Annotated in this window: 53 protein-coding genes; 31 read left to right on the top strand and 22 right to left on the bottom strand. The window is 68.2% G+C overall.

Annotation, left to right across the window (positions count from 1 at the left end; translation table 11 throughout):
• The first annotated feature begins 15 nt into the window (after window positions 1-15).
• A complete protein-coding gene (locus ACIA12_RS33450; RefSeq protein WP_396371239.1) occupies window positions 16-498 on the top strand; it encodes a cupin domain-containing protein in 483 nt (160 codons plus the stop codon).
• Between the two features lie 98 nt (window positions 499-596).
• On the opposite strand, the gene ACIA12_RS33445 is transcribed toward ACIA12_RS33450, so the two are convergent.
• The 4 genes from ACIA12_RS33445 to ACIA12_RS33430 all read right to left on the bottom strand — a co-directional run bounded on the left by ACIA12_RS33445 (window position 597) and on the right by ACIA12_RS33430 (window position 6,646).
• On the bottom strand, window positions 597-1,937 hold the full coding sequence (locus tag ACIA12_RS33445) for a UDP-glucose dehydrogenase family protein (protein ID WP_396371237.1): 1,341 nt from the start codon (window positions 1,935-1,937) through the stop codon (window positions 597-599).
• 79 nt (window positions 1,938-2,016) lie between these two features.
• Window positions 2,017-3,279, bottom strand: coding sequence for a hypothetical protein (locus ACIA12_RS33440; RefSeq protein WP_396371236.1), 1,263 nt, complete (start codon window positions 3,277-3,279; stop codon window positions 2,017-2,019).
• Window positions 3,276-5,318 (bottom strand): right-handed parallel beta-helix repeat-containing protein, encoded by a 2,043-nt coding sequence (locus ACIA12_RS33435; RefSeq protein ID WP_396371234.1) that lies wholly within the window; start codon window positions 5,316-5,318, stop codon window positions 3,276-3,278. Before ACIA12_RS33435 ends, ACIA12_RS33440 begins: the two co-directional genes overlap by 4 nt.
• Window positions 5,315-6,646: a glycosyltransferase gene (locus ACIA12_RS33430; protein WP_396371232.1), complete on the bottom strand. Its 1,332-nt coding sequence runs from the start codon at window positions 6,644-6,646 to the stop codon at window positions 5,315-5,317. Before ACIA12_RS33430 ends, ACIA12_RS33435 begins: the two co-directional genes overlap by 4 nt.
• A 518-nt stretch (window positions 6,647-7,164) precedes the next feature.
• Between ACIA12_RS33430 and ACIA12_RS33425 the strand changes: the two genes are divergently transcribed.
• The 6 genes from ACIA12_RS33425 to ACIA12_RS33400 all read left to right on the top strand — a co-directional run bounded on the left by ACIA12_RS33425 (window position 7,165) and on the right by ACIA12_RS33400 (window position 11,500).
• A complete protein-coding gene (locus tag ACIA12_RS33425; protein ID WP_396371230.1) occupies window positions 7,165-8,160 on the top strand; it encodes an OmpA family protein in 996 nt (331 codons plus the stop codon).
• A 145-nt stretch (window positions 8,161-8,305) separates the two neighbouring features.
• Window positions 8,306-8,797: a TlpA family protein disulfide reductase gene (locus ACIA12_RS33420; protein WP_396371229.1), complete on the top strand. Its 492-nt coding sequence runs from the start codon at window positions 8,306-8,308 to the stop codon at window positions 8,795-8,797.
• 43 nt (window positions 8,798-8,840) lie between these two features.
• Window positions 8,841-9,614 carry an RDD family protein gene (locus tag ACIA12_RS33415; RefSeq protein ID WP_396371228.1) on the top strand — a complete coding sequence of 258 codons (774 nt, stop codon included), beginning with the start codon at window positions 8,841-8,843 and terminating at the stop codon, window positions 9,612-9,614.
• Window positions 9,615-9,889: 275 nt separating this feature from the next.
• Window positions 9,890-10,342, top strand: coding sequence for a DUF4395 domain-containing protein (locus ACIA12_RS33410; RefSeq protein ID WP_396371227.1), 453 nt, complete (start codon window positions 9,890-9,892; stop codon window positions 10,340-10,342).
• Between the two features lie 11 nt (window positions 10,343-10,353).
• The gene (locus ACIA12_RS33405) at window positions 10,354-11,202 is read left to right on the top strand and encodes a sulfurtransferase (protein WP_396371226.1); all 849 of its coding nucleotides are present in this window, start codon (window positions 10,354-10,356) and stop codon (window positions 11,200-11,202) included.
• Window position 11,203: 1 nt separating this feature from the next.
• Window positions 11,204-11,500 carry a DUF1416 domain-containing protein gene (locus ACIA12_RS33400; protein ID WP_396371225.1) on the top strand — a complete coding sequence of 99 codons (297 nt, stop codon included), beginning with the start codon at window positions 11,204-11,206 and terminating at the stop codon, window positions 11,498-11,500.
• A gap of 64 nt (window positions 11,501-11,564) precedes the next feature.
• Here the strand turns inward: ACIA12_RS33400 and ACIA12_RS33395 are convergent, their stop codons facing one another.
• Window positions 11,565-12,332: a LamG-like jellyroll fold domain-containing protein gene (locus tag ACIA12_RS33395; RefSeq protein WP_396371224.1), complete on the bottom strand. Its 768-nt coding sequence runs from the start codon at window positions 12,330-12,332 to the stop codon at window positions 11,565-11,567.
• Between the two features lie 283 nt (window positions 12,333-12,615).
• On the opposite strand from ACIA12_RS33395, the gene ACIA12_RS33390 reads away from it, so the two are divergent.
• Window positions 12,616-13,842, top strand: a complete 1,227-nt coding sequence (locus ACIA12_RS33390) for a choice-of-anchor P family protein (protein WP_396371222.1) — start codon at window positions 12,616-12,618, stop codon at window positions 13,840-13,842.
• Between the two features lie 160 nt (window positions 13,843-14,002).
• On the opposite strand, the gene dtd is transcribed toward ACIA12_RS33390, so the two are convergent.
• Window positions 14,003-14,428 carry a D-aminoacyl-tRNA deacylase gene (gene dtd / locus ACIA12_RS33385; protein ID WP_396371221.1) on the bottom strand — a complete coding sequence of 142 codons (426 nt, stop codon included), beginning with the start codon at window positions 14,426-14,428 and terminating at the stop codon, window positions 14,003-14,005.
• Window positions 14,429-14,521: 93 nt separating this feature from the next.
• Between dtd and ACIA12_RS33380 the strand changes: the two genes are divergently transcribed.
• Window positions 14,522-15,352: a 3-keto-5-aminohexanoate cleavage protein gene (locus ACIA12_RS33380; RefSeq protein WP_396371219.1), complete on the top strand. Its 831-nt coding sequence runs from the start codon at window positions 14,522-14,524 to the stop codon at window positions 15,350-15,352.
• On the opposite strand, the gene ACIA12_RS33375 is transcribed toward ACIA12_RS33380, so the two are convergent.
• Together ACIA12_RS33375 and ACIA12_RS33370 are read right to left on the bottom strand one after the other, a co-directional pair.
• Window positions 15,289-15,750 (bottom strand): hypothetical protein, encoded by a 462-nt coding sequence (locus ACIA12_RS33375; protein ID WP_396371218.1) that lies wholly within the window; start codon window positions 15,748-15,750, stop codon window positions 15,289-15,291. The two genes, ACIA12_RS33380 and ACIA12_RS33375, sit on opposite strands and share 64 nt — an antisense overlap.
• Window positions 15,747-16,952, bottom strand: a complete 1,206-nt coding sequence (locus tag ACIA12_RS33370) for a molybdopterin-dependent oxidoreductase (RefSeq protein ID WP_396371217.1) — start codon at window positions 16,950-16,952, stop codon at window positions 15,747-15,749. Before ACIA12_RS33370 ends, ACIA12_RS33375 begins: the two co-directional genes overlap by 4 nt.
• 197 nt (window positions 16,953-17,149) lie before the next feature.
• On the opposite strand from ACIA12_RS33370, the gene ACIA12_RS33365 reads away from it, so the two are divergent.
• Complete coding sequence (locus ACIA12_RS33365; protein WP_396371215.1) at window positions 17,150-17,713, top strand: hypothetical protein; 564 nt, start codon at window positions 17,150-17,152, stop codon at window positions 17,711-17,713.
• Window positions 17,713-19,359, top strand: coding sequence for a hypothetical protein (locus ACIA12_RS33360; protein WP_396371214.1), 1,647 nt, complete (start codon window positions 17,713-17,715; stop codon window positions 19,357-19,359). Before ACIA12_RS33365 ends, ACIA12_RS33360 begins: the two co-directional genes overlap by 1 nt.
• 28 nt (window positions 19,360-19,387) lie before the next feature.
• Here ACIA12_RS33360 and ACIA12_RS33355 read toward each other — a convergent pair whose 3' ends face one another.
• Window positions 19,388-19,750: a DsrE family protein gene (locus tag ACIA12_RS33355; protein WP_396371213.1), complete on the bottom strand. Its 363-nt coding sequence runs from the start codon at window positions 19,748-19,750 to the stop codon at window positions 19,388-19,390.
• Window positions 19,751-19,916: 166 nt separating this feature from the next.
• Here ACIA12_RS33355 and ACIA12_RS33350 point away from each other — a divergent pair, with 166 nt between their 5' ends.
• Window positions 19,917-20,411, top strand: coding sequence for an FABP family protein (locus ACIA12_RS33350; protein ID WP_343969824.1), 495 nt, complete (start codon window positions 19,917-19,919; stop codon window positions 20,409-20,411).
• Here the strand turns inward: ACIA12_RS33350 and ACIA12_RS33345 are convergent.
• Together ACIA12_RS33345 and ACIA12_RS33340 are read right to left on the bottom strand one after the other, a co-directional pair.
• Window positions 20,408-21,085, bottom strand: a complete 678-nt coding sequence (locus tag ACIA12_RS33345) for a response regulator (RefSeq protein WP_396371212.1) — start codon at window positions 21,083-21,085, stop codon at window positions 20,408-20,410. The two genes, ACIA12_RS33350 and ACIA12_RS33345, sit on opposite strands and share 4 nt — an antisense overlap.
• On the bottom strand, window positions 21,078-22,334 hold the full coding sequence (locus tag ACIA12_RS33340) for a sensor histidine kinase (protein WP_396371211.1): 1,257 nt from the start codon (window positions 22,332-22,334) through the stop codon (window positions 21,078-21,080). Before ACIA12_RS33340 ends, ACIA12_RS33345 begins: the two co-directional genes overlap by 8 nt.
• Before the next feature lie 154 nt (window positions 22,335-22,488).
• Between ACIA12_RS33340 and ACIA12_RS33335 the strand changes: the two genes are divergently transcribed.
• Complete coding sequence (locus ACIA12_RS33335) at window positions 22,489-23,865, top strand: cation:dicarboxylate symporter family transporter (RefSeq protein WP_396371209.1); 1,377 nt, start codon at window positions 22,489-22,491, stop codon at window positions 23,863-23,865.
• Between the two features lie 68 nt (window positions 23,866-23,933).
• Here ACIA12_RS33335 and ACIA12_RS33330 read toward each other — a convergent pair whose 3' ends face one another.
• On the bottom strand, window positions 23,934-24,758 hold the full coding sequence (locus ACIA12_RS33330; RefSeq protein ID WP_396371208.1) for an LLM class flavin-dependent oxidoreductase: 825 nt from the start codon (window positions 24,756-24,758) through the stop codon (window positions 23,934-23,936).
• A gap of 106 nt (window positions 24,759-24,864) precedes the next feature.
• Between ACIA12_RS33330 and ACIA12_RS33325 the strand changes: the two genes are divergently transcribed.
• The 5 genes from ACIA12_RS33325 to ACIA12_RS33305 all read left to right on the top strand — a co-directional run bounded on the left by ACIA12_RS33325 (window position 24,865) and on the right by ACIA12_RS33305 (window position 28,513).
• Window positions 24,865-25,941, top strand: coding sequence for a YgfZ/GcvT domain-containing protein (locus ACIA12_RS33325; RefSeq protein WP_396371207.1), 1,077 nt, complete (start codon window positions 24,865-24,867; stop codon window positions 25,939-25,941).
• A gap of 59 nt (window positions 25,942-26,000) precedes the next feature.
• Window positions 26,001-26,996, top strand: a complete 996-nt coding sequence (locus ACIA12_RS33320) for an asparaginase (protein WP_396371206.1) — start codon at window positions 26,001-26,003, stop codon at window positions 26,994-26,996.
• 79 nt (window positions 26,997-27,075) lie between these two features.
• Window positions 27,076-27,537, top strand: coding sequence for a helix-turn-helix domain-containing protein (locus ACIA12_RS33315; RefSeq protein ID WP_396371205.1), 462 nt, complete (start codon window positions 27,076-27,078; stop codon window positions 27,535-27,537).
• Window positions 27,537-28,070: a hypothetical protein gene (locus tag ACIA12_RS33310; protein ID WP_396371204.1), complete on the top strand. Its 534-nt coding sequence runs from the start codon at window positions 27,537-27,539 to the stop codon at window positions 28,068-28,070. Before ACIA12_RS33315 ends, ACIA12_RS33310 begins: the two co-directional genes overlap by 1 nt.
• Window positions 28,071-28,159: 89 nt before the next feature.
• On the top strand, window positions 28,160-28,513 hold the full coding sequence (locus ACIA12_RS33305; protein WP_396371203.1) for a DUF2516 family protein: 354 nt from the start codon (window positions 28,160-28,162) through the stop codon (window positions 28,511-28,513).
• A 6-nt stretch (window positions 28,514-28,519) separates the two neighbouring features.
• On the opposite strand, the gene ACIA12_RS33300 is transcribed toward ACIA12_RS33305, so the two are convergent.
• On the bottom strand, window positions 28,520-29,329 hold the full coding sequence (locus ACIA12_RS33300) for a L,D-transpeptidase family protein (RefSeq protein ID WP_396371202.1): 810 nt from the start codon (window positions 29,327-29,329) through the stop codon (window positions 28,520-28,522).
• Window positions 29,330-29,432: 103 nt separating this feature from the next.
• Here ACIA12_RS33300 and ACIA12_RS33295 point away from each other — a divergent pair, with 103 nt between their 5' ends.
• Window positions 29,433-29,924 (top strand): O-acetyl-ADP-ribose deacetylase, encoded by a 492-nt coding sequence (locus tag ACIA12_RS33295; protein WP_396371201.1) that lies wholly within the window; start codon window positions 29,433-29,435, stop codon window positions 29,922-29,924.
• A 56-nt stretch (window positions 29,925-29,980) separates the two neighbouring features.
• Here the strand turns inward: ACIA12_RS33295 and ACIA12_RS33290 are convergent, their stop codons facing one another.
• Both ACIA12_RS33290 and typA read right to left on the bottom strand, forming a co-directional pair.
• Complete coding sequence (locus tag ACIA12_RS33290) at window positions 29,981-30,535, bottom strand: L,D-transpeptidase (RefSeq protein ID WP_396371200.1); 555 nt, start codon at window positions 30,533-30,535, stop codon at window positions 29,981-29,983.
• 144 nt (window positions 30,536-30,679) lie between these two features.
• The gene (gene typA / locus ACIA12_RS33285; RefSeq protein ID WP_396371199.1) at window positions 30,680-32,542 is read right to left on the bottom strand and encodes a translational GTPase TypA; all 1,863 of its coding nucleotides are present in this window, start codon (window positions 32,540-32,542) and stop codon (window positions 30,680-30,682) included.
• Between the two features lie 257 nt (window positions 32,543-32,799).
• Here typA and ACIA12_RS33280 point away from each other — a divergent pair, with 257 nt between their 5' ends.
• Window positions 32,800-33,435, top strand: coding sequence for a TetR/AcrR family transcriptional regulator (locus ACIA12_RS33280; protein ID WP_396371198.1), 636 nt, complete (start codon window positions 32,800-32,802; stop codon window positions 33,433-33,435).
• A 51-nt stretch (window positions 33,436-33,486) separates the two neighbouring features.
• On the opposite strand, the gene ACIA12_RS33275 is transcribed toward ACIA12_RS33280, so the two are convergent.
• Complete coding sequence (locus tag ACIA12_RS33275) at window positions 33,487-34,233, bottom strand: SDR family oxidoreductase (RefSeq protein WP_396371197.1); 747 nt, start codon at window positions 34,231-34,233, stop codon at window positions 33,487-33,489.
• Window positions 34,234-34,340: 107 nt separating this feature from the next.
• On the opposite strand from ACIA12_RS33275, the gene mshA reads away from it, so the two are divergent.
• From mshA to ACIA12_RS33250, 5 genes are read left to right on the top strand one after another with little or no spacing between them, the layout of a single operon-like run.
• Window positions 34,341-35,633, top strand: coding sequence for a D-inositol-3-phosphate glycosyltransferase (gene mshA, locus ACIA12_RS33270; protein ID WP_396371196.1), 1,293 nt, complete (start codon window positions 34,341-34,343; stop codon window positions 35,631-35,633).
• A complete protein-coding gene (locus ACIA12_RS33265; protein WP_396371195.1) occupies window positions 35,630-36,118 on the top strand; it encodes a YbjN domain-containing protein in 489 nt (162 codons plus the stop codon). Before mshA ends, ACIA12_RS33265 begins: the two co-directional genes overlap by 4 nt.
• A 9-nt stretch (window positions 36,119-36,127) precedes the next feature.
• A complete protein-coding gene (locus tag ACIA12_RS33260) occupies window positions 36,128-36,874 on the top strand; it encodes a phosphoglyceromutase (RefSeq protein WP_396371194.1) in 747 nt (248 codons plus the stop codon).
• A gap of 9 nt (window positions 36,875-36,883) precedes the next feature.
• The gene (locus ACIA12_RS33255) at window positions 36,884-39,262 is read left to right on the top strand and encodes a tetratricopeptide repeat protein (RefSeq protein ID WP_396371193.1); all 2,379 of its coding nucleotides are present in this window, start codon (window positions 36,884-36,886) and stop codon (window positions 39,260-39,262) included.
• Between the two features lie 9 nt (window positions 39,263-39,271).
• Window positions 39,272-41,647, top strand: coding sequence for an NB-ARC domain-containing protein (locus ACIA12_RS33250; RefSeq protein ID WP_396371192.1), 2,376 nt, complete (start codon window positions 39,272-39,274; stop codon window positions 41,645-41,647).
• 46 nt (window positions 41,648-41,693) lie between these two features.
• On the opposite strand, the gene phoU is transcribed toward ACIA12_RS33250, so the two are convergent.
• Window positions 41,694-42,401 (bottom strand): phosphate signaling complex protein PhoU, encoded by a 708-nt coding sequence (gene phoU / locus ACIA12_RS33245; RefSeq protein WP_396371191.1) that lies wholly within the window; start codon window positions 42,399-42,401, stop codon window positions 41,694-41,696.
• Between the two features lie 208 nt (window positions 42,402-42,609).
• Between phoU and ACIA12_RS33240 the strand changes: the two genes are divergently transcribed.
• On the top strand, window positions 42,610-43,827 hold the full coding sequence (locus ACIA12_RS33240) for a sensor histidine kinase (protein WP_396371190.1): 1,218 nt from the start codon (window positions 42,610-42,612) through the stop codon (window positions 43,825-43,827).
• Window positions 43,824-44,501: a response regulator transcription factor gene (locus ACIA12_RS33235; RefSeq protein WP_343969754.1), complete on the top strand. Its 678-nt coding sequence runs from the start codon at window positions 43,824-43,826 to the stop codon at window positions 44,499-44,501. The genes ACIA12_RS33240 and ACIA12_RS33235 overlap by 4 nt, the downstream gene beginning before the upstream one ends.
• A gap of 327 nt (window positions 44,502-44,828) precedes the next feature.
• On the opposite strand, the gene ACIA12_RS33230 is transcribed toward ACIA12_RS33235, so the two are convergent.
• A complete protein-coding gene (locus ACIA12_RS33230) occupies window positions 44,829-45,752 on the bottom strand; it encodes a nucleotidyl transferase AbiEii/AbiGii toxin family protein (RefSeq protein ID WP_396371189.1) in 924 nt (307 codons plus the stop codon).
• Entirely contained in the window at window positions 45,749-46,465 is a 717-nt protein-coding gene (locus ACIA12_RS33225; protein WP_396371188.1) for a type IV toxin-antitoxin system AbiEi family antitoxin domain-containing protein, read from the bottom strand. The genes ACIA12_RS33230 and ACIA12_RS33225 overlap by 4 nt, the downstream gene beginning before the upstream one ends.
• Window positions 46,466-47,155: 690 nt before the next feature.
• Between ACIA12_RS33225 and ACIA12_RS33220 the strand changes: the two genes are divergently transcribed.
• Window positions 47,156-48,163 (top strand): iron-siderophore ABC transporter substrate-binding protein, encoded by a 1,008-nt coding sequence (locus ACIA12_RS33220; protein WP_396371187.1) that lies wholly within the window; start codon window positions 47,156-47,158, stop codon window positions 48,161-48,163.
• 7 nt (window positions 48,164-48,170) lie between these two features.
• Here ACIA12_RS33220 and ACIA12_RS33215 read toward each other — a convergent pair whose 3' ends face one another.
• A complete protein-coding gene (locus ACIA12_RS33215) occupies window positions 48,171-48,710 on the bottom strand; it encodes a hypothetical protein (RefSeq protein WP_396371186.1) in 540 nt (179 codons plus the stop codon).
• A gap of 255 nt (window positions 48,711-48,965) precedes the next feature.
• Here ACIA12_RS33215 and ACIA12_RS33210 point away from each other — a divergent pair, with 255 nt between their 5' ends.
• Genes ACIA12_RS33210 through ispF form a run of 3 tightly spaced genes read left to right on the top strand, consistent with a single transcriptional unit; the run spans window position 48,966 to window position 50,673 of the window.
• Window positions 48,966-49,451 (top strand): CarD family transcriptional regulator, encoded by a 486-nt coding sequence (locus tag ACIA12_RS33210; RefSeq protein WP_132176829.1) that lies wholly within the window; start codon window positions 48,966-48,968, stop codon window positions 49,449-49,451.
• Between the two features lie 59 nt (window positions 49,452-49,510).
• Window positions 49,511-50,206: a 2-C-methyl-D-erythritol 4-phosphate cytidylyltransferase gene (gene ispD, locus ACIA12_RS33205; RefSeq protein WP_396371185.1), complete on the top strand. Its 696-nt coding sequence runs from the start codon at window positions 49,511-49,513 to the stop codon at window positions 50,204-50,206.
• On the top strand, window positions 50,203-50,673 hold the full coding sequence (ispF, locus tag ACIA12_RS33200) for a 2-C-methyl-D-erythritol 2,4-cyclodiphosphate synthase (protein WP_396371184.1): 471 nt from the start codon (window positions 50,203-50,205) through the stop codon (window positions 50,671-50,673). The genes ispD and ispF overlap by 4 nt, the downstream gene beginning before the upstream one ends.
• 12 nt (window positions 50,674-50,685) lie before the next feature.
• Here the strand turns inward: ispF and ACIA12_RS33195 are convergent, their stop codons facing one another.
• Together ACIA12_RS33195 and ACIA12_RS33190 are read right to left on the bottom strand one after the other, a co-directional pair.
• On the bottom strand, window positions 50,686-52,032 hold the full coding sequence (locus ACIA12_RS33195; RefSeq protein ID WP_396371183.1) for a M1 family metallopeptidase: 1,347 nt from the start codon (window positions 52,030-52,032) through the stop codon (window positions 50,686-50,688).
• Complete coding sequence (locus tag ACIA12_RS33190; protein WP_396371182.1) at window positions 52,032-55,970, bottom strand: Pls/PosA family non-ribosomal peptide synthetase; 3,939 nt, start codon at window positions 55,968-55,970, stop codon at window positions 52,032-52,034. The genes ACIA12_RS33195 and ACIA12_RS33190 overlap by 1 nt, the downstream gene beginning before the upstream one ends.
• Between the last annotated feature and the right edge of the window lie 218 nt (window positions 55,971-56,188).

Here is a 56,188-nt window from a genome sequence, read left to right as displayed (position 1 = left end):
GGGAGGGTGAGTACGGTGAGTGGATTCGTGCACGCGGCGACGGACGGCGAGTTGCGATGGTTCGCCGGCGGTGGGGTGCATCGGTGGATGGCCACCGCCGAGCAGACCGGCGGGAGCTACCTGATGTTCGAGGACCGGATGGAGCGCGGCAAGGTCACGCCGCTCCACCTGCACCCCGACGCGGACGAGTCGATGTACCTGCTGGAGGGGGAGATCCTGATCCACCTGGACGGCGACGAGCATCGGGTCGGTCCGGGCGGGCTGGCGATGGTGCCCCGAGGGACGCCGCACGCGTTCCTGGTGACGTCCGAGACGGCGAAGATGCTCTGCCTGATCACCCCCGGCACCGGCCAGGACTTCTTCCTGAACGCCAGCGAACCGTACGTCGAGGGCGCTGCGCACGAGGTCGACTTCGGCAAGATCCAGGAATCGGCCCGTACCAGCGGCAGCACCGTGATCCTCGGGCCGCCCCCGTTCGCGAAGCTGCCGGTGGGATAACGCCTCGGCGCCGGCCTGGGGAGGCCGGCGCCGAGGCGGAAACGATCAGGACCGAGCGACCAGGCGGCAGGATCGGCTCCTAGGATCGGCCCGCAGGGTCAGGCGGCTGGGTCGACGGCGCGGCCGAGTGCACGGTAGTCCCAGGAAGCTGCGCGCCAGGCGACCGGGTCGAGGGCGTGGCGGCCGTCGACGATCGCCCGGACTGCCACGATCTCGCCGAGCCATTCGGGGTCGATGTCGCGGAACTGGTCCCACTCCGTCAGCAGCGCCACGACCTGGGCACCCTCCGCCGCCTCCGCCACACCTGAGGCGTAGTGCAGATCGGGGTACGCCTTCCGCGCGTTCTCCATCGCCTGCGGGTCGTAGACCCGCACGATCGCGCCTTCGGCCTGCAGGAGCCGGGCCACGTCCAGCGCCGGTGCGTCCCGGACGTCGTCCGAGTCCGGCTTGAAGGCCGCCCCCAGTGCGCAGATCGTCACCCCGGCCAGCGAACCGCCCGCCTGCGAACGGATCAGGTCGACCGTCCGCTGCCGCCGCCGCTGGTTGATCGCGTCGACCTCGCGCAGGAACGAGACCGCCTGGCCGACGCCGAGCTCCTCGGTGCGGTGGATGAAGGCGCGGATGTCCTTCGGCAGACAGCCGCCGCCAAAGCCAAGTCCAGGCCTCAGGAAACGCCCGCCGATCCGCGGGTCGAAGGACAGCGCCGCGGCCAGCTGCTGCACGTCGGCGCCGGTCGTCTCGCACACCTCGGCCATCGCGTTGATGAACGAGATCTTCGTGGCCAGGAAGGAGTTCGCGGACACCTTGACCAGCTCGGCCGTCGGCAGATCCGTCACCACGACCGGTACTTCGGCCTCGAGCAGCGGAGCGAACGCCGCCTGCAGCTGCTCCAGCGCCCAGTCGGACGCGACCCCGAAGACGAGCCGGTCCGGCCGCATCGTGTCCTCGACGGCGAAGCCCTCCCGGAGGAACTCGGGGTTCCAGGCCAGCTCGACCTGGTCGCCGGCCGGCGCGGTCGACTGAAGCAGTTGGGTCAGTCGGGCGGCGGTACCGACCGGGACGGTGGACTTGCCGACCACGAGCGCACGCCGGGTCAGGTGGCGGGCCAGATCGGTCACCACCGCGTCGACGTACGTCATGTCGGCGGCGGGCGAGTCCTTCATCTGCGGCGTACCGACGCAGACGAAGTGCACGTCGCCGAACTCGGCCGCCTCGGCGATGTCGGTGCTGAACCGGAGCCGCCCGGTCGCCAGCGCCTTGCTGAGCATCTCGGGCAGGCCGGGCTCGTAGAACGGGACCCGGCCGTCGGCCAGCGCCGCGATCTTGGCCTCGTCGGTGTCGATCCCGAGCACCTCGAAGCCGAGTACGGCCATGCAGATCGCGTGCGTGGCGCCCAGGTATCCGGTGCCCAGAACGGTGATGCGTGGCTTGGCAGCCATCAGAACCCCCCAAAGGTTCGCAGGTGGAAGCTGTCCGTCCGGTCTGTGGCCGGGCGGACGATCAGGTGGTGCCGGCGGGTCACTTGCAGGGAACGTTGCTGAGGCCCTCGCCGGCTGCGGTGAACTTGTTGTCGCAGGCAACGATGTTGCCGGCGGGCTGGCGCAGCGCGAAGGCCAGGCCGGGTCCGTCGACGGTGGCGATGTTGCCGGTGAACAGGTTGTGGTCTCCCCAGCCCTTCAGGATCTGGTGGGTCTGGAAGCCGTCCAGGGTCGACTTCGTCCCACTGTTGCCCTTGATCAGCCAGTTGTTGCCCTTGACATCCACCCAGGAGTCGGCGCCGGTCAGCGCCGAGCCGTCGAAGGTGTTGCCCTCGACCAGCCCCCCGGTGGTGCCTTCCTTGATGTCGACGGCCTCTGAGGTGACCTGCGACATCTTGTTGCCCTTGACCACGTTGCGGTCGCTGCGGTCCGGCCGGCAGTTGTTCGTCGTGCACCAGTTGCTGACCGCGGAGCCGATGTAGACCCCTTCGCCGAACTTGTCCCGGCGCTGACCCGTCTTGGAGATGGTGTTGTTCAGGACGACGTTGTCCGTACTGTCGGCGCGCAGGTGGATCGCCTCGTCACCGATGTCGTGCACGGTCAGGCCCTGCACGACCGATCCGACGGTGGTGTCGGCCATCACCCCCTTCTGACCGTTCGTGACGGTGAACCCCACCAGCCGCCAGTACTTGGCCTTGTTCAGGTGGAAGACGTACCCACCCTTGATGCCGTCGCCGTCCAGTACCGCGCCCGCTCCGCCACACAGCCAGATCGGCTGTGCCGCGGTACCAGAGGCCTGGGCGACGAACTTCCCGGTGTACGTGCCGTCCTCGAGAGCGATGCTGGTCCCGGGGGCGGCCTTCGACAACGCTTCTTCGAGACTCTTCGTGTCCTGCACCGTGACGGTCGCCTCGGGACAGGTGACCGGCGACGAGTTCGGCAACGGTCCTTGACCGGCCGCGGCCGCGTTGGCGATCACCGGCGCGTCCTCCGGCTTCTTCTTGCCGTTGCTGCCTTCGTCGTCGGGCGATTCGCTCTCGCTCGGCTCCGCCGTGGGAGTGCTGCTGGCCGGGTCGCTGGGCTCGTCGGTGATGTCCGGGATGCTCGGCTCCGGCGGTACCACCGGGATCGACGGCCCGACGGTAGGCAGTGGCGCTGACGCGTGGTCGTCCGGCCAGGCGACGGCCACGATGCCGCCACCGACCAGCAGGACTGCCCCGGCCGCGCTGCCGGCGATGATCAACTCACGCCGGGACAGTTTGTTCAGCCTGGTCAGTTCGAGCAGCCGGCTCAGCCGGGTCATCTGGCTCCCAAGTGGTTGTTGTTGTCGCCAGGGACCGGGACCGCGCCGGCCGGCATGGTCCTTCCATCGGTCACCGGGCGCTTGTCGGCGTACGGGTGGACGACCTGCCGGATCCGGCGCGAGCCCCGGGCGGCGGTGAAGATCAGCAGCGCGGCGAGGAAGATCCACATCGCGGTCAGCGGCTGCAGGAACCGCTTCAGGGTGACCACGAACGGCGTGGTGTCGTGCCAGTTGTCCTCGTCGTTCTTCCAGCGGTGCATGTTGACGTCCGCGGCGCGCTTGGTGTCGATCGCGCTCGGGCCGCGGCCGCTGATGGTGTTCTCGGTGACCTTGGTCTCGCTCACCGAGCCGACCAGCGAGATGGCGTGCGAGTCGGCGTCCGACATCGTGTTGCGCTGCACCGTGGCGGCCGAGTCGCGCAGGTACACGCTGGTGTTGCCGCCGCTGATGATGTTGCCGGTGACAACGGACTTGGTGACGCCGTCGCGGATCGCGATGCCTTGCCGGATCGGCTCGGTGACCCGGTTGCCGACCACCGAGACGTCCTCGGCGCCGCCCCGGACCACCACGCCCATGTCGTTGCCCTGCAGGTCGTTGGCGTTGACGCCAATGTTGGTGCCGCCGATCACCTCGACGCCGTACCGGGCGTTGTCGATCAGCTTGCTGTTGGACACGGTGTTGTTGCCGTAGCTGCCCAGGCTGGAGCCGGTCGCGCTCGGGCCGTCGGCCAGCGGCAGACCCGACATGGTCAGGCCGTTGCGGTGGTTGCGGCTGGCCTCGATCTCGGACAGCACGATGCCGGTCGTTGCCCTGGACAACACGAACCCGTCGCCGGCGTTGCCGTCGGCGGTGCTGGAGTCGATCACCGCGTTGGTGACGTACCGGTGCATCACGATGCCGTCGACCAGGCTGTCGTCGAAGTGGCTGTCGCGGATGTCGAGACCGTTGGCGCTGGCCGCGAACAGGCCGAACGCGTTCCGCTTGATCGTGGTGTTCTGGATCAGCGCGGACACATAGCTGTACTCCGGATCGGCGATGTCCACCTCGGGCAGCGGCAGCTTGCCGGCCGGCAGCACCTGGCTGAGGCTGTTCTTGCCCGCACCGTTGAGCTTGTCGGTGGTGCTGGTGGTCTTGTTCTTCCCCGCGTCCTTGTTCGCCTCGCGCTCCTTCGCGGCCCGCTTGCCGACCCGCATCGTCTCGCCGAGCTTGTCCAGCGAGCCGCTGTTCGGCCGGTCGGTGCCGGTCAGCGACAGGCCGCCGGTCCGGCCGCTCCAGAAGCCGAGGTCGGACAGTTCGGCGTACCGGAACCGGACCTGGCCGCCGAGCGAGCGGATGTAGGCGCGGCCGTCGTTGGTCAGCGTGTCCGGGCCGTCGGTGTCGCGGTTCCAGCTGGAGATCCGGACCGGCCGGCCGTTGACGCCCTGGACGTTCAGCACGCCGCCGTAGTTGACGATCGAGACGAATCCCTTGTCGTCACTGGCCAGCCGCAGGGTGAGACCGCCGGACGAGGCCAGGTTCAGCGTCGCGCCGTTCTGGATCACGACGTGCTCCGACAGCAGGTACCCGCCGTCGGGCTGCCGGATGAAGGTCTGCGGGGCGAGCCCGAGCAGGTCCTTGATCGTGTACACCTCACGGCGCGGCGTCAGCACCAGCGTGTACGCCGATCCGGTCGCGATCCGGTACGGCGAATTGAGTGAGGTCTTGCTCCACCGGGCCAGCGAGTCGACCGTGCGCACCTCGACCAGGCGGCGGTCCTCGTCGGCGACGTACGCCGCTTCGGCCTCCGGGTCACCCGGGTAGGGGAGCCGGTCGATCGTCTTGTCGTCCTTGGCCTCGCCGGGCGTGGTCGGCTGGGTGGCGTCGGGCGGTTGCGGCTTCGGGGTGGTGCTCGGTGTCGTCGCGCTGGGCTTCGGCGTCGGCGACGCGTTCGGTGAGCCGGACGCAGTGGTCTGCAGCAGCACGAACCCGGCGATGCCGAGCACTCCGACCACGGCAACGACACGCAGGCCCTTGCGGCTCTTCTTCTTCGGCTCGGTCATGAGGCCGGCTCCGTCTGCAGCTCGCCGTTGTGGTGGTTCAGCTCAGCCGCCGCGTGCTTGGGCCGGTTCGCCTCGTTGTTGAGGGCCGGCTGCAGCTGGCTCGTGCTGGTGGTGTGCTGGTTCTGCCGGATCAGCGAAGCCGCGTCCTGGCCCTCGCCACCGATGCTGTCCTCGGACCGGGTCAGCCAGCCCTGCTTGTTCATCGTCACGAACGCGTACAGCTTGATCGGCAGCGCGATCAGGATGACGGTGACGGCGATCAGCGGCAGCAGGACGATCTCACCCGGATGCCTGCGCAGGTGGGAGATACCGCGGATGCCGCGGGCGATCGTCATCCAGACCGCGGCCAGCGTGAAGCTCTGCCAGGTCCAGTCCAGCCGGCTGAAGACCATGTAGCCGATGGTGATGCCCATCGTCACCGGGGTCAGCAGGATCTGCAGCACGGTCACCTTGGTCACCAGCGGCACCCGCCACAGCCAGCCCTTGTAGACCGCGGTCAGGTAGCAGCGGTACGAGTTGCGGCTCCAGCGGACCCGCTGTTTGACGAAGGCGCGGAAGGTCGACGGGAACATCGACATCGCCTTGGCCGTCGACTGGTGCACCGTCTTGTAGCCGGAGGCGAGCACCAGCCAGGTGAGCCGGCCGTCGTCGCCGGCGATGCAGCGCCGGCCGAGGAAGAACTCGTTCTCCAGGTTCTCCAGCACCGGCAGCACGACACTGCGCCGGTACGCACCGGTGCGACCCGAGACGCAGGCGACCGCGCCGGCCGCGCCCATCGCGGGGACGTAGTCGTAGTACCGGAGGTTGACCAGCCAGTTGGCGACCCGGCGCCAGACGCTGGTGGTGCGCTCGTGCACGTTCTGCTGGGTGCTGACCGCGCCGACCTCGGGGTCGATGAACGGACGCTGCACGGCCTTCAGCAGGCCGGGCTCCCAACTGGTGTCCGAGTCGACCAGCAGCAGCACCTCGTACTTGGCGGCCCGGATCCCGACGCCGAGCGCCGACCGCTTGCCGGCGTGCTTGAACAGGATCGGGTTGATCCGCGGGTCGTCGAGCGCGACCAGCCGCTCGTAGGCCTCGGTGTCGGCGACGTCCAGCACAATGATGATCTCGTCCGGATTCTGGTGCCGCCAGGTCTCCAGGCAGCGCATCAGAATGTCGGGATCCTCATGGAAAGAAGGAACCACCACCGACGTGGTGGTGGTGAAGTCGTTCTCGATCGGTCTGGCCAGCCGGGAAAGAAAGAAGCGGTAGAGCCAGAGCAGCCACACCACAATTCCGGCGGCGGCCAGCGGGACGAGATTTCGCCATTGCGAAAGATCGTCCATCGACAATGAGAAATGTGTAATTCGGTCCCAGACGTCAGCCAGACTAAATCGGCTCATGGGCGTAGTCGACACAATCATCCTTAATCCCCCCACCGCCCGAAGCGGTCGAATTTCACCCGGTCCCACACCCCTGGGGCGGGTGACTCCTCGGCCGAGCCTCACGTCGGCCGTCCTGCGGCGGCTGCGGACAGTGACCAACCTGTTCGCGACCTTCGTCGAAAGTAGTCGCCACCGCCGAGATCGTCAACGCGGTGCGGCCAGTTTTGAAACTAGCCGCATCCACCGGCCGGCGCTGCCCACTTCGGGATCGTTCACGAAAGATTAATCGCTGGGTAACATATGTTCCGGTGGCATTTCCGCAGGTTCCGGCCGCGTGCAAGACTTGGCCAATGCGGAATATGTCACGGCTGGTGACTTGTTGTTTACTCGCGATTGCGGTCGCGACCGCGGCGGCCGCCTGCAGTGACACCGAAAAGCCATCCTCGGCGGGCTCGGTCCCGCCGTCCGGACCGCCCTCCGTGACCGCCCCGGCGACGCCCGGCACGCCGTCGACCACCGGTGCGACGCCGACGCCCGCAGCGGATCCGGAGTGTGTCCCAGGCGCCGGCCGGACCATCCGGAAGCTGCCGGCGGTCACCGTGCCCGAGGTGGTCGTCGCGCCGCTGACCTATGACGACAACGGCACACAGAAGACCGCGGTCGAGGGATTCACGATCCCGGCGCAGGTCATCGACGCCGGCTGCGTGATCCAGTACGACGCTCCCGGTGGTTGCCTGGGCGCGGTCAAGATCACCGGTGCGACGATTCCGCCGGTGACGATCCCGGGCAGCGTGCTGGCCGGGAGTCAGCAGGAGTTCCCCGGCGTGACCGTGCCCGGCAAGACCCTGGCCGCCGTGACGTCGCCCCAGATCTGCCAGGTGAAGACCAATGGGGTGCTGCCCACGGTGACCCGCAAGGGCGTCGTACGGCGTGGGGAGTCCCGTAACGGTGCCGCGCGGCCGGGTGGGTTCGTGAAAGGCGACGGAACCGTTCCTGATCTGCGGATCCAGACGGTGAAGGTGCCCGAGGTCAGGCTGCCCGACGTGGATGTCGATCCTGCCCGGCTCGAGTCCCGCAAACTGCCCGGGCAGGAGAAGGTCGACGTCTTCACCGGCGAGGGCAAGGTCTCCTACGTCGCTCCCGGTGACGTCCTGTTCGACACCGACAAGGCCACGATCCGTCCGGATGCGGCCAAGGCGCTGCACGCGATCGCGGTGAAGATCAAGGGAGAACATCCGGGCGCGAAGCTCCGGGTCGAGGGGCACACCGACGACCGCGGTGACGCGACGTACGGACTGCGGCTGTCCGAACGGCGGGCCCAGGCGGTCGCGCAGTACCTGATCAGGACCGAGCACTTCGCGGCGGCGCAGATCACCACCAAAGGTTTCGGGGAGACCGCTCCGGCCGTTCCGAACACCTCGGATGCCAATCGGCAGAAAAACCGCCGGGTGGTCATCACCGTCGCCGCCGGGTAAGGCTTGCCTGGCAATTACGGACGGTGCCAAACGTGCGTTTCAAACGCGGTCTGGATTGTCGGGCGAAGTCTCATTTCTTCGTGGTTCGGTCCACTGGGTGAACGACCGGTTGAGCGTAATCAGGACCGACGTAGTCTGGATTGTCATGAGCCCCGGGATCATCGTGCTGGTCAGTGCCGTCGCCCTCGGCGTCGTACTGAGCGTGCTGAAGTCCCGGTTCGACGGCCGGTTCCGTGGCACCCGCGCGGTGCGGGCAGCCGGCGCGGCCGGTGAGAAGGAAGCAGTGGACGACGCGACAGCGGCAGCCGGCCGGATCTCGGCCGCGGACCTCGGGACCGGGCTCGGCGAGCGGGCCACCATGCTCCAGTTCTCGTCCGCGTTCTGCGCGCCGTGCCGGGCCACCCGGCGGACGCTCGTCGAGGTCGAGGCGATGGTCCCCGGCGTGAAGCACATCGAGCTGGATGCGGAGTCGCACCTCGAGCTGGTCCGCCGGCTCGACATCATGCGGACGCCGACCGTGCTGGTGCTCGACGCGACCGGCGCGATCGTCACCCGCGCCAGCGGCCAGCCCCGCAAGGCCGACGTGATCGCCGCCCTGGGCACAGCCGTCGACGCCACCAGCCCGGCCGAGCGTTAGCCCCAATTGGCGGCTTGGCCCAGCGGTAAGTGATGCTTTGGCGATGAGCTTCCCGGCCGGCTGGTACGACGATCCGCAGGACCCGACCCAGCAGAGGTACTGGGACGGCGGGTTCTGGACGGACTACCGCCGGCCCCGCGAGGGCCCGCCGCCGTACCAGGGCCAGTTCGGCCAACCGGTGCAGGACGAGCCTGGCCAGCAGGGATTCGGGCCGGGGCTCGGGCAGCCGGGGATGGGCCGGCAGGGGTACGGGCCGCAGGGCCATCCCCAGCAGGGGTTCGGCTACGGGCCGCGGGTGCCGTCGACGCCGGACGGCCAGGAACTCGCCGGCTGGTGGAAGCGGGTGGCGGCGCGGATCATCGACTCGATCATCGTGTTCGTGATCGGCCTGCCGTTCACCGGCTACTTCTACTACCGGTACATCCAGGCGATCAACGACAGCGACCTGTTCGCCACGCCTGCCGCGGGAACGACGCCGACCTTCGAGCTGCCGGTGGAGATCTACCAGTGGGTCATCCCGGCCTCGATCCTCGGCCTGCTGGTCGAGCTCGCCTACTCCTACTTCTTCCTGACCCGCACGGGCGCGACGCCTGGCAAGAAGGCGCTGGGGCTGAGCGTGCGGCTGCGCGCGGTCCCCGGCCCGCCGACCGGGTCGACCGTGCTCAAGCGCTGGGCCAGTACCAGCGTGTTCGGCTTCATCTGCGGCTGCCTGAGCCTGGTCGACGTGCTCTTCCCGCTCTGGGACGACAAGAAGCAGGCGCTGCACGACAAGATCGCCGATACCAACGTCGTGGTCGGGCCGCAGCAGCGCCGGTGAGTCCGACCAGCATGTGATCAGTTGTCTCACTGAGTGGGACCATTGCTGGTGGTCACTGATGGTTTCCGTACTCTCGGACCGTGGAGTACACGACATGGCTGACCAAGCGCAGGGCAGTGGACAACTGCCGCATGCGCTCGTCCCTGTGTCGTACCCACTGACCAGGCGGCGTCCCGAGCGCTCCGGAACCGGTAGCTGAGCACGGTTCCCAGTACGTCGCCTCCCGCAGCCCCGGGCGGGTCCGGCTCGAACCACCTCCTTCTCCGGGAGTCGTCATGTCCACTCCGGCGGCACAACAGCCCCAGGTCGACCCGCGCGGACTACGGTTCGCCGCGGCGCTGACCACCGTCGTGCTGGCACTGACCCTGATCCTGAACAACCCCTGGCCACTCGCGGTCCAGGCGGTCGTGTTCGCGATCTCGGTCGTCTTCGGCGTCCAGGCATCGCCGTACGGGCAGCTGTTCAAGCGGCTGGTCCGGCCCAGGCTGGGCCCACCCAAGGAACTGGAGGACGCGGCGCCGCCGCGGTTCGCGCAACTGGTCGGGCTGGTCTTCGCCGTCCTCGGCCTGATCGGCTACTTCGCCGGCGTCGAGGTGCTGGGCGTGGTCGCCACCGGGTTCGCCCTGGTCGCCGCGTTCGTGAACGCCGCCGTCGGGCTCTGCCTCGGCTGCGAGGCCTATCTGCTGATCCACCGCATTCGTACGCCATCCACCGCTACTACTTCTTAGGAGCAGCATCCATGAGCAGGGAATCCGCTCTTGTCTCGGCCGACTGGGTCGAGGAGCACAAGAACGACGCCAACGTGGTCCTCATCGAGGTCGACGAAGACGTATCGGCGTACGACGCCGGCCACATCGCCGGTGCGATCAAGCTGGACTGGAAGGACGACCTCCAGGACCAGGTCCGGCGTGACTTCGTCAACCAGGAGCAGTTCTCCGCGCTGCTGTCCGAGCGGGGCGTGAAGAACGACGACACCGTGGTGCTCTACGGCGGCAACAACAACTGGTTCGCTGCCTACGCGTACTGGTACTTCAAGCTGTACGGCCACGAGGACGTCCGCCTGCTCGACGGCGGCCGCAAGCGCTGGGAGCTGGACAGCCGCGAGCTGACCGACGAGGTCGTCAAGCGCGAGACCACCGAGTACCAGGCCAAGGAGCCGAACCTCGAGATCCGCGCCTTCCGCGACGAGGTCAAGGACGCCATCGGCGTCAAGAACCTGGTCGACGTGCGCAGCCCCGACGAGTACGCCGGCCGGCTGCTCGCCCCGGCGCACCTGCCGCAGGAGCAGGCCCAGCGGGCCGGGCACATCCCGACCGCCGTCAGCATCCCGTGGAGCAAGACCGCCAACGACGACGGCACCTTCCGCGTCGACGAGGAGCTGAAGACCCTGTACGCCGACGCCGGCGTGGACTTCGGCAAGGACACGATCGCGTACTGCCGGATCGGCGAGCGCTCGGCGCACAGCTGGTTCGTGCTGCACGAGATCCTCGGCCAGGAGAACGTGAAGAACTACGACGGTTCGTGGACCGAGTGGGGTTCGCTGGTCGGCGTACCGGTCGCTCTCGGCGACGAGCCAGGGAAGGCCTGACATGTGCGGAGCAACGAAGGGCGGCCTCGACCTCAAGGGCGTCGACGTCGACAAGGAAGCCGTGATCCAGGGCCAGGTACTGCGCGGCGAGGAGCCGGTCGGCGGCGCCTACGTGCGGCTGCTCGACTCCACTGGTGAGTTCACGGCCGAGGTACCGACCTCAGCCACCGGGCACTTCCGCTTCTTCGCGGCCCCCGGCACCTGGACGCTGCGCACCCTGGCCCCCAAGGCCGACCCGGTAGACCGCCAGGTGGTAGCCCAGTACGGCGAGGTGGCCGAGGTGGCCGTAGCCGTCTGACCTGCTATTTTGCTGACCCCGAAGGGCCCGTTAGCTTGCGCGACGGGCCCTTCGGCTCGCCTCGCTACGGGTAGGCCAGATAGTCGTTGTAGAACACGTCGTCCATGATGCCGTGGTACTGATCGTTGTTGCTGCCCACGCTCTTGGCGCCGAGTGTCACCTGCTGCCCGGCCGGGTTGACCACGTAGGCCGACGAGCCGAGGTCCTTGAAACCGGTCTTGGTGGTGTCGACGTAGATCTGGATCTCGGTGCTGGTGCGCTGGCAGGTGATCTTGTGCCAGTTGCCATCGGCAACTGTCACGGTGGAGTAGGCGACCTTGGCGTTCACGCCACCCGGCTCCACCACGACACAGCTCGGCGCGCCCTTCGGATAGCCGGTGTGCGGCGGGTCGATCTGCACTTTCCACTGGGACGTGTTCCACAGACCCTTCTGGAACAGATTCGAGCCCGCGGTGTCCGACAGCTCGGACAATGAGACCTTGGTCCACACGCCGTAGCTGAAGACCGCCGTCCCCGGATCGAGGTCCGTGGCCGTGGAGCCCGGACTGGTGATCATTGCCTCTGGGCAGGGTGCCGTCGTGCACATCGCCGGGAACTTCACGGCCTGTCCGATGCCGTCCCGGCCCGGTGTCACCGTGGTGATCTGACCGCCGTTCGACGTCGCCACCGTGCCGACATGGCCATGGCTGCTGTCGTCCACCACTGTCGTGACCACCGCGCTCGCGCTGTCGAACCGCCAGCGCAGCCGTTGTGAGGCCGCCATCGCCGGTGTGGCCAGCGCCGTTACGAGGCCGAGTGCGGCCAGCCCCACCAGTACGTTTCTTCGCAACATGGTTCCCCCTCGTTGCCGTTGTCGGATCCTTGGGACGCTAGCAACGGCGGTGCTTCCTGGCTGCGGTACAGGCCTGCAACTAGCTGCAATATCAGGGACTTTCGATGACTTCGATGTCACGGCCCGGGGTTACGCGCAAGATCTCGATTCTCACAGGGTGATGGATCAGGTAACGGTTTGATCTCGGAGAGGGAACATCTCGTTACCTACCGCAACCGGCTGAGTTGTGTCTGTGTCCTGGCCCGCTCACTAGGGTCACGTCATCACTCAGGGAGGAGGGGTCATGAGACCCCGCATCGGATACAAGAAGCTCGCTGCCGTCGGAGTTGCGGCGGTTGTCGGCGTAGCTTCGACGATCGCGCTGACCTCGGGTTCGGCGTCCGCCGCGCCGGTGTTTGGCTACAGCGGTTACTCGTTCGGCACCGGCATCGAGGCCGGCATCGTCCAGCACGGCCCGAACGTCGTCGCGCAGTTCAGCTGCACCACGGACTCGAGCGCGAAGGACCGCAACGATCTCGCCACCGCGAACATCAACAACCAGGCGATCGCGCAGACCGTCACCACCGACACGCACGCGTTCAACGACGCGCACGGCAACGGTGTGACCAGCAACGCGACCGCCGCCGACATCAAGGTCGGCAACCTGCTGCACCTGGTCGGCGCCAAGACCACCACCACGTCGGTCTACAAGAACGGCCAGCTGTCCTACACCGGCAACACCACCTTCGCCGCGGTGAAGATCGGTGGCGTCGTGGTTCCGTCGCTGCTGAAGCCGAGCCCGAACTTCAAGGTCGCCGTCCCGGGCCTGGGCTACGTCGTGCTGAACCGCGTGGGCGGCGTGAAGACCAGCGCCGGCATCTACTCGTACGCGCAGGCCGTCGTGCTGCACGCGAACGTGAAGAACAAGTACATCCCCGAGGGTGTCGACGTCGCGGTCCTGAAGACCCGCGCCGAGATCACCAAGCCGGCCACGGCCATGGTGACGGGTGACGCGTACGGCTCGACCGTCCAGGTCGACAAGCTGGTCACGTCGGGCAAGACCTCCTACCAGGCCACCTGCCAGGGCACGGAAGGAAAGACGATCAAGAACTCGATCGCCGGTATCGAGATCCCGAAGGTCGCCTCCGTGGGCGCGATCTACACCACGAAGAACGGCTACATGGGTACCGAGAAGTCGGCCGTCAACTTCACCTCGCACATCGCGGGCGTGCGGGTCGGCAGCCTGCGGGTCGGTGCGATCGAGTCGTCGGCTTCCGCCTGGAAGACCAAGGACGGCAAGGTCGGCATCCACTCCTCCTCGAGCGTCGCCTCGATCCAGGTCGGCAACAAGACCTACCAGGTCGCGACCGGCCCGAATGCAGTACTGGACATCCCCGGTGTCGCCAAGCTGACCTTCAACCAGGTCGTGCGTCAGAGCCGGTACGTGTCCGTCAACGCCCTGGTGATCGACGTCTACAGCTTGAACACCAAGGTTGTCCTCGGCCACTCGGCCGCCGGTGTGATCGGCTGATCCAGCCACCACACCACCACCTCGCTGAGCCGAACCTCACCGATTCAGCCAGGTAGCTCCAGGACCCCCGGGTCCGGATCCTCGAGATCCGGCCGGGGGTTCTGTCTGTCCGGGATCAGGCGTCGAGGTCCGGTACCGGGGTCGGGGCCAGGCACCTGCGTCAGGCGTCGAGGATGAGGGTGACCGGGCCGTCGTTGACCAGACAGACCTGCATGTCGGCGCCGAAGCGGCCGCGCTCCACCTTGGCGCCGAGCGCTTCCAGGGCGGCGCAGAACGAGTCGTACAGGGGTTCCGAGACGGGACCGGGTGCCGCGGCGCTCCACGACGGGCGGCGCCCCTTGCGGGTGTCGGCGTACAGGGTGAACTGGCTGATGGCGAGCATCGGCGCCTGCTCGTCGGCGCAGGAGCGCTCGTCGTGCAGGATCCGCAGGGTCCAGATCTTCGCGGCCAGCGCGGCGGCCTTCTCGGGGGTGTCGTCGTGGGTGACGCCGAGCAGGACCAGCAATCCGGGTTGGCCGATCGCGCCGACCACCTCACCCTCAACGCTGACCGATGCCTGACTGACCCGCTGCACTACTGCTCTCATGGTCCCATCCTGCCGTGCCGGAGATCGTCCGGTAATCGAGCCCGTCCGCCGCCAAATGTCCCGTTTTGAGTGCTGATCTGGCACGATTCGTTCATGACGTCGACGTTGATCACCGTTGCTCCCACTGGCGCCGAGACCGCTAAGGCGGACTGTCCGGCGCTGCCCACGACGCTCGAAGAGCTGGTTGAGACGGCTAAGCGGTGTGAGGCGGCGGGGGCCGCGATGATCCACATTCACATCCGCGACGGGGAGCACCGGCCGACGCTGGACCTCGGGCGGCTGACCGAGACGGTGAGCGCGGTGCGGGAGAACACCGCGCTGATCGTCCAGCTGTCAACCGGTGGTGCCGTGACGGACCCGTTCGAGCACCGGCTGCGGGTGCTGGACGCGGCGCCGGACTCGTGTTCGCTGACGATGGGCACAGTCAACTTCGGTGACGACGTGTTCATGAACCCGTGGCCGTTCGTCACGGAGCTGTACCAGCTCACGCAGGAGCGGGAGGTGGTACCGGAGTTCGAGCTGTTCGACCTCGGACACGTGGCGGCGCTGGGGCGGCTGCTGGACAAGTACGGGCTGCCCTATGGCGGCAAGGTGCACTGTGACCTGGTGATGGGCGTCCCGGGTGGCATGCCCGGTACTACGAACGCACTGGTTGCCGCAGTCAACGGTCTCCCCGCGGGCGTCACGTCCTGGTCGGCCACGGGCGTCGGCCGTACGACGCTGCCGGTCGCGCTGGCCGCGCTGTCGATGGGCGGCCACCTGCGGGTCGGCATGGAGGACACCCTCACGTTGGCCAAGGGGCAACCGGTCACCCACAACGCCGAACTGGTCGAGCGCGCCGCCACCATCGCCGCGCTGGCTCAGCGCCCGCCGCTGTCCCCCGACGAGGCGCGCGTCCTCTTGAACATCAAGCGCCGTCCCTGAATCACGGCGATCACCACACCGACGACCACAATCGTGGCCTCCAGCAACAACCAGTCCCTGAAGTAGTCCCGCGGCAACACCGTCGGATTGACCCCTTTCCCTTGCCTGATCAACAAGGGAATCGCCACCACCGTCGTCACGCCGACATACAGCAACATCGCCCGCACAACCCCCACAACCCGATGCCGCCCAGGCCCCATCGACCACCGGGTCAGCAACCACCCGGCGCCGACCGTCAACGGCACCAGGATGAAGTCGTCAGTCACCACAGCTCCACCCAGCCACAACGGCAGCCGGATCAAAGCATCGACGCTGACGGCCTGCAGCAGGAGCCGCAACCCCCACAGCCCGAAGCCGACGCCCAGAGCGCCCATACCTGCTCTGATCCAGCGGGTCATGTGAGTACCTCCAGGTGGTGGACCCATTTGGTTTGCAGGACGCCGGGGCGGTTGGGGGCGATGATGCGGGCCGGGTAGCCGTGGTCCAGGTCCAGGTTGGTTCCGTTGAGGCGGAGCGCGAGCAGGGTCAAGGGGTCTTCGGCGAACTGTGAAGGCAGCTGGCTGGTGGCGTAGAAGCCGCCCTTTTCCATCGAGACGACTCGGAGGTGGGAGCCGGGTGGGGCGCCGCAGAGTTTGAGGAGGTCCTGGATGCGGATGCCTTCCCAGTGGGCGCCTTGGCTCCAGCCTTCCACGCAGGCGATCGGGAGGGCTGAGTGGCTTTGGGGGAGAGCGCGGAGTTCGTCCAGGGAGTAGGAGAGTTGGGTCGGGCCTTTGACGGTGAAGCGCCAGGTGGCGTCGACGGGGAGTACGCCGGCGGCCTCGGCGGTTCGGTTGACGGGGAGGCCTTGGGGGCCGATGTTGGGTTTGCGCGGAGCCAGTACGGCGATCGGGCCGAACGCCGGTACGGATTGGCCGATCGACGCGATGCCGACGAGGGAGGCGGCGCCGGCGACGGTGCGGAAGAGACCGCGACGACTCAGCCCGGTGATTGCCGGCGGCAACGAGTCGGGCTGGTTCGGTACCGGCGTGCGGGCGGGGTCGTGCGGTACCGGCGTACGGTCGGCGGGGGTGCGGCGCCAGTTGGCGATGATGAGGGGCAGCTTGACCGCGAGGTGGACGAGCAGCGCGCCGATGATGATCCAGGCGAGGGCGTAGTGCGTTTCCTTGAAGGGGAACGGCCACGGGTACCACTGCAGCGTGTTGAGGAAGCCGATGAACAGCTCCAGCGCCACCGCCGACACCAGCACGAGGATCGAACCGCGTTCGAGCACGGTGCCGATGGCCTTGCGGCTCGGCGGCCAGGGGAGCTTGGCGAACAGCTTCGGATAGACCGTCCAGAGTTTCGCCAGCAGCAGCGGGACCGAGACGATCCCGCTCAGCACGTGCAGGCCCTGCGTCACGCGGTACAGGGAGGCCGGCCGGCTGGGGATCACGAGCCAGCCCGGCGTCGCCTGCTGGAAATGGCTGAACAGGCCGGTCAGGAAGCAGATCGTGATCGCCACCCCGAGCCAGCGCCCGAGCACGACGGCCACGCGGGGATGATGCAACGGCGACGAGAACGACTCCTCGGTCGGCGGCTGCGGCAACTGCGGCAACTTCATGCTTCTCATCAGAACGCAGAATTCGCCCACCCAGCGCCCGCCTCCGCTTACTGCTCGCGAACGCCCGTTCCGTACGCCGTACCGCCGCTTACGGCTCGCCTACAACACCCGCTGTCCACAGGCTGGGGCTTGCATCCGAGCGAGATGCCACCCCTTCGCTCTAGGCTGAGCAGGTTCGAGTGAAGGGAGCGGGACAGGTGAGGACGCAGCAGCGGTCGTCGGACGATGACGAGCGCGCTCTGGCCGATCTTGCGGAGGTGTCCGACTGGAAGCGCGTCTGGGGCCCGCCCGAGACCGGGCTGGACGCGATCCGCACGCTGGTGTCGCGCGTCTCCGCCGCTACCGGCTGGCGTCCCTGGGCTCCCGGCAACATCGACCCGAACCGCTACACCTGGGGCCTCGTCACTCCGCGCCGGACCGTGATGCTGGTGCTGCCGGACGCGGTACTCCCGGACAGCCCGCGCAGTGGCTGGTCGGCGTACGAGATCGGTCCTGATGAGGTCGGCGAGGCTGAGGACGGCCTCGACGACCGGTGGCCCGACCAGCTCGAGCTGGCCCGGCGGCACTGGGGTCAACCGGTCTTCGTCGGACCGGGCACCGATCCGCGGATACCGCTGGAATGGCGCGGCCGGCGCCGTCATCTGGCAGTCTGGTTGCGGCCCGGCGCCGAGATGCACCTGTACGCGACCCAACCCCAGGCCGACCCGGCAGGAACCAGCGCCGGCTTCGGGTACTCCGTCTATGCGAGCGAGGTGGCCTGATGGCGTCGATCGAAGAAGACATGCTCCGGGATGTCTACCAGGTGTTCCGGAAGATCGCGGCCAAGCATCTCCGCAAGCGTAGTCCCAGCATGTCTCAGCGGATGCAGCAGGCGCGGGCGCGGCAGCAGGCGCAGTTGCTCGAGGCGTTGCGGGAGCAGGAGTACCGCTCCCTGGTCGAGGACATGCAGAACGAGCGACGGCACAACCCGGAGTACGCGAGTGCGCTCGACGGGCTGTCCGACGCGGAGCGCACCCAGCGGGTCGAGGCTGAGGCGCGCTGGCAGCAGGACCAGCGCGACCGGATGGACAACGACCCGAACTTGACGCCGGACGACATCCAGCGTGAGGTCGACCGCGACCTCGACGGCAATGGGCTCGACGATCCTGAGGACCGGCGGCGGGAGGCGGAGGACTTCGAGCGCAACGTCGTCGACCGGGACGGCAACGGTGAGGTCGACGCGGTCGAGCAGCGGCAAGCGCAGCAGGAAGCGCGCGATGCGGAGGCACGTCGGCAGCAGGAGCAGGAGCGCGCGACCGAGCAGCGCGAATCCGAGGAGGCTCGCGGTGGCGACGTCGTACCGGCCGCTGCCGCCGCTGGAGCGACCGCTGTCGCGGCGGACGAGATCCTGGACGAGGTCGAGGAGCGGCGGGTCGAGGAGCAACAGAGCGAGGACCAGCAGGTCGAGGACCAGGAACAGGACCAGCTGCTCGACGGGGACGGTGCCGCGCCGGAGGTGATCGGCGAGACGGAGGCCGAGGCGGCCGACCGGCAACAGGCGACGGATTCTCAGGAGCAGTCGACGGATTCGCAGTACGTCGACCAGGACGGTGCCGCGCCGGAGGTGATCGGCGAGACCGAGGCCGAGCGTTCCGACCGGCTCGCGGAGCCCGAGGCCTCGCAGGACGACCGTCTGCTGGATGAGGACGGTGCCGCGCCCGCGGTGATCGGCGAGGACGCCCAGCAGGCCCAGCAGGAGCAGGACGATCGGCTCCTGGACGAGGACGGCGCTGCGCCGGCGGTGATCGGTGAGGACGCCCAGCAGGTCCAGCAGGAGCAGGACGATCGGCTCCTGGATGAGGATGGGGCGGCGCCGGCGGTCATCGGAGAAGACGCGCAGCAGGTTCAGCAGGAGCAGGACGGGTTGGACCAGGAGCGGGCAGAGCGGGACGGGCTCGAGCAGGACGGCACTGAGCCGGGTGCGGTAGAGCAGGACAGGACTGCGCCGGGTGGGGTGGAGCAGGACGGGGGTGAGCGGGAGCGGCGGGAAGAGCAGGTTCAACCGGGGGAGGCTGGGCCTCAGCCGGGGCTGAAGACTGGGGGAGATCAGGCTGCGGCGGCCGATCAGGAGGCGCAGAACGAGCAGCGCGGGCCGGACTACGTCGAGACCACCTTGGAGCAGGCGCGGTCGGAGAACGGCCCGAACGGTCAAGGCGAGCAGAACGGTCAGCGGCCGGGGATGTCGCAGGACGAGATGGACAAGTTGCGAGGACTCCAGGGTGGGCAGGCCGAGGCCGCCGCGGCGACCCGGCCACGCACCGGCGAGCCCGTCGAGGTTGGCGCAGGCGGTAAGAACCCGGGTGCCCGCGCAGCCGAACTCCGAGCCGACAAGGGCAGCCGCCGAGACGGCCCAGGCGTGGGCGAGTAGTCACCCAACCCAGAAGCGGTGTACGGGGCTAGTAGACGATTGCTTGGGTGTTTTCGGTGAGGATTTCTTCGGTGAAGGCGGGAGCGCCGGCTATGCGGGTGTTGGGGAGCAGGTCGGGCTCGGTGAGGTTGCGGCGTTTGGCGCATTGGGTGCAGACCGTCAGTTGACCGCCGGCTAGGACGGCGGCCAGGAGGTCGGCGGCGGGGGCTGCGTGGGGCAGCTCGAAGGCCTCGGCGCGGCCGGGGACGGCGAACCAGACAGCCTCTCCGGTGAGCCAGAGGGAGACTTGGGCGCCAGAGGCCACAGCGGTGGCGGCGACTGTCAGGGCTTGGTTGGCGCGCTCCGGTTCATCGGCGCCTGCGGTCAGCTTGATCACCAGCGTGCGGGACATCACGCCACCGTAGCTCAGACCGCCGTCGCCATCCCCTAGACTGACAAACGTGCTACACGTCATCTTCACGACCCTGCTGGTGCTCGTCACCGTGTTCATGGGCTGGTTCTCGGCGTTCGTCGTCTACCGGCTGTACCGCGGCCACGCGGCGAACTGAGGCGGACCGGTGGCGTTCGAGATCCCGCAGGACCTGCACCCCGACCTGATGCCGCTCGCCTGGCTGCTCGGCCGGTGGGAGGGCCGCGGTCACGGTGACTACCCGACGATCGAGAAGTTCGAGTTCGGCCAGCAGATCGACTTCAGCCACAACGGCAAGCCGTTCCTGCACTACGTCAGCCAGACCTTCGTGGTCGGCGAGGACGGCAAGCGCGAGCGTCCGCTGGCGATGGAGACCGGGTTCTGGCGGCCGAAGCCGGACGGCAAGCTCGAGGTCGTGATGGCCCACCCGACCGGCTTCGCCGAGGTCTGGTACGGCGAGATCGACGGCGCCAAGATCGAGATGCGCACCGACGTGATCGCCCGCACCGTCACGGCCAAAGAGGTCAACGCCGGCCACCGCCTCTACGGCCTGGTCAAGGGCGAGCTCCTCTGGGCCTATGACATGGCCGCCGAAGGCCTCCCCCTCCAGCCCCACCTCTGGGCCACGCTCGTCCGGGTCTAGCTCTCCGACACCCAGGAGTACTCGACCTTCGGCCGTCCGCTGCGCCCGTCGTAGCGTTGGGTCCGCAACGCCTGGCCCTGGTCGGCCAGGTGTTCCAGGTAGCGCCGGGCCGTGATCCGGGACGTACCGATCGAGGATGCGACCTCCTCGGCGGTCCAGCCCTCTCGGTCGCCGAGCAGCGTCACCACGCGGTCCAGTACGGAGCCCGCCAAGCCCTTGGGTACCGACGAACTGGTTGCCGGATGCAACAACCGGTCGACCTCGTCCTGATCCGCGACCACCTGGCCGGACTCCGCCGCGCGCCGTTGCCGCGCGTAGGCGGTGAGCCGATCCCTCAACGTTTCAAAGGCAAACGGCTTCAGCACATACTGCACGACACCGATCCGAGCAGCGGCCTGTACGGCGGCCACCTCGCGAGCAGCCGTCACCGCGACCACGTCAGTTTGGTTGCCAGCAGCACGCATTCGCCGTACGACGTCCAGCCCGTGCCCGTCCGGCAGGTTCATGTCGAGCAGCACGAGATCGACCTGCTCCTGGCTCAACACGTGCAGGGCGCGGGCCGCAGTACCGGCGAGACCGATGCAGACGAACCCCGGCAGCCGATCGACGTACACCCGATGCGCCTCGGCCGCGACCGGGTCGTCTTCAACCACAAGCACCCGCAGATCAGGCACTAGCACTCACCGCCCGCGGCAACCGCACCCGGACGGTCAACGCCGGTACGTCGTCCAGCTCGGAATCCGGGTCGACCATCAACGTCCCCTGCCAGCGCTCGACGGTACTGCGGACCAGCACCAGCCCCAACCCATGACCCGGCTCGGCCTTCGTCGTCCAGCCCCGGTCGAACATCCGCGCCAACTCGGTCGCCCCCAGCTCGGCGCCGGTGTTCGTCACCGCGAGGTCGATGTACTCAGCGCTCGTCGATGCTTTCAGCTCGACCCGCCGTGGCGCGGTACCGCCGCGCGCTGCCTCGACCGCGTTGTCGAGCAGGTTGCCGACCACGGTGACGATGTCCTGGGCGGGCAGCCTCGTGTGCAGCGCTTCGGAGCCGAGCTCGAGCGTGAGCAGCACGCCGCGTTCCTGCGCCTGCGCGAGTTTGGCGAGCAGCAGCGACGCGAGCACCGGATCGCCGACCGTGCCGACGACGCGATCGGTCATCGCCTGGGCCAGCTGCAGTTCGGAGACGGCGAACTCCCGCGCGCGTTCGGGCCGGCCGATCTCGATCAGGCTGACGACGGTGTGCAAGCGGTTCGATGCCTCGTGATTCTGCGCCTGCAGCGATTCGGCCAGGCTGCGTACCGCGTCCAGTTCGCCAAGCAGGGCTTGCAGTTGGGTGTGATCCCGCAGCGTGACGATGCGGCCGGAGCGGGCGGGTTGCTGGTTGACCACGACGACGCCGAGCGCGCCGAGGTGCAGTTCGTCGTACGCCGTCCGGCCGGCGCGCAAGAGACTCGAGAGCGTCGCCGGCAGGTGAAGGTCGTCGACCGTCGTACCGGGTGAGACGTTGCGCAGGCCGAGCAATCGGCGCGCCTCGTCGTTGACCAGCTGGACCTGGCCGTGCGAGTCGATCAGGATCAGGCCTTCGCGCGCTGCCCGGAGTACACCCTCGTAGAAGTCGAGCATCCAGGCCAGCGCCTGCGTCCCGATCCCACGGGTGGTGTGCCGGACCCGCCAGCTGACCAGCGCGTTGCCGGCCACCGCCACCCCGAGCAGCAGGCTGGCGACGCCGAGCATCGAGCGCAGCTCCAGCTGGATCAGGTCACCCCAACCGGTTGGCGTGATCCCGGCCGCGGCGGCGTCCCGATCGGCCTGGGTCCGGGAGTGGGCGAGCAGCACGATCCAGACCAGCACGATCATCACCGAGACCGTGGCCGTCTGCAGCCAGAACACCTGGCGGCGCAGCTCCCACGGACGGTCTCTCATACGCGCCATTCTCCACACCACTGCCCCAACTGGCATGCCGCGTGCCTTGCCGAGGGATTCGGTCGCGAACGATATGAACGAAATGCGCAGTTGTCCTGTGCGTCACGTCACAGTTACTCAGAACCCGCCCGCCCGGCAAATCAGGAGTCCCACCATGGCGAGCCCCACCGCACCCCGACCGACTCCGGTTCGCAACGACCGGACCCACTTCCTCTACATCGCCGTCATCGTCGCCGTTCTGCTCGGCATCGGCGTCGGTTTCATCTTCCCGGACTTCGCGATCGAGCTGAAACCGCTCGGCACCGGGTTCGTGAACCTGATCAAGATGATGATCAGCCCGATCATCTTCTGCACCCTGGTGCTCGGCATCGGGTCGGTCCGCCAAGCCGCCAGCGTCGGCAAGGTCGGAGGTCTCGCGCTCGGCTACTTCCTGGTGATGTCGACGGTCGCGCTGGCCATCGGGCTGGTCGTCGGCAACCTGGTCCAGCCGGGTTCCGGCCTCAACCTCACCGAGAAGCTGCGCGACGCCGGCCAGAAGCAGGCCGCGGGCGCGCACGAAGGTACGACGGACTTCCTGCTCGGCATCATCCCGAAGACGATCGTCTCGTCGCTGACCGAGGGCCAGGTGCTGCAGACCGTCCTGGTCGCCTTGCTGGTCGGGTTCGCGCTGCAGGCGATGGGCTCGAAGGGGCAGCCGGTGCTGGACGGCATCGGCCACATCCAGCGGCTGGTCTTCAAGGTGCTGTCGATGATCATGTGGGCGGCGCCGGTCGGTGCCTTCGGCGCGATCGCCGCGGTGGTCGGAGCGGCCGGCAGCACCGCGCTGGTCAGCCTGCTGAAGATCATGCTGGCCTTCTACATCACCTGTCTGCTGTTCGTGATCGTCATCCTCGGCACCATCCTGCGGGTCGTCACGGGGCTGTCGATCTTCCAGCTGCTCAAGTACCTGGGCCGTGAGTTCCTGCTGATCGTGTCGACCTCGTCGTCGGAGACCGCGCTGCCGCGGCTGATCGGCAAGATGGAGCATCTCGGCGTCGACAAGTCGGTCGTCGGCATCACCGTGCCGACCGGTTACTCGTTCAACCTGGACGGCACCGCGATCTACCTGACGATGGCGTCGCTGTTCATCGCCGAGGCGATGGACCAGCCGTTCTCGATCGGTCAGCAGATCTCCCTGCTGGCGTTCATGATCCTGGCCTCCAAGGGCGCCGCGGGCGTCACCGGAGCGGGGCTCGCGACGCTGGCCGGCGGCCTGCAGTCGCACCGGCCGGAGCTGGTCGACGGCGTCGGCCTGATCGTCGGCATCGACCGGTTCATGTCCGAGGCCCGGGCGCTGACGAACTTCGCCGGCAACGCGGTCGCCACGGTCCTGGTCGGTCACTGGACGGGCGGGTTCGACAAGGAACAGGCCCGCCAGGTGTTCTCCGGTGAGGACCCGTTCGACGAGGTCGCCTTCGCCGCCGGCGACACCCACGCGGGCGACGTACAGGAAGACAGCCCCCCGGCCGTCACCACCGGCACTGCCCACTGACCATCTGTCCCACCCCTCCACGCTGCCCGTCAGCTCCCAACCGTCTGGGAGCCGACGGGCAGCGTGCCTTATTTACCGTTGAGCATCTCTACAACGGGAGCGAGCTCTTCGAGGTAGTCGGTGTTGACGGTGATGTACGACGCTCCGAACTCGTCCCGGCGGCGCTGGAGTTCGTCGGCCATCTCCTGTGGGGTGCCGCGGAGCAGCATCAGCGAGTCGCTCTTCTCCAGCTCGGCGGGGTCGAGGCCGGTCGCCTGCTTGCTCCACGGGGGCAGTTCGGTGGTACCGGCGGCGAAGAGGTTCATCGCCAGCTCGATGTGGTCCGCCCGCGGGCCGGCCAGCTCGCGGAGCTCCTGGGCGAGCTGCCGCATCTCCTCGCGCGGTGCCGTCGCGGGCTTGGCCAGCGAGACGATGTCGGCGCGGGCGGCGGCCAGTGCGAGCGACTTCGGCCCTCCGGACGCGAGCATGATCGGGGTGTGCTTGTCGCCGTCCAGCTTCGCCAACTGGTCCAGCGTCTCGGTCACCTGGTCCCGGCGCTCCTTGGCCGTTCCCCAGGGCAGGCCGACCTCGTTGACCTGCTGCTCGGCCTGGGGGCGGCCGGTGCCGATACCGAAGTCGAAGCGGCCGTCGGTCAGCACAGAGAGCGTGTGCGCGTCCCAGGCGGCTGTACGAGCCGGTCGGAGGGGTGCGGCCGCTACGAAGGTCCCGACGCGGATGTCGGCGACAGTGGCGGCTACTGCGAGCGTGGGGAACGGTGACAGCAGCTGCAGGCCGTCCGGCATCAGCACTGTCGAGTACCCGAGGCCGGCGGCCCGGCGTACGGTCTGCTTCCACTCCTCGGCGCCGCGATTCGCACTGCCCACCACACCGAACCGGAATGCCCTGCTGGTCATCGTCGTCTCCTCTCGCTTTGGTAGTACCAGCGTCGCGGACCGTGGTGTTGTCCACATCCCACAGCGGGAGGCAGTCGGTGTACGCCGATGGACGTACTCTGGTGACATGTCACTGACGCGTAGCCCTCTGCTGGACCTCCCAGGCGCGGTCGAGGCCGACGGGCTGGACGCTGGGGTTGCCGCGCACTACGGCTCCGACCTGCGCGAGCAGCGGGCCCTGGTTGCGGGCAAGGGCTTCGTGGACCTCTCCCACCGCGACGTGGTCACCATCACCGGCCCGGACCGCCTCACCTGGCTGCACGCAATCACCAGCCAGTACTTCGAGGGCCTACGCCCGGGCACCTCCACCACAGCCCTCCTGCTGTCGCCCACGGGGCACGTAGAGCACGCCATGTACGGCGTAGACGACGGCGAAACCTTCTGGCTCCACACCGAGCCGGGCGCCGCCGCCCCCCTCGTCGAGTGGCTCCAAAAGATGGTCTTCATGTCCCGGGTAGAGATCAAGGACGTGAAGGACGACTACGCCATCGTGTGGCGGCCCGGTCCCGCACCCGTGGGCGCGGTGCCGGGCGAAGCCTCGGCCCCCGGGCTGGGCGACGCCTCCGCTCCCACCACCGCCGCGACAGCGGCGCAGCCGCTGGCGCGGGCGGGAGACGACTCGCTCGGCGGGCACGAGCTCTTCCTCCCTCGGGGAGACCTCTCGGCCTTCGCCGAGCAGGCCGGTCCGCCGGCTGGCGTCTGGGCATACGAGGCCTTGCGGATTGAGGCAGGGGCTCCGCGGCTTGGGATGGACATGGATGAGCGGGCCATCCCGAACGAGCTCGGGTGGCTTGGTGTTGGGGTGCATCTGGACAAGGGCTGTTATCGCGGGCAGGAGACGGTGGCTCGGGTGCACAACCTGGGGCGGCCGCCGCGGCGGCTGGTCCGGCTGCATCTGGATGGGTCTGTCGACCACCTGCCGGCGCACGGGTACGCCGTACGAGTGGGGGAGAAGCAGGTCGGGTTCATCGGATCCGCGGCGCGTCACCACGAGTACGGGCCGATCGCGCTCGCGCTGATCAAGCGCAACGTGGACCCAGAAGCAGTGCTCGAGGTCGTCGCCGAGGACCAGCCGACGGTCACCGCCACGCAGGAGCTGCTCGTCGACCCTGAAGTCGGTCTGCACGTGCGCGCCCGTCTGTGAGCCGGATCATCTCCTATCCGGCTGTTTGCACCTGACCTCCGAGCCGTACAGTTTCAGCCGTGACCGAACCTGTGATCCTGGCCGACGTCGTCCGCAGCGGTTTCGTCGAGGGCCATCACCGCGGCTCCGTCGTGGTGACCGCGCCCGACGGCTCCGTCGAGTGGTCGGCCGGCGTGATCGACGAGCCGATGTTCCCGCGCTCGTCCAACAAGCCGATGCAGGCCCTCGGCATGCTCCGCAACGGCCTGGAGCTCGACGGCGAGCTACTCGCGCTGGCTGGCGCGTCGCACTCGGGCGAGTCCTTCCACCTGGACGGCGTACGCCGGATCCTCGCGGGCGCGGGCCTCGACGAGTCGGCCCTGCGCACGCCTCCGGCGTACCCGATCGACGACCAGGCCCGCGACGAGTGGGTCCGCGCCGGCCACGGCCTGGACCGCATCACCATGAACTGCTCCGGCAAGCACGCCGCGATGCTGGCCACCTGCGTAGCCAACAACTGGCCGTACCACGACGACGCCGCCGCGAACGGCGCCGAGTGGGGCGCGAACGACTACCGCTCCCCGAACCACCCGCTGCAAAAGGCGATCCGTACCGCCGTCGAGGACTCGGCCGGCGAAAAGGTCTCCTACGTAGCCGTCGACGGCTGCGGCGCCCCCATCCTCGCCATCACCCTCTCCGGCCTCGCCCGCTCCTTCGGCCTCTTCGCCTCGGCCTCCGCCGACACCCTCGAAGGCCGCGTGGCCAACGCCTTCCGCGCCCACCCCGAGTACGCCAGCGGGAGTAGGCGCGACGAGTCCGCCCTGATGCACGCCATCCCCGGCCTCTTCTGCAAGGCCGGCGCCGAGAGCGTCTACGCGGTCGGTCTCGCCGATGGCCGTGGCCTGGCAGTGAAGATCGACGACGGTACTCCGCGCGCCCGCGCCGTGGTGATGGCCGCGACGCTGCAGAAGCTCGGCGTCGACCACGAGGAGATCACCAAGCAGACCCGCTCCCCGCTCTACGGCGGCGGCATCGAGGTCGGCGCAGTACAGCCGCATCCCAAAGCCTTCGCCTGATCGTCCGCTACTCGGCGTAGTGAGCGGCCTCACGTCGGGTCTGCTTGCAATTGCAAGCACCTGCTAGCACCATGGACGTATGGCCAGGTTGAGTGATCGTGCGGCGGGTGCTGTGGGTTCGGTGGGGGAGTACCTCGCTGAGCAGCGCCGGCATGCGCAGTTGTCGTTGCGGCAACTGTCCGACCTGGCCGGGGTGTCCAACCCGTACCTGAGTCAGATCGAGCGTGGGCTGCGCAAGCCGTCCGCGGATGTCCTGCAGCAGTTGGCGAAAGCCCTGCGGATCTCGGCCGAGACGCTGTACGTACGGGCCGGCATCCTCGATCCGGACGAGAGCGAGGGCGGCGCCCGGCGTACGCCGGGAGTGGTCGACGCGGTACTGCTCGACCCTGCCCTGAACGAGCGGCAGAAGCGTGTGCTGCTCGACGTGTACGCCTCGTTCGTCCGTGAGAACACGCCCGAAGAGCCCATACCGGCCAAAAAGACCCCTGCAACAAAACGTACGACCCCGCTGAACAAAAAAACCTCACGAGGAGATGCCTGATGGCAACCCGTACCCCCGTCACGCCCCTGTACGCGATCGCCGGCGCCGGCGACCTGGCCGTGGAGAAGTTCCGCGCGGTCAGCGAGGACGTCACCACCCGGTTCGCGAAGCTGGACCAGAAGACCCTGCAGTCGTCCCTGCAGACCGAGCTGACCAAGCGTCAGGCCGAGCTGAGCAAGCGCCTCGAGGTGCTCGCCGCCGAGGCCAAGACGGTGCCGGCCAAGCTGCGTGAGCTGCCGTCGGTCGCGCAGGCCGGGCTGACCACCGTGCTCGGCCAGGCCGAGGAGACCTACGAGGACCTCGCCGGTCGCGGCAAGGAGCTGGTCACCCGGATCCGCAGCCAGAAGGCCACCGAGGACCTGGTCGCCCAGGCCAAGACCACGGTGAGCAAGGCCAAGGCCACCCGCACCACTGCGAAGAAGACCGCCGGCACCGCCACCCGCAACGTCAAGGCGACCGCGACCAGCGCCCGCAAGACGGCCGCGAAGGCCACCAAGGCTGCCGAGGCGGCCGCCGAGAAGGTCGGCGACTGAGAGTAGCCTCTCGGCTCTGCGTAGTACGGGTGGTCCTGATCCGGGTTCGACGGATCGTGGGCCACCCGTGCCTGCGTTAGGCTCGTTGCATGCTCGCACTCGCCACGTTCCAGAACCTGTTCCCCGGGTTCATTGGTCCCATCAACGTGATCTGGTGGATCGTGCTGGGTCTGAAGCTGGTCGCCCTGGTCGATGCGGCCTTCCGGCCACGGGCGGTGTTCGTCGCCGCCGACAAGCTGACCAAGCCCGGCTGGGTGCTGATCCTGTCGGCGTTCACGCTGTCACAGATCTTCCAGGGCGGCTGGCTGAGCTTCTTCGGCCTGATCGGTATCGTCGCCGCCGGCGTCTACCTGGTGGACGCTCGTCCCGCACTGCGGGCGGCCTCCGGCCGGGGCCGCGGCGGCTGGGGAATCAGGCGTCGCCGGGGTCCCCGCCCGCTCTAGTACCAGTTACGAGCGGTAGACGATCACCTTGTCGCCGACGTGCACCTCGTCGAAGAGGATCTTGATCTTCGCCAGGTCGCGGACGTTGACGCAGCCGTGCGAAGCGCCGTTGTACCCACGGGCGGCGAAGTCCGACGAGTAGTGCACGGCCTGGCCGCCGCTGAAGAACATCGCGAACGGCATCTTCGAGTCGTACAGCTTCGAGACGTGGTTGCGGCTCTTCCAGCCGACCGTGAAGCCGCCCTCGCGGGTCGCCGTCTTCTGCGCGCCGAACCGGACGTCCAGCTGCATCTTCACGACGCCGTTCACCACGTACCGCAGTTTGCGGGTGGTCTTGTCGATGCAGAGCGCGACGCCGGTGGCGCAGCGCTGGTCGAGCTTGACGCCGTTCACCACCGGGGCCGGCGGGAAGAGCTCGGCCTGGGTGGGCTCGTGAGTGGCGGCGGTCAGCTTGGTCCAGGTGAACTCGTCGACGTACCCGATCGGCGGGATGCCGTTGGCCTTCTGGAACTTCTTCACCGCGGACCGGGTCATCGTGCCGAAGTCGTTGTCCAGCCACTGCTTGTCCAGCAGCTTGAGCTGCACCAGCCGCGCCTCGACCTTCCGCACCGAGGCGCCACTGGAACCATTGCTCCACAGGGCCTTCGGATAGATCGGCAGCTCCCCGCTGACCTCGAACGGCACCGTCTTGACCTCACCGGCACCACTGCGTTGCCCGGGCGTCGCCGACGCGCTGACAGCCGTCCCGCCGACCGCGACGACGACCACAGCCGCCAGCACATTGCGAACAATCAGCGCACCACGAGTCCAGCGCATCGGAACCCCTCGAGTCGATCCGTCCCACCACTGATGAGACGCCCTCACAGATCACTTGGTTGGCATCGGGCGGACGCCAACCACCCCAGCCTAAAGTACTGGCATGGAAATCGACCTCTCGACGGCTGACATCACGACTGTCGCCACCGGCGCGATCGTGAACGCCGCCCACCACGCCCTCCGCGGCGGCGGTGGCGTCGACGGCGCGATCCATCGGGCCGGCGGCCCGGCGATCCTGGCCGACTGCATCGCTCGGTACCCGGACGGCGTACCGACCGGTGAAGCGGGGTGGACGACGGCGGGCAACCTTCCCGCGCGGTACGTGATCCATGTGGTCGGCCCGAACTACACCGCTGGGCAACGAGATCCGGCGTTGCTCGAGTCCTGCTACCGCAATGCGTTGCGGCTGGCCGACGAGCTGGGAGTCGACGAGCTGACGGCTCCCGCGGTGTCCGCGGGGATCTACGGATGGCCCAAGGAGTCGGCGGCCGAGATCGCCGTACGGACTCTGCGGGAGACCAGGACCGCGGTCACGCGGGTGACGTTCTGCTTGGTGGAACCGCGGCTGTACAAGGCGTTCTCGAAGATCCTGTAATGCGCAACGGCCGGCCCCCGCGAGGGGAGCCGGCCGCTTCGTAGTACCAGGGAAGATCAGGCGTTGTAGACGAAGACCTTGTCGCCGATCTTGACCTTGCTGAAGATGAAGTCGATCTTCTTCCGGTCGCGCATGTTCACGCAGCCGTGCGAGGCGCCGTTGTAGCCGCGGGCCTTGAAGTCCGACGAGTAGTGCACTGCCTGGCCGCCGCTGAAGAACATCGCGTCGGGCATCGGCGAGTGGTAGATCGAGGAGACGTGCTTCTTCGACTTGCGGTAGACCTTGAAGGATCCGTTCCGCGTCGGCGTCTTCGCCGCCCCGAACCGGGCGTCGCCCTCGGCGATCAGCTTGCCGTTGACGATGAACATCACCTTGCGCGTCTTCTTGTTGATGCACAGGTAACGCCCGGTCATGCACACCTTGGCAATGTGCCGTCTGCCCGGTACCAGCACCGTCTTCTTCGCCGCGGTCAACGTGCCGGCAGTGGCCTTGGTGGCCACCACGGTCTTGGCGGCCGGAGCAGCCTCGGCCGTCGTCGCGGCGGTGAGAACGCCTACCCCCAGCATCGCGACCGCCGTGGTGGTGGCGCCGAGCTTACGCAGAATGCCCATGGTCCTTTTCCTTCCCCCAACGTGTTGTGCTTCCGATATGTCAGACGCCGCAGACCGCCACCTGGTTCATAACGATCCGGAACTTTCCCCCGACGGATCGGAAAACCAGGTGAACGGGCTACTTGAGCTAGCCAGCTTGCGCTCTCAGGCCTTGGACTTGCGGCCGAGCTTCGCGCGCTCGATCTGAGTCAGCGCGAGTTTACGGATCCGGATCGCGTCCGGGGTGACTTCGACACACTCGTCCTCGCGGCAGAATTCCAGCGACTGCTCCAGCGACAGCTTGCGCGCCGGTACCAGCTTCTCGAACTCGTCCGCGTTCGACCGGACGTTGGTCATCTTCTTCTCACGGGTGATGTTTACGTCCATGTCGTCGGCGCGCGAGTTCTCGCCGACCACCATGCCCTCGTACACGTCGGTACCGGGCTCGCAGAACATCGTGCCGCGCTCCTGCAGGTTCACCATCGCGTACGACGTGGTGACGCCGGTACGGTCCGAGACCAGCGAGCCCGACGGGCGGGTGCGTAGCTCGCCGAACCACGGCTCGTAGCCCTCGAAGACGTGGTGCGCGATACCGGTGCCGCGGGTGTCGGTGAGGAACTCGGTCCGGAAGCCGATCAGGCCACGCGCCGGTACCAGGAACTCCATCCGGACCCAGCCGGTGCCGTGGTTGGTCATCTGCTCCATCCGGCCCTTGCGGACCGCGAGCAGCTGGGTGACGGTACCGAGGTACTCCTCGGGGCAGTCGATGGTCAGCCGCTCGACCGGCTCGTGCCGCTTGCCGTCGATCTCGCGGGTGACCACCTGCGGCTTGCCGACGGTCAGCTCGTAGCCCTCGCGGCGCATCTGCTCGACCAGGATGGCCAGCGCCAGCTCACCACGGCCCTGCACCTCCCAGGTGTCGGGGCGCTCGGTCGGCAGCACCTTGATCGAGACGTTGCCGATCAGTTCGCGGTCGAGCCGGTCCTTGACCAGTCGCGCGGTGACCTTGGTGCCCTTGACCCGGCCGGCCAGCGGCGAGCTGTTCGTACCGATGGTCATCGAGATGGCCGGCTCGTCCACGGTGATGAACGGCAGCGGCTTCGGGTTCTCCGGGTCGGCCAGGGTGTCGCCGATCATGATCTCCGGGATACCGGCGATCGCGACGATGTCACCGGGGCCGGCCGAGTCGCCGGGAACCCGCTCGAGCGCCTCGGTGATCAGCAGCTCGGTGATCTTGACCTTCTGGATGGTGCCGTCGTGCTTGCACCAGGCGACCTGCGAGCCCTTCTTCAGGGTGCCTTCGTGCACCCGGACCAGGGCGAGCCGGCCGAGGAACGGCGAGGCGTCGAGGTTGGTGACGTGCGCCTGCAGCGGCGCGCCTTCGGTGTACTCCGGGGCCGGTACGTTCGCCAGGATGGTCTCGAACAGCGGCTCGAGGTCTTCGGAGTCCGGCATCCCGCCGTCGGCCGGCTGGGTCAGCGAGGCGCGACCGGCGCGGGCCGAGGCGTAGACGACCGGGAAGTCCAGCGCGGACTGGTCGGCGTCGTGGTCCAGCAGGTCCAGGAACAGCTCGTACGTCTCGTCGACGACCTCGGAGATCCGGGCGTCCGGCCGGTCCACCTTGTTCACCACGAGGATCACCGGCATGTTGCGGGCCAGCGCCTTGCGCAGGACGAACCGGGTCTGCGGCAGCGGGCCCTCGGAAGCGTCCACCAGCAGAACGATCGCGTCGACCATCGACAGGCCGCGCTCGACCTCACCACCGAAGTCGGCGTGGCCGGGGGTGTCGATGATGTTCAGCGTCATCTGCTCGCCGTTGGCCATCTTGTGCCGGACGGCGGTGTTCTTGGCGAGGATCGTGATGCCCTTCTCACGCTCCAGGTCGCCGGAGTCCATCGCTCGCTCGTCGACGTGCTGATGGGCTCCGAAGGCGCCGGACTGCCACAGCATCGCGTCGACCAGGGTGGTCTTCCCGTGGTCGACGTGGGCCACGATGGCCACGTTGCGCAGATCATTACGGAGGGGCATGCGGAAGCGCTCCAAGCAAGTCGGATTGAGGTCAGGCGGTGGCTACGGCAAGTCCTACGTGCCACTGGAGACGCAGTGCGCAGCCATCTCATCCTACCCGTCACCGGGGGTAGCGCCGAATCCGGTGGAGCCTTTGACATTCGTTCGCTGTACGTACAGTCTATGTGTGGGCGCCTGGGGAGGGGTCCAACCTCGGGGGTCGAGTGACCGTGGGGGGTGTACTCGGCCTCCGAGGGCTCTGATCAGGAAGAAGTGCCGTGCCGCGATCGGCCAGTACCAACCGTGAGCTGCGGGAGAAGTCGCGCGAGCGCATCCTGTCCGCTGCCCTCGAGGTGTTCGCCGAGAAGGGCTACGAGGCTGCGTCGATCTCCGACGTCACGCAGCGTGCAGAGGTCTCCCGGGGCCTGGTCACCTACTACTTCGCCACCAAGCAGCAACTCGCCGCCGAACTCCTCGACCGCTGGCTCGACGGCATCGGCGCCATCCTCACCCTGACCGGCACCGCGAACGAGCGCCTGGCCGGCATCATCGACGGCACCCTGATGGCGGCCGCGTCGACGCTGGAGATCCAGCGCCTCGCGATCTCCCTGATGATGCAGCCGGCCACCCACGACGTCTTCGCGGAGGTCGAGGCGGCCAAGAACGACCGGGTGGTGGAGATCGAGGACGCGATCCGCTCGATCTTCGCCGACCGCGGCGCCGCCGACCCCGCCGTCGAGGAAATGTTGCTCAGGGCAACACTCGAGGGCGTCACGGTGAAGCTCGCGATCTACCCGGAGACTTTCCCGCTGGAGGCTGTGCGGCGGCGTTTACACGCCTCGTACGGACTGCCGGCGCCAACGGCGCCGCTGCCGATTGACTCGCCGGTGGTAGACCGGCTGCGAGCCAAGTAGTTGGCGGGTGCCGGGTGCGATGGGCCGGGCCGGAGGCCGCTGGCGGGCGGCTCAGGTGACTCGGTGCACCTTGTGCTGGGCTGCTTGGGCTCGGGGGCGGACGGTTAGGCGGTCGATGTTGACGTGCTTGGGACGGGTCGCGATGTAGGCGACGATGTCGGCGATGTCCTCGGCCAGCAACGGTTCGGCGACACCGGCGTACACGGCGTCGGCCTTGGCCTGGTCGCCGTCGAAGCGGGTGATCGCGAAGCCCTCGCTCTTCACCATGCCCGGTGCGATCTCGCAGACCCGGACCGGCTGGTCGAACAGCTCCAGCCGGAGGGTGTCGACGATCGCTTTGGCGGCGTGCTTGGCCGCGACATAGCCGCCGCCGCCTTCGTAGGCGACTTGGCCTGCCGTCGAGCCCATGACGATGATCTGGCCCTCGGCGGCGATGAGTGCCGGGAGCAACGACTTGGTGACTGCGGCGACGCCGATCACGTTCACCTCGAACATCTGCCGCCACGCCTCGAGGTCGGCCTCGGCGACCGGTTCGAAGCCGAAGGCGCCGCCGGCGTTGTTCAGCAGCAGGTCGACCCGGTCGCCGACGGCCGCGGCCAGCGCCGCGACGTCAGTGGCCGAGGTCACGTCGCACCGCACCGCGCGGCCGTCGATCTCCTTGGCCAGCGCCTCGATCCGGTCCAGCCGGCGAGCGGCGCAGACCACTTCGAACCCTTCCCGGGCGAGATACCGGGCGGAGGCGGCCCCGATCCCACTGCTGGCTCCGGTGACGACGGCGACAGGACGGCTGGAAGTCATACCGACAGTCTTCCACCAGCACATCCGGCCTCTTACGGGTGTCTCACGAAGCCGGGCTAGGGAGAAGTCCCGATTCCACCCGGCGACGCCGGAGTTACTCTGACGAGGTGACCCAACCTTCGGCAGACCGTCCTCTCCGGCGGGTCGCGATGATCAGCCTGCACACGTCACCGCTGGACCAGCCCGGGATCGGGGATGCCGGCGGGATGAACGTCTACGTCGTCGAGCTGTCCAAGCGGCTGGCGACGCTCGGGATCGAGGTCGACGTCTTCACCCGTGCGACCTCGTCCGCGCTGCCCGCGAAGGTCGAGCTGATGCCCGGCGTGACCGTGCGGAACGTGGCCGCCGGGCCCTACGAGGGCCTGTCGAAGAACGAGCTGCCCTCGCAGCTGTGCACGTTCGCCCGCGCCGTACTGCGGGCCGAGGCGGTCCGCGAACCCGGGTACTACGACGTCATTCACTCGCACTACTGGCTGTCCGGCCAGGCCGGCCTGCTCGCCCGCGACCGCTGGGCCGTGCCGCTCGTACACACCATGCACACGATGGCCAAGGTCAAGAACGCCAGCCTGGCCGAGGACGACGTACCGGAGCCACCCGCCCGCCTCCTCGGCGAGGAGCAGGTCGTCGAGGCCGCAGACCGTTTGCTGGCCAACACCGATGACGAGGCCAACGAACTCATCAGCCTGTACGGCGCTCAGCCGGCGAAGGTCGGCGTGGTCAACCCCGGCGTCGACCTGGACGTGTTCAGCCCGGCTGACCAGTTGGTGGCACGCAAGGCGCTGGGTCTGCGCCCGGACGCGATCGTGCTGGCCTTCGTCGGCCGGATCCAGCCCTTGAAGGCGCCGGACATCCTGATCCGGGCCGCGGCCAGGATGCTCGAGAAGGACCCGTCGCTGCGGGACCGGCTGGTGGTCGCGATCATCGGCGGCCCGTCCGGCAACGGGATGGAGCACCCCGAATCGCATGCCCAGCTCGCCCGTGAGCTGGGCGTCTACGACGTGACCTGGTTCGTCAAGCCGATGGCCCGCGCGGCGCTGGCCGACTGGTACCGGGCGGCGTCGGTGGTCTGCGTACCGTCGTACTCGGAATCCTTCGGCCTGGTCGCGCTCGAAGCCCAGGCCTGCGGTACGCCGGTGGTCGCCGCGGCCGTCGGTGGGCTGACCACCGCCGTCGCGAACGGGGTGACCGGCCTGCTCGTACCCGGGCACGACGTCGGTGACTTCGCCGACGCGCTGCACCGGATCGCGACGGATCCGCCGCTGCGCGAGACGATGAGCCGCGCGGCGGTCGAGCATGCCGGTGGTTTCGGCTGGGAACTGACCGCGGAGAAGACGCTCGCGGCGTACCGGACGGCGCAGCAGACGATGGCGGCCGAGCTGGCCCAGGAGGTCGATCGATGAGGGTGTCCGCGGCGGACGTGATCCGTCAGGTGCTGGACGAGAACGAGCTCGACTACACAGAGGCCGCGCCCGGGGTGTTCAGCGCGGACCTGCCCGGCGAGCGCAAGCTGAAGACGACGGTGGTGCTGACGGTCGGCAGCCAGGCGGTCCAGGTGCACGCGTTCGTCGCGCGCCGGCCGGACGAGAACCACGAGGCCGTCTACCGCTGGATGCTGGAGCGGAACCTGAAGATGTACGGCGTCGCCTTCGCGGTCGACCATCTCGGCGACATCCACCTGGACGGCCGGGTCCCGCTGCACGCGATCACCCCCGTCGAGGTGGACCGGTTGCTGGGAGCGGTACTGGAGTACGCCGACTCGTCCTTCAACACCATCCTCGAGCTGGGCTTCGGCTCGTCCATTCGCAAGGAGTACGAATGGCGGGTCAAGCGCGGCGAGTCCACCCGTAATCTGGACGCGTTCATGGGCTGGCTGGAGCCTCGCTAGTCTGTGGGCATGACTTACCGCCTGATCCTGCTGCGCCACGGCCACAGCGACTGGAACGCCAAGAACCTGTTCACCGGCTGGGTCGACGTCGACCTGAACGACCAAGGGGTGGAGGAGGCCCACCGCGGTGGCCAGCTGCTGCTGGAGCGCGAGTTGCTGCCGGACGTCCTGCACACCTCGGTCCTGCGTCGCGCCATCCGGACGGCCAACATCGCGCTGGAGGAGGCCGGCCGGCAGTGGATCGACGTCCGCCGGTCCTGGCGGCTGAACGAGCGCCACTACGGCGGCCTGCAGGGCAAGGACAAGAAGCAGACGCTGGAGGAGCTCGGCGAGGAGCAGTTCATGCTGTTCCGCCGCTCCTACGACACCCCGCCGCCGGCGATCGAGCGCGGGTCCGAGTTCGACCAGGCCGGCGACCCGCGGTACGCCGGACTGCCGTCCGAGTTGCTGCCGGCAACGGAGTGCCTGAAGGACGTCGTCGAGCGGATGCTGCCGTACTGGTACGACGCGATCGTGCCCGACCTGCGGGCCGGCAAGACCGTCCTGGTCACCGCCCACGGCAACTCGCTGCGCGCCCTGGTCAAGCACCTCGACAACCTGGACGAGAAGACGATCGTCGGGCTGAACATCCCGACCGGCGTCCCGCTGTACTACGAGCTGGACGACGACTTCAACCCGCTCAAGCCGGGCGGCGAGTACCTCGACCCGGAAGCAGCGGCCGCCGCCATCGAGGCAGTGAAGAACCAGGGTCGCTAGAAGAACGATGTGAACGACCCCGCGGAGTTCGGCGACCTGCTACGCCGGCACCGCCGCGCCGCGAACCTGACGCAGGCAGCGTTGGCCGAGGCCGCGGGGTTGAGCGAGCAGGCGATCGGCCTGCTCGAGCGAGGTACCCGGCGCCGGCCACACCGGGGCACCGTGCTGGCTCTGACCGGCGCCATGGGGCTTGACCCCGAGACGACCGCCGGCCTCTTGTCCGCCGCCGGCGGGCATGAGGCCGGGGAGCCACTGTCGACAGTCGTGCCGGACCGAGCGCCGCGGCAACTCCCTCCCGACGTGGGCGATTTCGTCGGCCGCTCCGAGGAGCTCCTCCGCGTCGCCGATGCTCTTCGCGCCCCACGGGCCGGTACGACGGTGGTCGCACTGCACGGCCTGGCCGGCGTCGGCAAGACGACCCTGGCCGTCCATGCGGCCCACCTGGCCGCGGACGACTTCCCCGGCGGCCAGCTCTACATCGACCTCCAGGGCTACGGCCCGGGCGGCGCATTGACCGCATCGACGGCTCTGCGGGTACTGCTCTACAGCCTGGGTGTTCGGGAGCAGGCGGTTCCGGCCGATGTCGAGGCGGCGACCGCGCTCTACCGTTCACTGCTGGCAGGTACCAGGACGCTGGTGCTGCTCGACAACGCGTCCGATGCGGAGGTACTGACGCACCTGCTGCCGGGTGACGCCCGCTGTGCGGTGCTCGTGACCAGTCGCCGCGCGATGAATCTGCCGTCCGGGTGCACGAACATCGAGTTGGCTCCTCTCGACGACGCCGACAGCCTGACGATGCTGAGTCGGATCATCGGCGCCGAGCGCGTCGGGGCCGAGACCGAGGCGGCCCGGACCATCGTCAGTGCTTCCCATGGCCTGCCGTTGATCGTGCGGCTGGTGGGGGCCCGGCTGGACCGTCGCCAGGACTGGGAGTTGGCGCAGGTCGCGCGTCAGCTCAGTGGTACGGGCCGGCGGATCGACCATCTCGGGGTGACCGCCGCGGTCCAGTCGACGGTGGCCAGCTCGCTGGAGCAACTGCTGAGCTTTCCGGACGGTACCGAAAGGCAGGCAGCAGCGGCCTTCGACCTGCTCGGGCTGATCGACGCCGCTGAACTGTCCGAGGAGGTCGTCGGGGCCTTGCTCGACCTGCCCGCTCAGGCGACTGAGGATGTGATGGCTCATTTGGTCGACCTCCACCTGGTGGGATCGCCTCGGCCGGGAACCTATCGGTTGCACGATCTCTTGCGCACGGTCGCGGGCGAGCGAGCGATCCGCAACGTCGGCCCGGAGGACCGGCGCCTGGCCATCCGGCGGGTACTCGACCTGTACCTGAAACAGGCGTGGGAATGCCTTTCGCTGACCCATCGGGAATCCGACCGGCTTTGGCGGGCCGGGACTCCGGTCGGGCCTGTCGATCCGGAGACGCTGACCGCCCGACTGGCCTGGTTCGACTCCGAGTGCACGACCGTACTTGCCCTGGTCGAGCAGTTGGCGGGTGCCGAGTTCCGGGAACCCCTGCTGCAGTTGGGTTTTGCACTGTTCGGTTATCTCGAGATCCGCGCTCGCTGGCCGGAGCTGCGTGAGCTGACGACGACCTGCCGCTCGCTCGCGGTCGCTGCTCCGGACAAGGCCTGGCTCGACTACCAGGCAGGTATCCCGGACTGGGAACAGGGGCATTTCGACGCGGCGCTTGAGCATTTCTCCTCAGCGCAGGATCTCTTCGAGCAGCTCGCCGACCCCAGAGGCGTAGCGAGGACCGCCTTCGCCGTTGCCCGCACGCTGGAACGGCTCGGGCGGTTCGAAGAGGCGATCCCCTTCGCGGAGCATGCGCTGGCCACGGGGCGCGAGGCCGGATACCGATACGGCGAGGGGATCGGGCTGCTGGCCCTGGGAGCGCTGCTGCTGCGAGTCGACCGTGAAGCGGAAGCCGAGTCCTGCTTCGGATCGGCGATCGAGCTTGCCCGTGGTGCCGGTGACACCCGCTCAGCTGCTCGACGGGAAGGCCTCGCCGGAGAGGCCTATGCGGCGGCGGGGAATCATGATCGGGCCATCTCCCATTTCAGGTCGTCGCTCGAACTCCATCGGAACGCGCCGGATCCCAACGGCGTCGTGTTCGTGCATCGGCGGCTGGGCACCAGCCTGCTGGCCCGCGGGAGCACCGAGGAGGCTGCCGAGACCCTCGACATCGCGCTGGAGCTCGCCAAGGACGGCTCGGACCGGACCGAGGAGGCGAAGATCCTCGCCCAGCTCGGAGAACTGCAGCTCGTCCTCGACCATCCGGAGGCTGCCGTCGAGTACCTCGACGCCGCCGCCTCCCTGTTCGAGGACCTCGGCATGCCGGAAGCCGCCGACATTCGTGAGCGGTTGGCCAGCCTGAAGCCTCGATAGTCTGCGGTCGTGACGAACCGTCGGGTCCGGCCCGATGCGAACCCGGAGGAGTTCGGTGACCTGCTCCGCAGGCATCGTCGCGAGGCCAAGCTCACCCAGGCCGCGTTGGCCGACGCGGCCGGGTTGAGTGAGCAGGCGATCGGCCTGCTCGAGCGGGGAGTGCGGCGGCGGCCGTACCGGGCGACGGTGCTTGCGCTGGCCGATGCGCTGCAGCTCGGCCCGGAAGGCACCAGTGCGCTGGTGGTCGCGGCCCACGGACCCGAAGAGCCTGTCGCCTCGGACAGCCGGCCGCGGCAACTACCTCCCGACACCCTGGACTTCGTCGGCCGGTCCGAGGAACTCGGTCTGATTGCTCAAGCACTGAAGGAATCGACCGCCGTTGTCGTCCTGCACGGTCTCGCCGGGGTCGGGAAGACCACCTTGGCGGTCCACGCGGCACATCTGGCCGCCGGGGACTTTCCGGACGGCCAGCTCTACATCGACCTGCAGGGGTACGGACCGGGCAGCCCGCTGACCCCGTCGGCCGCGCTGCGCGTACTGCTCGTCAGCCTGGGGATGCGGGAGCAGGCGGTACCGGTCGAAGTCGAGGCCGCCTCGAAGCTGTACCGGTCCCAACTGGCCGGCAGCAGAACACTCGTGGTCCTCGACAATGCCTCCGATCCCGAGTTGCTGAAACTCCTGCTGCCCGAGGCCCCGCGCTGCGTCGCGCTGGTGACCGGTCGCCGGGCGCTGGGGATCGGTACCCCGCTTGAGGTGACGCCGCTCGACGATGCCGACAGTCTGGCCATGCTGGGCAGCATCATCGGGTCGAAGCGGGTGGGAGCCGAGGTCGAGGCGGCCCGGACGATCGTCAGGACCTCACACGGTCTGCCGCTGATCGTGCGCCTGGTCGGTGCCCGGCTCGATCAGCGGCTGAACTGGGAGCTGGCGCAGCTGGCACACCAGATCGGGGATGCCGGGCGGGGGATCGATCACCTGGGGGTGACGGCGGCGGTACAGGCCACCGTGGCGAGTTCGCTGGAGCATTTGCTGGGTTCTCCGGGCAGTACGGGCCCGCATGCGGCGGCAGCGTTCGACTTCCTCGGGCTGATCGACACCGCGGAGCTCTCGCAGGCGGCGACCGGAGCCTTGCTCGACTTGCCGGCCGCGAAGACCGAAGCCGTGATGACCCATCTGGTCGACCTGCATCTGGTCGGATCGCCGCAGCCGGGCAGCTATCGACTGCACGACCTGCTCCGTGCGGTCGCCGGCGAACGGGCGATCCGCAACCTCAGCGCCGACGAACGGCGCCTGGCCGTCCTCCGGGTCGCGGATCTGTACATCCTGGCCGCCTGGCGCTGCCACAAGCTGACGCACAAGACGGGGGACCGGCTCAAGCTCACCAAGCTGCCGGTCGGCGAGCCGTCGCCGGACAGTCTCCCGGCCCGGTTGGCCTGGCTGGATGCGGAACGCGCGTCGATCGTGGCGCTGATCAGGCAGCTCGGCATGCTGGGCGGCGAGTTCGCCGATCCGCTGGTCGAACTCGGCTACGCGCTGTTCGGGTACTTCGACGCGCGGGCGCGCTGGCCGGAGATGCGCGAGGTCGCGGTCATCGCCCGGGCGGCGGCCGGTACCGCCACGGACCAGGCCTATTTCGAGTACTACGGCGGCATCGCGGACTGGGAGCAGGACCGCTTCGAGGCCGCGCTCACCCGATTCACCGTCGGCCTGTCGATCGCCCAGGCGGGCGCCGACCCGCGAGGCATGGTCAGGTGCGCGTTCGCGGTGGCCCGCACGCTCGAGCATCTCGGCCGGTTGGAGGAGGCGATCCCCTTTGCGGAGCGCGCCATCGCGGCCAGCCGGGAGTCCGGCTACGAGTACGGCCTGGGCTCCGGCCTGGTCGCGCTGGGGTCACTCCACGCCCGGGTCGGCCGGGTCGACGAGGCCGAGACGTGCTTCGAGCAGTCGATCGGATTCGCCCTGGCAGACGGCGACCTCCGAGCGGCTGCTCGACGCCATGGCACCGCGGGAGATACCTACGCCGACGTCCGTAACCACGACCTCGCCATCGCCCACTTCCGGGCGTCCCTCGACCTCTACGTCACCGCCCCCGGCCCCGCCTGCAACACCTTCGTCCACCGCCGCCTGGGCGCCAGCCTGCTGGCCCGAGGGGAACCAGAAGCAGCGGTCGAAGCCTTCGACGCCGCACTGGTCCTCGCCCGCGAAGGCGCGAACAAGTCCGAAGAAGCAAAGGTCCTCGCCGACCTCGCGGACCTGCAGCTCGCCCGCGGCCAGTCGGCGGCGGCGGTCGAGTCGTTGAGTGTTGCGGCTGATCTCTTCGACGAAGTCGGCAGGCCGGAGTCCGCCGGGATCCGCGCCCGGCTGGCCGCTCTGGCAAAGCAGTAGCCCTCGGCAACGAAACGGTTGCCGAGGGCTACTTTGTTCTGGTGCGTCAGTTGCCGTTCGGGCTGGGGGTGGAGGCGCCCGCGCCGGAGCCGGCGGCGGTGCCGCCGATGGCGACGGGGAGCTCGCCGGTCACCAGGTAGACGACCCGGCGGGCCATCGAGACCGCGTGGTCGGCGATGCGCTCGTAGTACCGGCCGAGCAGGGCGATGTCGACGGCCACCTCGACGCCGTGCGGCCAGGAGTCGTCCATCATCAGCCGGAACTGGTTGCTGCGCAGCTTGTCCATCTCGTCGTCGACCGACTCCAGCTTGGCGGCCGCCTCGACGTCGCGGGTCTTGATCACGTCACCGGCGCTGTCGACCATCCGGCCGGCGACGGTGCCCATCTCCTCGATCACCGACTGCAGCTCGTCCGGGATCGCGGGCGCCGGGTAACGCAGCCGGGCGATCTTCGAGACGTGCGCGGCCAGGTCGCCCATCCGCTCCAGGTCGGCGACCATCCGCAGCGCTGCGACCAGCATCCGCAGTTCGTTGGCGACCGGGGCCTGGCGGGCCATCAGCTCGAAGACCTTCTCCTCGACGCCTTCGCCGGCCGCGTCCAGCTGGATGTCGGCGGCAATCACTTCCTCGGCCTGGCGGATGTCGGCGGTCAGCAGCGCCGTGGTGGAGCGGCGTACGGCGGTCGACACCGTCCTGGTCATCCGTTCGAGCTCGGCGAGGATGTCGTCGAGCTGCTCGTGATAGGTGTCGCGCATCGTGTCTGCTTCCGATCTGTGGTGTCAGGTACTGCGGTGGGCGGGCTTCCGCGGGCACGGAACAGTTCCCGCCCACGGTGGAAGGTATGCCAGCCAGGTTGCCGGTCGGCGACGAGTGGTGAACGGCCGATGAACAGTTGAGACGCGTTCCGGTCATCAGGTGCTCATTCGGTCTTTCCCTGCTGGTTGCCCGCGTAGCATCGGTTCCGTGGACCCCACGCTGGCTGCGGTGCTGGGCGGCGTCATCGGCGCGGCCCTGGCTCTGCTTTCGCTCGGTGCGCTCGTGCTGAGCGAGCGGTCGCAGACCAAGGTTCCGGTCTCCCCGGACCCGATCGTGCCCAGCGGTGTCGCCACCGTCTTGTCCGTCCTCCGCTCCTCCGCGGTCGTGATGGGCCCCGAGGACCAGGTGCTCCAGGCGAGCGCCCCGGCCCACGTTCTCGGCATCGTCCGAGGCGAACGGCTCGTCGTCGACGACCTGCTGCTGATGGTCCGGGCGGTCCGCCGCGACGGCGAGATCCGCCAGCAGGACCTGGAGATCGTCCGCGGCCGGCTCGGCGCGACCCAGTACGTGAGCGCGCGGGTCGCCCCGCTGGGCAGTCAGCTGGTGCTGGTACTGGTCGAGGACCGGACCCGGGAACGCCGGCTGGACGCGATCCGGCGCGACTTCACCGTCAACGTCAGCCACGAGCTGAAGACCCCGATCGGGGCGATCATCCTGCTCGCCGACGCGGTCGCCGAGGCGTCCGACGATCCCGAGGCCGTGCAGCGGTTCTCCGGCCGGATGCGGATCGAGGCCGCCCGGCTGAGCCGGCTGGTCAAGGAGATCATCGAGCTGTCCCGGCTGCAGGGCGACGACCCGCTGGAACACCCCACGCCGGTCGACATCAACGCCGTGGTCGAGGCCGCGGTGGACCGCTGCCGGGTCGACGCCGAGGATCGCGACATCAATCTGGTGGTGAAGACCGACCCCGCCCTCGAGGTGATGGGCAGCGAGGACCAGTTGGCGATCGCGATCGGGAACCTGGTCGAGAACGCCGTCAACTACAGCCCCGACGGGACCCGGGTGGCGGTCGCCGCCCACCCGATCGGGGACCTGGTGGAGATCACCGTCAGCGACCAGGGCGTCGGGATCCCGAGCAGCGACCTGGAACGCATCTTCGAGCGGTTCTACCGGGTCGACCGGGCCCGCAGCCGCGAGACCGGCGGTACCGGCCTCGGCCTGTCCATCGTCAAGCACATCGCCTCGATCCACGGTGGCGACGTGCGCGTCTGGAGCGTCGAGGGCCAGGGCTCCACCTTCACCGTCCGACTCCCGCTGCGGCTCGATCCCGCGACCGGGCAACCCACGGACCCCTCCATCCAGGAGGAGTCCGAGCTACCCCCGACGCCGACCCCGTCGGAGAAAACCAAGGAGGCAGCTTCGTGACCCGAGTGCTGGTCGTCGAAGACGAAGAGAGCTACAGCGACGCGTTGTCGTACGTTCTGCGCAAGGAAGGGTTCGAGGTCGCCGTGGCCGAGACCGGACCGGACGCGCTGGACGAGTACGACCGGGCCGGCGCCGACATCGTCCTGCTGGACCTGATGCTGCCCGGCTTGTCCGGTACCGAGGTCTGCCGCGCGCTCCGCAGCCGGGGCAACGTCCCCGTGATCATCGTGTCCGCCAAGGACACCGAGGTCGACAAGGTCGTCGGCCTCGAACTGGGCGCCGACGACTACGTCACCAAGCCCTACAGCCCCCGCGAACTACTGGCCCGCATCCGCGCCGTCCTGCGCCGCGGCCAGGACGTCGAACTCCTCCCCGACACCCTGGAGGCAGGCCCGGTCCGGATGGACGTCGAACGCCACGTCGTGACGGTCGCCGGCACCGAGATCCGCCTCCCCCTGAAGGAGTTCGAACTCCTGGAAATGCTCCTCCGCAACACCGGCCGGGTCCTCACCCGAGGCCAACTCATCGACCGCATCTGGGGCGCGGACTACGTAGGCGACACCAAGACCCTGGACGTCCACGTCAAACGCCTCCGCTCCAAACTGGAGAAAGACCCCTCCAACCCCTCCCACCTGGTAACAGTCCGAGGCCTCGGCTACAAATTCGAAGCCTGACAACGACGTAGGAGCCCCGCGCACCCACCGCGCCAGCTCCTACGTCGTCCCCACTCGGTATTCCCCACGCCCCCGCCGTGCTCGCTGCGCTCCCACTCTGGGCGCTCCCATCCGCCCGTGGTTTCGGCGCTCCTGCGTCGCGCGGTGCGACCACCTTCGTGGTCAGTCGGGTTGGGTGGCTGCAGGTAGTCGCTGGGCAAGGCGGGCCGGTTTGCAGAACGATGATGCGCTGCCACGCAGACGCGGTACCAGGGCGTCAGCTACTGCAGAAGTACACGGATGTGATGAATTTTGCAGTAGGTCAGGTGCATCCGAGGTCAGCAGCAGCTAGTTCCAGCTCATCTGGAGTGGGTTCCAAGTACCCTCCGCCACGGTGCCGTCCAGAAGGGGCTGCAGGCAGCCGGAGACCGCATTCAGAGCTGGATCGACCGCCCGCAACTCGATCGGCAAGAGAGTGCCTCCGGCGACCCGTCCGTAGCCGACCTCCCAGTCGGTACCTGGGACGGACAGCCTCATCGGTAGTACCAGGATCCGACGCTTCGCCTCGTCCCGAAGCGCCCTGACCGTTCGGGACGCATCGAGTTCTTGCGTCGTGATGATGATGGTCAGGTCCACGAGGTCGCGGTATCGGGTGGACGGACGGTCTCCGTTGATGCCGTACTTTCCGTACATCGCGCACACCTTGTCTGCCACCTGTTCGGCCAGCGGATAGAGAACGAACTTCGGCAGCGGCTTGTCACCGGGCAGTTCGATCACCGGTCGCGGCTGGATCAGGTCGACGGCTTCCGCGGTGCGCTGATTCAGGGACAGGTCCAGGGGGAATCGGCCGTACTCGACTGTGCCGAGGTAAGAACTCACCTTCAGTTGCGCGACCACGTGACCGACGTCCTGGCCGCTGCCGATCACGGGCTCCGCGATCTCGAAGCGGAGAAAGTCTCCCTCCGGCGCGCGGTCGGCCAGCCGTCGCAGATCGGCGACAGCGTTCTCCAGTAGAGCCTCCTGTTCGGAGTACAGGAGATCGATGTCATCGCTGTGCCGGGCGCCGGGAATCCGCACAATCAGACCCGTTCCGCCCTTGAGTACCCACGGACCGTCCGGGCCGGCGAACACGCGGACCAGGAATCGTTGCAGCAGAAACTGCCGACGCACCTGGTCGACCGTGCGATGGGAGGCCGCCGCTGCCTCCGCTCTGATCCGTGCTTCCACTCCTGCCCGAAACCCGACCGGGTTCCGGTACAGAACGTCCCTCATGCTGTTGCCTTTCGCCGCCCGTCGTGGTCTTGGCCGCGGGCGAGATCGACAGCTCGCTGAGTGGTCCTCGGGAGGCCTGTCTCAGTGAGGAACCGCTGGATCACGCCCTCGCCGTCGCCGGGCGGGGCGCCGTAGCGGTGAGCATAAGGGCGGAGGGCGACACTCAGCTTGTCGATATCCACAGCCGCTGTAGCCAGCGCGTCACCGACGACTCCGGCGAGATGGCCGCCATCGGTATGGGCTGCGGCCAGCTCGACGATTGTCGTCAGGACTGTGGTCACCGGCAGCCCGCCGGCCAGCGTCCATGTCTCGCGCTGGATCGGCGTCGAGCGGGTATGAATCCGGACGTCGGTACGCCTGGTCTGCCGGCGTCCTGCGACCGTGAACTCGTAGACGTCGGCATCGAGATCGCCAAGCCCATGGAGCCGCGCCGCCGAACGGTGCGAGATCACCGCATCGATCTCCCGCGCCGAAATCCGCTCGGTCGCCGTCCGCTGCGGATCGAGCATCAGCCAGGCGGCACGGAGATCATCGCGCGTGTCGTACGGGCTCCCGGACACCTTGTAGATGCCGTGCGCAAGTCTCGTCAGCACACGGTTGCGAGCCCAGCGCGCCAGGGACTGCCCGGACACGCCGATCTCAGCGGCCTGTGCGGCCGTGACCAGCCCCCACTGCTCGCTGGCAAGCTCCGCGACCTCGAGTAGCTGCGACATGGGTGCGTCCTCCTCCGCTTACTGCAATGTTAGTCGCTTGCGTATAATTTTGCAGTAACTGCTAGCCGCAGGCTCGATCGCGCGCCGTGGCGATCTGATGCAGCGGGAGTCGGTGCGCAACGCACGGGATGCCGGCAACGCCGGCGGCGCGGAGGCGCTTATCGCGCGAGAGCGCCATCAGCCGAAGGCGCATCGCGCGACGCGACTGGCGCCTCGCGGCGGTCCGTGGAGCGGTACTGCACGCTCAAAGAGGTCTAGACGCGCGAAAACCCGGCTCACCAACCGTCCGGATGGCTGCCGGGTTCACTTTCGAGGGGCTAGTGCCCCTGACGGGTACGACATTACAGCCGGGGTGACCTAGCTCTTGCTGGCCCCCAGATGCAGATGACCTACTGCAAATTCAGCACACGTGTTTACTTTTGCAGTAGCTGAGGCCCCTTTGGGGCAGGCGCTATGCGGCAGCGCATCCGAGCCGCAATCCGGCTGGCCATGCCCAGCGATTACCTGCTGCTTGCGAGGGTGGCTCACCACGCAGGTGGTCGCATCGCGCGACGCAGGAGCGCCGAAACCACGGGTGGGCGGGAGCGCCCGGAACCGGAACGACGGAGGAGTGGAGGTGGAGGGGGCGTGGGCGTAGTTCCGGGTTGTTAGCTTAGGCTGGCCTAAGTTTCCAGCCTAAGGAGTAGTGCGATGTTGTGGTCTCGGTCCGGTGCGTTGGGGGTTGCCGTGGTTGTTGCGGCTGCCGCGTTGGTCTCGTGTGGGAGTGATGAGGGGGCAGGGCAGGCGCCCGCGGCGGCTGCTTCTGCCGGGTTTCCGGTGACTTTGAAGAACACGTTCGGGGAGACGACGATCACGAAGAAGCCGGAGCGGATCGTCACGCTCGGGTGGAATGCGCAGGATGTCGTGTACGCGCTCGGTGAGACGCCGGTCGGGATGCCCAGGGTCACCTACGGGCCGACGCCGGCGGGGACGACCGCTTGGGACGCGGACCGGTTCGATCCGGCCAAGACGACGTTGCTCGACGACTCCGACGGTGTTCCGTTCGAGAAGGTGGCGGCGTTGCGGCCGGATGTGATCCTGGCGCCGTACGAGGGGTTCGACAAGGCGACGTACACGAAGCTGTCGCAGATCGCGCCGACGGTCGCGTACCCGGGGGCGCCCTGGCAGACCACCTGGCAGGACCAGACGACCATCATCGGCAAGGCGCTCGGCAAGTCGGCCGAGGCGGACAAGCTGGTGGCCGGCATCTCGGCGCTGACTGCCAAGGCGGCCGCGGATCACCCCGAGTTCAAGGGCAAGACGCTGTCGATCCTGTCGTACGGCGACGAGAACTACGCCTACATGCCGGGCGACCCGCGCGTGCAGATCATGAACGAGATGGGGTTCGTGAACGCCCCGGGGATCGAAGCACTGGAGAAGACGAACACCAAGAAGGAGTTCGCGCTGACCGTCAGCAAGGAGCGCCTCAACGACCTCGACGCGGATGTCGTCGTCGGCTACATCGACGGGCTGACGCCGGAGAAGTTCGCGGCCGACAAGGTCTACGCGTCACTGCCGGCGTACAAGAAGGGCAGTGCCTACCTGATGACCGATCAGCAGGTCATCTCCGGCATGAGCGCGGTCAGCGTGCTGAGCGTGCCCTGGGTGCTCGACAAGATCCTTCCGGGTCTCGCCAAGGCAGCCCAGGCCTCGTCGTAAGGCGAACTCAGCCTTCTTTTTCGGTATCCGGTCGCGGCGACGGGGAGTAGTGGTCCGTCGTCAGCACCGGTACCGACGTGGTGAGCGGGCCGGCCTCAGCGAAGGTGATCGTCACCTTCAGCATCTGGCCCGGCTTGCCACCGGTGACCGTGACGGGCGTTCCACCCGCGGGCGGGATCGTGTAGGACTGGCCGACCTTGAGGTCGGTCTCCTTGAGGCCGGTGAACGTCACGGACCCGGTCTGCTCGGTGCTGGTGTTCTGGGCGTCGGCGGCGGCCGCGGCGATGCTGACCAGCTTGTCGTCCGACTGGCCGGTGTTGACGAAGGCGCCGTGCAGCTCGCCCTTGCCGTCCTCGGAGGCGAGGACCAGCAGGTTGCGGACGGCGATCCCGCCGGACTGCGCGTTGGTGCCCTCGGCGGCCTGGTAGGGCTTGGAGGTCTGGGCGTCGAAGCTGGCGCCACATGCCGCGACCGCGACGCTCAGAGCGACGGTGGCTCCGGCCAGCGCGGTACGCCGAACGGCCTGCGAGGACAACGTGATGGGCACTGGTGTTCCCTCTCCTACAACCCGGGTGGATGCCGCCAAGCAAAAGCCTCCGGCGGAGCACAGCGTAGCGAGCAGGGTGGGTGCACCTGACGGCGACCACCCCTTTCGGTGATGTCCCGGGCAACCATTCGCGCGCGTGGTAGGCACGCCGGACAGCGTTTGTCAAGGCGGGAAATGGCCTCTGACCAGCGCAAACGCCAGAACCGGACCAGCGACTGCGTGGTAGGATAGGAGTCGGAAAGGGGCACGTGACATATGACTTTCAACGTCGGCGAAACGGTTGTTTACCCCAACCACGGTGCGGCCGTTATCGAGGACATCGAGACCCGTAAGATCAAAGGTGAGGACAAGACCTATCTGGTCTTGAGGATCGTCGCTCAGAACGACCTGGTCGTCCGGGTCCCCGCGTGCAACCTCGATCTTGTCGGCGTGCGTGACGTCGTGGATCAGGCCGGCTTGGAGCGCGTCTTCGACGTGCTGCGGGCTCCGCACACGGAGGAGCCGACCAACTGGTCGCGACGTTACAAGGCGAACCTGGAGAAGCTGCATTCCGGTGACGTGATGAAGGTGGCAGAGGTCGTCCGCGACCTGTGGCGCCGTGAGCGTGACCGCGGTCTCTCCGCCGGTGAGAAGCGGATGCTGGCGAAGGCTCGCCAGATTCTGGTCTCCGAACTGGCCTTGGCCGAACACACCAACGAGGACAAGGCGGAAGCCATCCTCGACGAGGTCCTCGCCTCCTGACCTACTGGTCAGCAGTGGAGTCGGGGTCGCGCGACTGAACCGTCCGGCATGATGTGGTCGTGAGTACTGCGGCGATCATTCCGGCGGCCGGTCTCGGGCTCAGGCTCGGTGGTGAGGCACCAAAGGCATTGCGAGAGGTCGGTGGCGAATCGCTGCTGGTCCACGCCATTCGTGGACTGCGGGCAGCGACCGCCGCCGACCTCGCCTGCTTTGTGGTCGCCGTTCCGCCCGGTACGGAGGACGAAGTCCGCAAGCTCCTCGACCCGTACGCCGGTCCGGTGGCGTTGCTGATCGTTGCCGGAGGCGCCGAACGGACCGATTCCGTCCGGCTGGCCTTGGAGCTGGTACCTGAGGACGGCATCGACTGCGTGCTCGTCCACGACGCCGCCCGGCCGTTCGTACCGGCCGACGTGATCGAACGGGTCGTTGCCGCGGTCATCGCAGGCGCGCCCGCAGTGATCCCGGTCGTGCCCGTGACCGACACGATCAAACGCGTCGACGCTGCTGGTCTGGTGGTCGACACGCCCGATCGGTCGACGCTGGTCGCAGTACAGACGCCACAAGGGTTCGAGCCTGCTTTGTTGCGGCGGGCCCATAGTGGTGACACCGTCGGCGCGACCGACGACGCGATGCTGTGCGAGCGTCTCGGCGTACCGGTACAGACGGTCGAGGGGTCGCAGGACGCGTTCAAGGTGACCCGGCCCCGGGACCTGATCCTGGCCGAATCCATCCTGGCTGAAAGGCGTACCCCGTGAAGTTGCCGCGCGTGGGCACCGGTGTCGACGTCCACCCGATCGAGGAAGGCCGCCCGATGTGGCTGGCCGGCCTGCACTGGCCCGATGAGCCGGCAGGGCCCTCGGGTCACTCGGACGGCGATGTTGCCGCGCATGCGGTGTGCGACGCCCTCCTGGCGGCAGCCCGGCTTGGGGACCTCGGCTCGAACTTCGGTACCGCCGAGCCGGAGTGGGCGGGAGCATCCGGTGCCGCGTTGCTGGGTGAAACCGCGCGCAGGGTCCGGGAGGCGGGGTTCGAGATCGGCAACGTCTCCGTGCAGGTCATCTGCAACCGGCCGCGCTTCGCTGCCCGCCGCCTGGAGGCCGAGAAGGTGCTCAGTGACATCTGTGGAGCCGAGATCTCAGTAGCGGCCAAGACCACCGACGGCCTTGGCCTGACCGGGCGCGGAGAAGGCATCGCGGCCATCGCGACAGCGCTCGTCTACTGACCAGGCCGGCCGTTAGCGGCGGCGGCGTGGGAGGGCAGGGAGGTCTGTAGCGTCCAGCCAGACGGCGAAGAGGGCCTGTACGTCGTACGGGTCCGGGCTGAAGGTGCCGGCGAGGGCGATGAAGTCCTCGGTGGTGACCGAGCCATGCCGGTGGGTCCGGGTCCAGGTGCGTAGTAGCTCGAAGAAGGCCTCGTCGCCCAGGTGGAGGCGCAGTACGTGCAGGGTGATCGCACCGCGCTTGTAGAGGCGGTCGTCGAACATCAGGTCGGGTCCCGGGTCGGAGAGCAGCAGGTCCTCGTCCAGCCCGCGCAGCCGGCTGTAGGCCTTGGAGACCTGCTGGGACGCCGTTAGCCCGCCTGACTCCTCCGACCACAACCACTCGGCGTAGCAGGCGAAGCCCTCGTTAAGCCAGATGTCCTGCCACCTGGAAGGTGTCAGGCTGTTGCCGAACCACTGGTGGGCCAGCTCGTGCGCCACCAGCCGCTCTGCGCCGCGGCGGCCGTCCACATGGTTGCTGCCGAACACGGAGATGCCCTGGGCCTCCAGTGGGATCTCCAGCGCGTCGTCGGTCACCACTACCGTGTAGCTGCCGAACGGGTACGGGCCGAACCGCTTGATGAACAGCCGCATCATGTCCTGCTGCCGCCCGAAGTCCGAGCGGAAGTCGCGCATCTGCGACGCGGGCAGTACGCCCCGCATGGTCACCGGCGACGTGGCCAGCTCCAGTACGTCGTACCGGCCGATCTGTACGGTCGCCAGGTACGTCGCCATCGGGGCGGCCTGGTCGAACACCCAGCTGGTCCGGCTGGCCTTGGTACGGCGCGAGACGAGTCGCCCGTTCGCCACCACGTGGTACGGCGAATCGGTGGTGATCGTGATCCGGTAGTGCGCCTTGTCGCTGGGGTGGTCGTTGCAGGGGAACCAGGTCGCTGCCCCACTCGGCTGGCTCGCCACGATCACGCCCTCGGTCAGCTCCTCCCAGCCGAGCTCACCCCAGGGGCTGTCGACAGGGGCCGGGTTGCCGGAGTACTGGACGTCTATGACGAACTCTGCTCCGTCGGAGATCGCAGGGGACGGCCAGATGTGCAGCTTGCCGTTCCGGTGCGCGTACCGGCTCGCCCGGCGGCCGTTGACGAGCACCTTGGCCACCCGCAACCCGGTCAGGTCGAAGCTCACCCGGGACAGCGCCTGGGTCGCCACGGCCGTGATGGTGGCCTTGCCGCTCAGCCTGTTGCTGCTGACCCGGTAGTCGAGGTCGAGCTCGTACGACTCGACCTTGTAGCCACCATTGCCATGCGTCGGTACATAGGGGTCACCGGCAGTGTCCTCACCGGGTTGGCCCTTGTCACGGGCAACCATCAACCCTGCCAGGGCGCGATCGGATTGCCGGCCCAGCGGGACCCGGCCGGAACGCTCTCTCCGCGCATCACCAGCGACACCGGACCGATCGTAGCGCCTGCGCCGATCGATGCGGCGGGAAGAATGATGCCGTGCGGCCCGAGGGTTGACCCATCCCCGAAGGTTACGGTGCTCATGGACATCACGCGATCGTGAAACAGATGCGTCTGGAGTACACAGCCGCGGTTGACCGTGACACCGTCGCCGAGTGTGATCAAGTCGGCCTCAGGGAACCAATAGGTCTCACACCAGACGCCCTTGCCGATCTTGGCGCCCAGTGAGCGCAACCAGACCGCCAGTACCGGCGTACCGGCGGCGGCGTTCGCGAACCACGGAGCCGCGACCATCTCGACGAAGGTGTCCACCACCTCGTTGCGCCAGACAAAACTGCTCCACAGCGGGTACTCGACCGCGCGGGTCCTGCCGACGATGACCCACTTGGAGATCGTCGCCATCGTGCCGGCCACCGCGCCGGCGACGAGGATCACGGCGCCTGACAGCAGGAGCGTCGGCAACGGCCCGAGCCACAAGTCCAAGCCCTGCAGGGCGAACAGCACACCGAGCGCGATCAGTACCGTGCACATCATCGGCACGAACCGGCACAGCTCGACGGCGGCGCGGGCGAACTTGAGTCGCAGCGGCGGGTTGAACGTGCGGCTCTGGTCGCCGTCGACGGTCTGCCGGCGCAGCTTCACCGGCGGGCTGCCGAGCCACGACGTACCGGCCTTGGACTTCTTCGGGGCCGCGGACAGCACAGCGACCAGGCCATTCTTGGGGACCGAGCGGCCGGGTGCGGTCATGCCCGAGTTGCCGAGGAAGGCGCGCTTGCCGACCTTGGCGCCGGCCACGTGCAACCAGCCGCCGCCCAGTTCGTACGACGCGATCATGGTGTCGTCGGCCAGGAACGCGCCCTCACCGACGGTGGTCATCTTCGGCAGCAGCAGGACGGTCGAAGCCTCGACGTCGCGGCCGATCTTGGCACCGAGCGCGCGGAGCCACCAGGGGGTGAGCAGGCTCGCGTACAGGGGGAAGAGGAGGGTGCGGGCCGAGTCGAGCAGCCGCTCCGTGGCCCACACCTGCCAGCCGATCCGGCTGCGCACTGGGTAGTGGCCGGGCTTGATGCCGATGCCGAGCAGCCTGACGATGATCACCGTCAGCAGGGCGAGCGTGACGAAGCCGACGAGGGTCATCAGGGGGATGGCGTACAACGCGTGCAGTGCGGCGTCTCCGAGGGAGGTGGTGCCGGCGACAGCCTGGCGGAGGATCAGGACCGCGAGGATCGCCGCACCCAACGGTAGTAGCGACATGAGGGCGGATGCGGCGCCGTACGCGAGCACCCACCAGGGTGCGCGAGCAGGGCGCTCCTCCGGCCAAGGGTGCCGGGCCTTGCCGAGCCGTGCGGCCGGCGAGCCCGACCAGCGCTCGCCTGGCGGGACCGTACCGGAGACAGCCGAGCCTGCCGCGATCTCCGCGTTGCGGCCGATCTCTGCGCCCGGCAGGAGAGTACTGCGGGAGCCGACGACCGCCTCGGCGCCGACGGTGACCGTACCGACGTGCAGCCGGTCTCCGTCGATCCAGTAGCCGGACAGGTCGACCTCTGGTTCGATCGACGCGCCACGGCCCATCGTGAACATGCCGGTGACCGGCGGGAGCGTGTGAAGGTCTACGCCCTTGCCGATCTTCGCGCCAAGAGCCCTTGCGTAGTAGGCGATCCAGGGCGCACCGGCCAGGTTGGCGGCACCCGCTGCGTCTGCGAGGTTCTCTGCTGCCCAGAGGCGGACGTGTACGTTCCCGCCGCGCGGGTAGATGCCCGGCTTCAGCCCTCTGAGCAGGATGCGAGCGCCGACGACAGCGATGCCCATGCGGCCGGCGGGCGTGATCAGGATCAGCCAGCCGGCCAGGATCCACCACCACGACACTGTGCGCATCCAAGGGTGCGGGCCGTCGGTGAGTGCCAGCAGGTTGTTCAGGGTGAAGAGCCAGACGAGCCAGCGCACGCCGACCACGGTCTGCAGTATCAACGTCAGCGCGGTCTGGAGGAGCTGGGTGCCCGGTGGGGTCGGGCGAACCTCGCGGATCTCCACTGGGACGGTGGAAGTCTGGAAGTCGTCGAGACGATCGGCGAGCGCGCCTAGCCGGGGGTACTCGTAGATGTCGCCGACTGTGACCTCGGCGTACTTCTCCCTGAGCTTCGAGACCAGTTGTGCCGCAGCAAGGCTGCCACCGCCGTGCAGGAAGAAGTCGTTGTCGGCACCGGTGACTGTTGCTCCCAGCACCTGCGTCCAGCGCTCCGCTAGCCAGCCTGCTGTCCCGTCGAGGTCAGCGGGCGGTGCATCCGTGTCCATGCCAGGTAGCGGCCAGGGCAACGCGTTGCGGTCGACCTTGCCGGAGGTCCTGGTCGGCAGGGTGTCCGTTACGGCCAGCAGGGGGACTAGTGCGGCGGGCAGGGCTTCTCTTAAGCGCTCTGTGGCTGCCTTCTGATCGAAGCCTTCTGGGTCATCCGGTACTACGTATCCGACGAGCAGTTGATTGCCGGCTGCGCTGACCCGTACTGCGGCTGCCGCGCCGCTGACGCCGGGGAGAGCCTGCAGAGCCGCGTCGACTTCACCCAGCTCGATCCGCCGGCCACCGAGCTTGATCTGCTCGTCGGCCCGGCCCATGAACACCAGGCCCTCCGACTCGTTGCGGACCAGGTCGCCACTGCGGTACGCGCGATCCCAGCCGAGCGACGGCATCGGGGCGAACTTCTCCGCGTCCTTGGCCGGGTCGAGGTAGCGGGCCAGCCCGACACCGCCGATGATCAGCTCGCCAGTACCGCCCTCTGCGACCTCGTTGCCTGCACTGTCGACGACTGCGAGATCCCAGCCGTCCAGGGGAAGCCCGATGCGTACCGGGCCTTCGCCGGTCAGCTGGGCTCCACAGGCGACGACGGTCGCTTCGGTGGGGCCGTAGGTGTTCCAGACCTCGCGCTCCGGCGTTGCAAGGCGCTCGGCCAGCTCGGGCGGGCAGGCCTCGCCACCGAAGATCAACAGGCGCACGTTGTCGAGTGCGTCCGACGGCCAGAGGGCAGCGAGCGTCGGGACGGTCGACACGATGGTGATGCCTTGCGCGACCAGCCACGGGCCGAGGTCCATGCCACTGCGCACCAGCGAACGGGGTGCGGGGACGAGGCACGCGCCGTACCGCCAGGCGAGCCACATCTCCTCGCAGGACGCGTCGAACGCGATGGACAGACCGGCCAGCACACGGTCCTCGGGGCCGATCGGCTCCTTCTGCAGGAACATCCGCGCCTCGGCATCCACGAAGGCAGCTGCCGATCGGTGCGTGACGGCTACGCCCTTCGGTACGCCGGTGGAGCCCGACGTGAAGATGATCCACGCGTCGTCGTCGGGTGAAGGGCCGTCGCCGCGGGACGCGGGTCCCGCGGCAGCGGGCGTAGTACCGTCCGCATCCATCCGGGCGGAGTACGGGAAGTCGTAACCGCCGTCAGCAGCTTCTGCCAGGTCTGTGGTCGGCGCTGGTCGGGTCGAGGCGATCTCGAGGTCGTCAGTGACGATCGCCGCAACCTGCGCCTCGCCGAACACCAACTCGGCGCGCTCCTCGGGATCATCCGCGTCGACCGGCACATACGCCGCGCCCGCCTGCAGAGTCCCGAGAATCGCAACATACAAGTCGTTGTGCCCCGACGAGATCCGGACGCCGACCCGGTCGCCCGGCCCGATCCCGAGATCCGTCAACCGCCGCGCGAACCTGGTCACCTGACCGAGCAGCTCGCGATAACTCAAACTCACACTGCCGTCATCCAGCGCCGGCTCATCCGGAAACCCCACAGCACTGGCCTGCAAGACGTCAACCAAAGTCCGCTCGGGCGGAGCGCTGTCCCCCCGTCGCAAAGTCACGGCCGAAGAATACGCCGCCCAGTTGTCCACCCCACCAACGCAACCCGAACACCCGAACGCAAACAGCCCCCACGCACCCGACGCCGCTCGCTCCTGCGTCGCTCTCAGCTCTGGGTGCTCCCACCCGTTACGGTTTTGGTGGCTCCCGTAGTGGGAGGTCTGGTCGCCAGGCTCGGTATGACTTTCCCACCTAGTCGAAGTTCATGATCCCGGGTGTG

This window comes from Kribbella sp. NPDC051620 (assembly GCF_044453825.1).
Classification (GTDB): Bacteria; Actinomycetota; Actinomycetes; order Propionibacteriales; family Kribbellaceae; genus Kribbella.
The sequence above is the reverse complement of the archived record's forward strand: the minus strand, read 5'-3'. Positions and strand labels throughout refer to the sequence as shown.

Coding starts and splice junctions, on each gene's coding strand:
- ACIA12_RS33295 (WP_396371201.1), top strand. CDS start 29,433: ATGGAAATCGACCTCTCGACGGCTGACATCACGACTGTCGCCACCGGC.
- ACIA12_RS33265 (WP_396371195.1), top strand. CDS start 35,630: ATGAGGGTGTCCGCGGCGGACGTGATCCGTCAGGTGCTGGACGAGAAC.
- ACIA12_RS33305 (WP_396371203.1), top strand. CDS start 28,160: ATGCTCGCACTCGCCACGTTCCAGAACCTGTTCCCCGGGTTCATTGGT.
- ACIA12_RS33370 (WP_396371217.1), bottom strand. CDS start 16,952: ATGAAGTTGCCGCAGTTGCCGCAGCCGCCGACCGAGGAGTCGTTCTCG.
- ACIA12_RS33440 (WP_396371236.1), bottom strand. CDS start 3,279: ATGACCCGGCTGAGCCGGCTGCTCGAACTGACCAGGCTGAACAAACTG.
- typA (WP_396371199.1), bottom strand. CDS start 32,542: ATGCCCCTCCGTAATGATCTGCGCAACGTGGCCATCGTGGCCCACGTC.
- ACIA12_RS33260 (WP_396371194.1), top strand. CDS start 36,128: ATGACTTACCGCCTGATCCTGCTGCGCCACGGCCACAGCGACTGGAAC.
- ACIA12_RS33225 (WP_396371188.1), bottom strand. CDS start 46,465: ATGTCGCAGCTACTCGAGGTCGCGGAGCTTGCCAGCGAGCAGTGGGGG.
- ACIA12_RS33315 (WP_396371205.1), top strand. CDS start 27,076: ATGGCCAGGTTGAGTGATCGTGCGGCGGGTGCTGTGGGTTCGGTGGGG.
- ACIA12_RS33330 (WP_396371208.1), bottom strand. CDS start 24,758: ATGACCAGCAGGGCATTCCGGTTCGGTGTGGTGGGCAGTGCGAATCGC.
- ACIA12_RS33390 (WP_396371222.1), top strand. CDS start 12,616: ATGAGACCCCGCATCGGATACAAGAAGCTCGCTGCCGTCGGAGTTGCG.
- ACIA12_RS33290 (WP_396371200.1), bottom strand. CDS start 30,535: ATGGGCATTCTGCGTAAGCTCGGCGCCACCACCACGGCGGTCGCGATG.
- ACIA12_RS33410 (WP_396371227.1), top strand. CDS start 9,890: ATGTCCACTCCGGCGGCACAACAGCCCCAGGTCGACCCGCGCGGACTA.
- ACIA12_RS33445 (WP_396371237.1), bottom strand. CDS start 1,937: ATGGCTGCCAAGCCACGCATCACCGTTCTGGGCACCGGATACCTGGGC.
- ACIA12_RS33275 (WP_396371197.1), bottom strand. CDS start 34,233: ATGACTTCCAGCCGTCCTGTCGCCGTCGTCACCGGAGCCAGCAGTGGG.
- ACIA12_RS33195 (WP_396371183.1), bottom strand. CDS start 52,032: ATGGTTGCCCGTGACAAGGGCCAACCCGGTGAGGACACTGCCGGTGAC.
- ACIA12_RS33420 (WP_396371229.1), top strand. CDS start 8,306: ATGAGCCCCGGGATCATCGTGCTGGTCAGTGCCGTCGCCCTCGGCGTC.
- ACIA12_RS33325 (WP_396371207.1), top strand. CDS start 24,865: ATGTCACTGACGCGTAGCCCTCTGCTGGACCTCCCAGGCGCGGTCGAG.
- ACIA12_RS33210 (WP_132176829.1), top strand. CDS start 48,966: ATGACTTTCAACGTCGGCGAAACGGTTGTTTACCCCAACCACGGTGCG.
- ACIA12_RS33360 (WP_396371214.1), top strand. CDS start 17,713: ATGGCGTCGATCGAAGAAGACATGCTCCGGGATGTCTACCAGGTGTTC.
- dtd (WP_396371221.1), bottom strand. CDS start 14,428: ATGAGAGCAGTAGTGCAGCGGGTCAGTCAGGCATCGGTCAGCGTTGAG.
- ACIA12_RS33400 (WP_396371225.1), top strand. CDS start 11,204: ATGTGCGGAGCAACGAAGGGCGGCCTCGACCTCAAGGGCGTCGACGTC.
- ACIA12_RS33415 (WP_396371228.1), top strand. CDS start 8,841: ATGAGCTTCCCGGCCGGCTGGTACGACGATCCGCAGGACCCGACCCAG.
- ACIA12_RS33310 (WP_396371204.1), top strand. CDS start 27,537: ATGGCAACCCGTACCCCCGTCACGCCCCTGTACGCGATCGCCGGCGCC.
- ACIA12_RS33435 (WP_396371234.1), bottom strand. CDS start 5,318: ATGACCGAGCCGAAGAAGAAGAGCCGCAAGGGCCTGCGTGTCGTTGCC.
- ACIA12_RS33220 (WP_396371187.1), top strand. CDS start 47,156: ATGTTGTGGTCTCGGTCCGGTGCGTTGGGGGTTGCCGTGGTTGTTGCG.
- ACIA12_RS33380 (WP_396371219.1), top strand. CDS start 14,522: ATGACGTCGACGTTGATCACCGTTGCTCCCACTGGCGCCGAGACCGCT.
- ACIA12_RS33335 (WP_396371209.1), top strand. CDS start 22,489: ATGGCGAGCCCCACCGCACCCCGACCGACTCCGGTTCGCAACGACCGG.
- ACIA12_RS33395 (WP_396371224.1), bottom strand. CDS start 12,332: ATGTTGCGAAGAAACGTACTGGTGGGGCTGGCCGCACTCGGCCTCGTA.
- ACIA12_RS33230 (WP_396371189.1), bottom strand. CDS start 45,752: ATGAGGGACGTTCTGTACCGGAACCCGGTCGGGTTTCGGGCAGGAGTG.
- ACIA12_RS33300 (WP_396371202.1), bottom strand. CDS start 29,329: ATGCGCTGGACTCGTGGTGCGCTGATTGTTCGCAATGTGCTGGCGGCT.
- phoU (WP_396371191.1), bottom strand. CDS start 42,401: ATGCGCGACACCTATCACGAGCAGCTCGACGACATCCTCGCCGAGCTC.
- ACIA12_RS33430 (WP_396371232.1), bottom strand. CDS start 6,646: ATGGACGATCTTTCGCAATGGCGAAATCTCGTCCCGCTGGCCGCCGCC.
- ACIA12_RS33355 (WP_396371213.1), bottom strand. CDS start 19,750: ATGTCCCGCACGCTGGTGATCAAGCTGACCGCAGGCGCCGATGAACCG.
- ACIA12_RS33375 (WP_396371218.1), bottom strand. CDS start 15,750: ATGACCCGCTGGATCAGAGCAGGTATGGGCGCTCTGGGCGTCGGCTTC.
- ACIA12_RS33340 (WP_396371211.1), bottom strand. CDS start 22,334: ATGAGAGACCGTCCGTGGGAGCTGCGCCGCCAGGTGTTCTGGCTGCAG.
- ACIA12_RS33405 (WP_396371226.1), top strand. CDS start 10,354: ATGAGCAGGGAATCCGCTCTTGTCTCGGCCGACTGGGTCGAGGAGCAC.